The following is a 57,671-nucleotide window of genomic DNA, read 5'->3' as shown; positions in this document are numbered from 1 at the left end:
TGAAAACCCTCAAGGTATGACTGGCAGTGGTTTTATTTCCTATCAAGGTGATAGTGCATGGGTATCGGGTAATGCCAGCTATTCCTCTAATGATTATCGTGGCGTGGGGTTCAGTGCCAATGGCGGTATGACATTAACCCCAAAAGGGGGGGCTCTGCACCGTGTCAATCAAGCTGGAGGAACACGGCTATTACTTGACACTGATGGGGTGGCTAAGGTCCCGATTCGCGGGGTTGGTGCACCAGTGACCAGCAATGGGTTTGGTAAAGCGGTGGTGGCAGACATGGGTAGTTATTACCGAAATAATGTGCAGATTGATTTAAACAATCTACCGCGCAATGTCGATGCCGAGCAGTCAGTGGTGCAAGCGACGCTAACTGAGGGGGCGGTAGGATACCGTCGTTTTAATGTGCTTTCAGGGGAAAAGGCTATGGTGGTTATTCGTTTGCCTGATGGAAGTTTCCCTCCATTTGGCGCTCAGGTCACGAATTCCAAAGGGAAAAATACGGGTATCGTGGCGGATGAGGGCAATACTTATCTCAGTGGAATAATCCCAAATGAAGAAATGGCCGTCACGTGGGGCAGCGAAAACCGTTGTCGTATACAGTTCCCCACTAAACTGATGAGTTTTACGGAAGCCACACTGTTACCGTGTCAGCCTTTAGCAATAGATACCGAACGCTCTGTAGGCTCCTTCGGTGTAGTACATCAAAATGAAGAGAAAAGGTAATAAATTATGAGTTTAACAATCACAGCATTCAGAGGGTTAGTCTTAGGAGGCTTGCTAGTCAGCCATTTGGCAAGCGCAGGGATCACCATGGACAGGACGAGAATTGTTTTTGAAGGAGATAAAACTTCAATGACATTAAATATTGGTAACAATAATCAAGAATTGCCATATTTAGCCCAAGGTTGGCTTGAAAATGCAGATTCAAAAAAAATAAACGGACCTTTAGTCGTTTTACCTCCAGTTCAACGTTTAGAAGCGGGAAAGTCGAGCCAAATAAAAATTGAAGCATTACCTGCGGCAAGCTCATTACCTCAAGATAGGGAAAGTTTGTTTTATTTTAACTTACGGGAAATTCCACCAAAAAGTGATAAGCCGAACGTACTGCAGGTTGCCTTACAGACGCGAGTGAAACTGTTTTATCGGCCTAAAGCTATTATCCCTACCGATAAGAGTGAACCTGCTATTCAGAAATTAACGTTAGATAAATCTGGCACTAACGCGATAGTTAAAAACCCGACACCATATTATGTGACGGTGATTAATGCCTTCTCTCCGACCTTAAAGAATGACCCCAATAATTTTAATCCGGTCATGGTAGCCCCATTTAGTCAAGAGGGTCTAGGTGTGAGCAGCGCTCAATTGGGGAATAGCCCGACATTAATTACGATTAATGATTATGGTGGCCGACCAGAATTGACCTTCGCTTGCCAAGGAACTGTTTGTAAAGTGAACCAGCAAAAACTATAGCCTATTATCAGTAGGAGAGGGAATGGGAATATCAATAACATTCAAAAAGCTACTGTTATATATCAGTAGTCTATTGCCTTTGTTGAGTGTGGCTGTTGTTACTCATGCGACACCCCAAGCCATAGGGTATCGCGCTATGGATAGCTGGGCGGTGGATGGACAACATGGGATTTTACGGGTGAAAGGAATGTTAACCGACAGCCCTTGTCGATTGGCGATGCACAGTACCGATCAAACTCTCGATTTAGGTACGGTTACAAGGGGGGATTTTCCAACATTAGGTGCAAAAGGCCGAGCTGTTTCCTTTCAATTGGAGCTCACAGATTGTTTGGCTGTTGCAAATGCCCGAATGGATAGACAAACAGGGCAAATCCCTTGGAGTAAAAGCCAACCAGCTGTATCAGTACAATTTATGGCAGTGAATAGAGATGCGAGTCAACGATATGTTGCGCTACAAGGTATTTCAGGTGTTGGGTTGGAAATTAAAGATGAGAGAGGCGATATCCTACCATTAGGGCAATACAGTGTCCCTAGGCTCTTGGCGGTTGGACAATCTGCTTTGATATATACGGTTACTCCTGTGAGGATTACAGGCCCATTTTTACCGGGTGCCTTTTATGCAGTGATCGGCTTTCAATTGAGTTATGACTAAGGGAAATAGGTAGTTATGAAGAAGACATCAATCGGCGTTGCCAGTGGTTTTTTTATGGGGATAAGTTTCTTTTTCAGCTCATCCGTTTTAGCTGCGAATACTGTGAGCATTAATATTAAAGGAAATTTAATATTAAATCCACCGTGTGATATTACGTCAACAGGCGGGGGAGATTCTATTAGTATTGATTTTAACGATATTGTTATCCGGAATATAATAACTCAAGCAGCCAATACTTCCGCTACTACTGCAATGTATCAGACCCCTCTACCAATTAAGTTGGAGTGTGATGCTGAAGATGGGACAGCAGTACGCATTGGTTTACAAGGGGCTGCTGCTGCATTTAACAGTGAGTTTTTAGCAACGGATAATCCAAATATTGGTGTGCAGTTTATTAATTTAGGTCGAGGAACGTTCATACCGAACAATACAACCACAAGGCGTGCGAGAGTCTTAGTGGGAACCCCTTTTACATTTTATGTGGTTCCTATTCGTAATTCGAGTGTAGCTGCTAATGCGGTCAGAACGGGAGCGTTTTCAGCTACGGCAACGCTTGTCGCTGATTATGAATGAACAGATAGTGTAAGAAATCATGGCATTTTTTACTGTTGCGAAAGAAACTCGACGAGGCAAAGAAATGAGTACTTTGATAACTAAGCTTTTGTGGTGGAGTGGTTTAATTTTCGCATGGCTTACCATGCCTGCCGCAGCAAGCAATGCTGTGGATATAAATATTAACGGACGACTCATTGTTAACCCCCCCTGTGAGCTAACCTCAACGACGGGGAGTAATTCTATCGGTATTGAATTTGACGATATTGTTATTCGTAACATGAGCACGAACACATCGGGTCGTGCATATAGAAAATCAGTGCCATACAAATTGGTATGTGATGCACCGGATAGTACAGGAGTTGCTGTTTACCTTAGTTCGCCACAAGGGGCTAGCTTTGATAATCGCTTGGTTTCAACCACAAACCCGAATGTGGGAATTATGTTTCTCAATAATAATGGATTAGTGACCCGTATAGGGAATTATGCAGGAATGAATGCTGGCGAGCAAACTGAAATGGAGGTCGTCCCAATTCGGAATAATGCAGAGGGCGTCATTGTTGAAGCGGGCGATTTTTCTGCGACAGCCACATTAACTGTTGTTTATCGATAAATCATTTTGACTCAAAGGATTTCAGTACAATGAGACACCCAAAATGAAAGAGAAAATTAAATGTCAGTCAGTGTCTGTAGTTGTCATGCGGATTATCTTTACTTGTGGGTTAGGTGTTTGGAGTCAACTCGTGTTAGCGGATAATCAAGTGAACATGATACTACAAGGACGATTGCTAGATTTTCCTCCATGTGAGGTGTATGGCGATGGAGGTAAAGGGGCACCGATTCGAGTTGGGTTTGATGAGATTGCAATCCAACGTATTGATGGGCAGCATTTTCGGAAGAATTGGATACTCAACGTATCGTGTGATGTAACCCTTGGTTCTAACATACCGATTAAAATAGAGTATAACGGGGCGACGAGTGAGTTTGATCAGCAAGCACTACAAACGGATAAAGTTGGATTGGGTGTTCGTCTGTATCAAGTAAATAATGGTCAAGTCGTCAAATTAAATACGCCCTACACACTCACAATGTCTTCGAATGGAGAGCGCCAGATTTCGTTGTACGCAGTCCCAGTGAAGAATCCTGGAATTACGTTAACGCCGGGGCGATTTACGGCCTCCGCAACACTGGCATTAAATTATCCATAAGAAGGCGATATGACAAAATTACGTTTGTACATAGTGGTGTGGCTATTTTATACATTATCGAGTGGAACAGCATGGAGCGATAATGTGAATACAGTCACTTATGATGGTACGTTGATAAATCTCGCTTGTAGAGTTGATGAAAGTGCCCCAACCCTCGTCGATATGGGCACCATTATAGATAAAGAACTATATTTGCATGGAAAGACAGTGGCGAAACCTTTTTCCTTGGCGTTAAAAGATTGTGACCCAACTGTGGCGAATACAGTCAGTATCAGGCTAAAAGGGGCAACAGGAAGTGTGACGCCAGATGGATATTTGGCGTTGGATGCTAGCAGTGAAGCAAAAGGTGCAGTAATAGGTGTGACCGACACACGAGAGCGTGTAGTGATTGGTAATGCTTTACCCCAAAAACCGTTAGAAATGGGCACGATGCATATACCATTGTATGCCTATTTACAAATTACATCGGAGGCGCTAGCAAATGATGGGATTGTTCCGGGCCCATTTACGGCGACATTGTATTATCAGGTGGAATTTGAATGAATTTATATTCAAAAGATTACAGTTTTGAATATAAACGCTTATCTGAAGAATAAAAATAATATCAGTTAATAAATAATGGGGCGAATAAACACTCTTGAATTTATCTGACTGATTAATAGGAGACTACATGTTTTTTTTAAAATACACCATATATTCTACTTTGTTTTTATTGTCTACTTATTCTTTAAGCTATGCAACTAATAGTTTTACCGTTAATATTAGTGCAACGATTATGGTCACAACATGCAATATAGCCTCGACTGAAGGTGATAATCGCGATATAAACATCGATTTTAATGATATTATTGTCAGTAACGTTAATGGTGATAACTATATTAAAAATATACCGTATAAAGTCAATTGCTCGGGAGGGGCGAATGACAACCCTGCGTTAGAAATTAGTTTTACAGGAGCATCTGCTAATTTTAATAACAGGCTATTAAAAACCAGTGAAGATAATTTAGGATTACAACTTAATGTGGATGATAAAAAAATAGGTTTAAGTGATATTATTAAATTTAATTATAAGTCACCACCTAAGCTAAGTGTTATGCCTATCATTGGTAATGCAAGTGCGATTAAACAAGGTGGTGAATTTACATCCACTGTTATTATCAACTTAGGATATCAATAAATAATTATATATTAAATTATGTTTTTGACATTATTGATGACCTTTTATTTTATATAAAAATATTTACCCTTTGATAAAATAAGGGTGATAATATTAATGAGTAGATATTATGAAAAGTAAATGTATTCGATTAGCCATGTGTCTTATCGTCATGGGAAGTGTTTATTATCCAATTACCACCACTGCAGATCCCATAGTTACGGTATTTAGTCGGACTGGGGACGAACCGAGACCCGGTTATACTCCTAGGTGGACCATTACGGGGACTGTTGATTGGGCAGAAATCCCATTAAATGACCCTGCCGCTAAAGAAAATGTTTGTTGGGGTGAGTGTGTCATTGGGGTATGTCCAGCAGCCCCTGGTCAATTATGTAATACGCAATGGTTAATGCAGCAAGGCAGAGTTTACGCGATATCTTGGGGTAATGGTTTTTCAACACTTAGAGATCTTCGTAGAGCATTTTTTACTTACTATAAGGATTGGTCTATGAGGATACCTTATTACCAGTACCCTGATGATGCCTGTTTCAATATGGTTTATGGGCATGTGAATGATCGTATGCTTAATTTAGTTCCTGGAACAGTATGTGGATATGCTCCGCCATTAAATGTGTCGTGCTCTGTTACCTCTGGGGATGTAAACATTGAGCATAATACGATTGAGGTTAGCAAGATTAGCAATCAACCAGAAATTATAAAACCAATAGAACTCCAGTGTACTGGGGGGAGTGCTGTAGTGAGTTTTTCGCTTGCATCAGGAACGACTGATGATCTTATTAATATGGGAACAGGGTTAAAGTCTCAATTGACGATTGACGGTAAAAAATTAACGATTGAAGGGACCACATTGAGTGCAAGAAAAGGCAGAAATTCAATTTTATTAGGCTCTAAGCTTATCGCGAGCGGTGAGAAAATCGAGCCTGGATTACATAAAGGTAGTGTAACCGTTTTAATGCGCTATAACTAACCACCATAAAACAGGTTTCTTGCATAGAAGCGCTTAATTGAGAAACACTCACAATGTCGATTATCTCTTTAGGTAAAACTATGCTAGCGAATGATTTCAAATAGAAACATTTTGGGCTCTGTTGCAAAGTTTGAATGACCTATTATGCTAAGCTAATTAGTCCGCTACGTAAGCTTACCTCATGAATGCATTTAAAGGTCGTCATTTCACAGGCATTCTCATGCCTGTGAGCGGTACGTTGGTACTGCAAGTACGGCATCAGTTACCTTGAGATTCAGGAAATATTGGCTGAGTGCGGTGTAAAGGTAGTTTATAATTCTGTTTTTAACATAATAACGAAAATATACAGTATAACCAATTACGCTATATAAGTATTATTGCTTATATTGTGATTTGCAACATAAAATTACATACCAACTTCACTAAATGTTATAATATTGTAAATGTTTCGAATATTCATCATTATTTTATTATTCAATAAATTATTAAACCTTTCACATCAATTATTGTACCATTTTATATTTCTATATTTATTTTTAACGAAATTCCTAATATCCATCTTTTTAGATAATTTTTTTCTATATTTTTCTTGTTAACCTCTATTTATAGCAAAATTTTTCTCCGCATTCTTTCTTATGATTTAGAAATAATAAGGTCATACTTTTTATAATGTTTAAATAACTTAATTTAAAACTCTGTTTCCCGAAAGGAATAGATCTACAACACAGCCAGAAGGAGCTGAACAGTAGACTTCGTTAAGTGATTGTAATTTAAATAATCTTAGAAAGTGTTTATAGAGCTAAGAAAGATGATTTGACGTTGCAGCTCAAACTTAAATCAGTCTTTAATTGATAAGTAAATGAGAAAAAAAATGAAAATAACAACTATTAATAAAGAAGAGCAAAGTAATACCGTTGCATGTACTAATGCTCGCCGTGCAGGTATGACACAAGAAGAATGGATTGCAGCAATAAAATTTGATGGGAACGATGTGGGATGGGTTATTATGAGTGTAGGTATGGCTATCGGTGCAGGTATTGTTTTTTTGCCGGTTCAAGTTGGCTTAATGGGCTTATGGGTCTTTTTGCTTAGCTCAATCATTGGTTACCCTGCTATGTACATGTTTCAACGCTTATTCATTAATACATTAGCGGAATCACCGGAATGTAAGGATTATCCAAGTGTAATTGCTGGTTATTTAGGGAAAAACTGGGGGGTTTTACTTGGTATTCTTTATTTTGTGATGCTTGTGATCTGGTTGTTTGTTTATTCCACTGCTATTACTAACGATAGTGCGTCTTATTTACAAACTTTTGGTGTAACTGATGTATTGCTTTCGAAAAATCCATTTTACGGATTAATATTGATTTGTATTTTAGTAGCTATCTCATCTCGCGGCGAACAAGTACTCTTTAAAATATCAAGTTTCATGGTGCTAACTAAGTTATTTGTTGTCGCGGCATTAGGGCTATCTATGATAGGTATGTGGCAGTTACACAATATAGGTGCATTACCTCCTATGGGACGTTTGATAAAAGAAGCTATTATTACTCTCCCTTTTACTTTAACTTCTATTTTATTCATTCAAACACTAAGCCCTATGGTTATTTCCTACCGTAGTCGCAATAAAAACCGAGATATCGCACGCTATAAAGCTTTACGAGCGATGAATATCGCTTTTGCCATACTATTTTGTACTGTCTTTTTCTATGCAATTTCATTCACATTAGCTTTGGGGCATGATGAAGCTATAAAAGCTTATGAGCAAAATATTTCAGCGCTTGCGATTGCGGCAAAATACTTCCCTGGAGGATGGGTAACTATTGTCAGCTTAATGCTCAATATCTTTGCAGTAATGACGGCTTTTTTTGGTGTTTATTTAGGTTTTCGTGAAGCAGCTCAAGGAATTATAATAAATATGCTTCAACGCATGATGCCTGCTGAAAAAATCAATCATAAGTGGGTGCAAAATAGCATTATTATCTTTGCTATATTGCTTGCTTGGGGAGCAATTGTCTTAAATGCACCTATACTTAGTTTTACCTCAATCTGTAGCCCTATATTCGGTATGGTTGGCTGCCTTATACCTGCTTACTTAGTCTATAAAGTACCTATGTTACATAAATATAAAGGAATTTCCATTTACCTCATTATCTTTACTGGGTTATTACTTTGTATCTCACCATTTTTGGCTTTTTCTTAATCGCCAAAATGTCCTTCTACCTAGCAAATTTGACTCGTATTGAAAAAATAAGCTTGGCCTTTAAGACTAAACGTCAGCCGAGGTTCTGAGTGACACAATCATTCTGTTTGGAAAAATAAAGAAGCCTGACACACATTTTATTGTTAAGGTGTCAGGCATGAAGAAGGGTTATTTAGTACAGGCGTCTTTAATCCCAGCTTTACAGGCTTGAGCTAAATAAACTGTTGCAGATTTTTCATTAATTTCAGTGCCTTCACCATTTTTTAGCATGTTGCCAACTTGGTATTGTGCTGGCGGAAATTTTTTATCAGCCGATTTTTTAAACCACTCAAAGGCAGTGATATAGTTTTGTTTTACACCAATACCTTGATAATAAAACTGCCCCATATAATTTTGGGCTTCAACATTCCCTTTGTTGGCTGATTTTTCAAATAAATCCATTGCAGTCTCAAGATTTGCTTCCACGCCATTTCCGTTTAAATACATATCACCTAAAAAGAGTTGGGCGTCAGAGTTTCCTTTATTAGAAGCCATGGTTAACCATTTCTTGGCCTTACCATAGTCTTGTTTAACCTCATTGCCAAGGTAGTAACCGATACCCAGTAGTACTTGTGCTTTTATATCCCCTTTTTGTGCCTCTTGTTCAATGCGTTTGAGAGTTTCTTTTGGAACAGCGGCATGACTAAGGTTTATGGAAAAAGTCAATAAAAAAATAATTGATAGGATTCTAAGCATGATGTTATATCTTATTTTCGCGGCGTTTTATTTCTATTATTAAATAAATGATATCAACCAGAGCGTCTGTTATTGCTTTGGTTTACCTTCAATGTTGTGAACATTCTTACATAATTAAAAATAATATTACTATGGTTAATGTAATACATTGTCTTCAAGACGTTTATAGCCATTTTTTTGGATAATATCCATAACACACTTTACGTCTATAACTAAAAAATATCAATATCCAGCTTAAATTACAACTTTTAAGGGTGAGTGTGTGAGCGTCTTTTGGTAACGCTATGTGTTTGTTGTAACAAGGTATTAATAAAATTTAAAATAAATGAATAGATATATTCAACTAGCATGCTAACCATGTGATATGAATGGAATATAAATACATGAAAAATAATTACTCATTAACAGTTAAATATAATAATTAGCAAATTATTTCATAAAATTACAAATTCAAAAAAATCAAATTACACACAAGTCATGATATAAATACCACAAGAAATAAGGCATACACCAAAACAATCCATTTATGCCTTATTTTTAAGGGAAGGGTGCTTTAAGACTCAAATAGCGGGGTCGGTTTACCATTATCATCGATAGCAACAAAATTAAATTGACCGTGGATCACTTCTTCACGCCCTTCTGAGTACATATCTTCTAAAAAAATGGAGACATTAACTGTTAGGCTGGTTCTTCCTACTCTGATCACTTTGCCGATCAATTCAACAATGGTGCCTGATGGAATAGGGTGAGTGAAATTGATTTTTTCTGTTGAAACGGTAACTAGGCGCTTGCGACTAAATCGAGTGGCAGTAATGAAGGACACCTCGTCCATCCATGCTAGCGCTGTTCCCCCAAATAGAGTGCTATGATGATTAGTGGTCGTTGGGAATACGACTTTAGAGACGCGAGAAATAGATTGTTCAATTTTTTGTGCGATGACATCGTCTGCAATGGAACTCATGATTCAGCCTTACAATTGTTACTTAGTGTGTTAAAAATGTTAAAAGCTAAGTGTATACTCATCTCAAATTAATTCAGCAATAAATGTGAAGTGAATCGTTTCGGCGGGGGATTTTGTATGAAAATGACTGCAATAATCAAATAATAGGGAAAATATAGATAGCTCAAAGTTTAAACAATGAGCTTGTGAATTATGATGATGAGATAGAGGATTAGTTATCTAGATACTCAGCACTCATACGAATGGCTTTCGCGCTGTCCCCACTTTTAACACAAGAGACTAAAAAGGCTTTAGATTCAGCCCAAATAGTGGCTGAATAATTTTCACCGTGAATATCTTTTTCCACTGTAATAGGGTATGTTTCAACGCCGTTGAGCCATTCGATTAATCCTGACTTGCAGGTGGGAAAATCATCTTTTGCAATTGTTCCATCTAAAACGGGCATGGCAATCTGTGGTTTATTGCTATTAGCAATCATTCCCTCTAATTGCTCAACGGTATAACTTTTTTCGCCGAATGCGACAGTGCTTACCAGTGTCAGCGCCATGGCTAATATTAATTTATTCATAATCACTCCATTTGATTTAAGTTTCGAATATTAAGCAATCGCAGAGCAATAGGCAATAAAAAACCCTCCAATATGAAGGGTTTTTGTGTGTGCTTTTTATAGCGAAAGATTAACTGAATCTGTATAAGCTAAATGGTTTAACATTCAATGCAGGTTCTTTGCCTAATAACAGGTCAGCCGTCAGTTCAGAAGAAACTGGGCTTTCTGTCATTCCCCAACCTGTTGCAGTATTGATAACTAGTCCTGGGTATTCATTGACTTGAGAAATAATAGGGTGCTCATCTGGGGCGATAGCCATTGCACCGCTCCATTGGTCAATTAATTTTGAATCTTTAAAGGCTGGGAATTCAGTTTTTAATTTCTCAAATGACGCATTCAGTTCAGGCAAGTCAGGTAATGCGGTCATATTTCTATGTTTTTCAAATGGAGAAACTTCGTCTAATCTCCAGCTAGTTGGCTCTGTGAATGAATTGATTAGTTGTTCATTTAATGAAATATGAACAGGGAAATCAGGCATTGATAACAGTGGGATATATTTATAGCCGTAAACGAAGGAATCTTTAACAACAGGTGCCACAATCACGCGAGGAGAGGTTGCGTAGGTACCGTCTGCTTGTTCACGGAAGAAAATATTGCCCGGCAAAGCCACGTTGCCACCCGGTGCAGTTGGTGACCCGCTGATTAACTGTTGAGACTGGTAAGCCGGTAACGTTGGGACATCGACCCCTAAGTTTTGCATGAACAGTCTAGACCATACGCCCCCAGCAACGACCACTCGTGATGTTTTGATGGCACCTTTTTCTGTGACGACATCTGAAATCACGCCAGCTTGGGTTTCTAAACCACGTGCGGCACAATTGGTGTAAATTTTAACGCCGATTTTTTTCGCGTAATCGGCCATCACAAAGGTGGCTATTTCGGCATCTAAGCTACCAGAGTCTTCTTCAAAGCCTGCGATTGTCCACTTAGATTGAGCACCTTTTAGACGTTGGTTCAATTCAGCGCCTTCAATGATACGTGTTTTGAATGGGATGTCTGAGCCGACATTTTTACTTCTGCTATCAATCCACTCTCTTACATTGACTAAATCTTCTTCATCCAGAGGGACTTCAACCCGACCTTGTGTACGGTAACTGGTATCTACGCCCACTTTGGCGTTCATGTCTCTCCAGCGTTGTTTACCTAAGTGGTGCAGCAAGAAGGTTTCATCTGGCATTTTATACGTGATAACTTGGCCATAGAAGCGTGATGATTGTTCACCTGCAATATTTCCTTTTTCGACGATGACGACATTCAAGCCACGCTCAGTGAGGTTAATTGCCGTCATAAGCCCCAGAATTCCAGCACCAATAACAACTACGTCAGCTTGCTGTGGTAGAGCGCCTTCGGTTCCTTCAACAAAGCCATGTCGAGGTTTCCCGGGCACAAATCTACCTTCACGAGTTAACATTGGAGTTAAAATTCCAGCACCAGCAGCAACCGCGACCACAGTACCACCGATAAGAAATTTTCTTCTAGTAATAGCCATTTTATTGAGTTCCTTATATTGAACAAATAATTACTTGCTGACCAAAGCTTCAATGAGTAATGCTTATAATTGTAATTATATATTTCGCAATGGTTGTAATTGTAAACTAATTTAAGGTTGAATTAAAATTTTTAATGAAAAGTTAAAAATTATTTGTTTATTTGTCATAAGGATGCGTGGTGTGCTGGTAATTGATATCACTCATACCAGCACAAAATGGTGGGGTTTGGTGTTTAACTCGAAACTTTAAGTTTCATTAAATGAGATTGTTTTTATGAAATATGGATGCTCCCCGTTAAAAATAACGTGGCGTTACCTGTCAATTTCACTCTGTCAGTCATGACCTCACAATGCACTTTCCCTCCTCTAGATGATAGTTGATGACCCAGTAAATGGCTTTTTTGTAATCGATTAGCCCAAATAGGTGCGATCGCGCAGTGTGATGTGCCAGTCACAGGGTCTTCATTGATACCTTTGGCCGGCGCAAAATAGCGGGAAACAAAATCACAATTATCATCAGAGCTTTTCGCTGTAATAGTGAGACCAGGTAGAGGAAGCTGCGAAAGCAATAACATATCAGGTTGGCAATTTAGCACTTGCTGAGCGTTTTCCAGAAAACACAGATAACGGTCTTTTGCTATCCATAGTTCTTTGATTTTGACACCGAGAATTTCCGCTAACTGTGGGTATTCACTAGGTTGGCTGAGTGTAGAATCGAGGATCGGAAAATCGAGAGTAAATCCCAGTGCACTTTGTGTGACAACTAACTCACCTGAAAGGGAATCAAATCGCAGTGGCTGAATGTTTCTTTTTAAAACATGATTAAGGACAAAAGCGGCCGCGAGTGTGGCATGACCACATAGCTTCACTTCAAGCTTTGGGGTAAACCAGCGGATATGCGAGTCGACAAGAAAGGCCGTTTCTGACAAATTAATTTCAGCTGCGATAGCAATCAGTTGCTCGTCAGGTAGCCAGTTTTCAAGTAGCACGACTGCTGCGGGGTTGCCTTGAAACAAGGTATCAGTGAATGCATCAACATAATAAGTGGGGAGTGAGAGGCTCATTAATGATTTACCTAATCGAGATAATCTACATAATAAAAGAAAGAACGATAGGCAGTATAACGACTATTTATAAAAAAATAATGGGGGTATTAATAGAAAACTAATTAAGGGAAAAGAACCGCCCAGTCGTAACCGAGCGGTTAGTATTGTCACGGAAAATTAAGCTTTTGCCTCGTTTTTATCCGCATTTTTTAGCATGTTTCGCACAGGGATAATCAGGGCTGCTAAGACAACGGCGCAGATCACCAAAGCAATTGAAACATGGGAGAACAAATCAGGCATTGAGTCGAGTTGGTCCTTACGGATGTTCCCACCCATAATGCCCGCAGCAAGGTTACCCAGAGCGCTCGCACAGAACCATAAGCCCATGACTTGACCACGCATTTTTTGTGGAGCCAGCAAGGTCATTGTCGCTAAGCCAATTGGGCTTAAACATAACTCACCCAATGTTAGCAGCAAGATACTGCCCACTAACCAAAATGGAGACACACCGCTTTGCGTTGCCAATACTTGGTTTGCTGCAACCATCATGATGGCAAAGCCACCCGCAGCAAATAAAATACCAATAACGAACTTGGTCATACTGCTTGGGTTCATATTACGTTTTGCTAGTGATGGCCAGAACCAGCTAAATACTGGCGCTAACAAAATAATGAACAAGGCGTTGATGGATTGGAACCAAATGGTTGGGATTTCAAAATTACCCCATTGGCGATCGGTGTAGTCGCGAGCAAAAATATTAAATGAGGTCGGTTTTTGTTCAAAGGCTGACCAGAAAAAAGCGGCTGCAATCAGGAGAATTAAACAGGCTAATAAGCGAGAACGCTCACTGCTGTTTAACCCTGCAAAGAAGAACATAAATAAGAAGTAAATACCCACACATGTCGCGATAACATAAGCGGAACTCTTCGCAATCATGGAGGCATTAAATGGAATGGTGCCATTATCGATTAATACAACCAGCACAGCCAGCAATACCATTGCAACCGTCACCCATTTACCGACGTTTTTACGTTCAACTGTTGGGCGGTTCCATGTGGAATCTAAGCCAACTTCTTTATCATAGCGTCGCATTTGTGGAATGGCATAAAAACGGAAGATTAGCAGAGCAACTAACATACCCAAGCCACCAAGACCAAAACCTAAGTGCCAACCGTATTTTTCGTGTAATGGGCCAATGATTAATGGGGCGATGAAGGAACCCATGTTAATCCCCATATAGAACAGAGAGAAACCACCATCACGGCGTGTGTCTTCTTTCTTATAGAGTGTACCTACCATCACCGTGATACAGGTTTTAAACAGACCTGTACCTAATACAATCAGTAATAAACCGACAAAGAAGAACGTATTCGTCCAAAAGGCTGACATGGCGATAGATAAGTGTCCTAACGCAATGATCAACGAGCCATACCATACAGCACGACGTTGGCCTAACCAGTTGTCAGCTAACCATCCACCGGGCAATGAGGTGATATAAACACCACCTGCGAAAATACCCACGATAGCGGAAGCTTGTTCAATAGGTAAGTCCATCCCACCTTGTAATAGTGCCGCACTCATAAATAAGATGAGTAGCGGGCGAACGCCGTAAAACGAGAAACGTTCCCACATCTCAGTGAGGAAAAGTGAACTCAATGGGTATGGATGCCCAAAAAAAGTTTTTGTTTTAGTCGCAGAATTATTCATCTGTGAACTCCCATAAATGCTCTCTTGAGAGGTTGTGCATGATATAGAACACCAAGGCGAGCGCTCAAGTGTCAATTGTTATTGATATGTTTTCATTAGTGTACGAAACATATTTTTAACATACATTATTATAGAATTGCCTATATACAGAATGAATTTATTGTAAAAGGCCAAGTTTTAAGGTGAAAAGTCGATATAACTCTCATTTCTCACGACAAGCTAGGGGAAGATACAGGATTTTAGTTGACAATAAAAGAAAGCGTTTTGAACTCATTGAGTTGTTACAAAACAATTGGTTAACTGTTTTATTTTTGTTTTTTTACTGTTCTGATTAATAAAGCCCATAAAGATTCAGGTTTTTGTATAAAAAATAGCAGTATCATTATTGGTCATTGGGTGAGGCACGCAAACCATCAGATTGTCGCCTGATAACTAACCATGAATAGATAAGATTGAAGAGAACTAATGTAGCCGTAAAGAAAAATACGGCTCTAAACCCATAGGTGGCAGCCACGAATGAGCCCATTAATGGCCCCGTCACATTTCCGACATCTCGTAGCGCTTGGTTATAGCTAAAAATTCGCCCCGTCACTTGATGTGAAATATTATAAATAATCAAAGTTTGAACCGCAGGCAATAGGGCTGCATTCAATGCGCCAAGTAAAAAACGCAGGAAACCCAATTCCCAATAACTGCTGATTAACCCCATAGGAAACAAAACAAAAATGGATGCGCCGAGAACGGTGAGTAACACTTTTTCAGGGCCAATTCGGTCACTGAGTTTACCTAGCATTGGGGCGCTGATTAAGGCGGCAATACCGGGTATAGAGGCGATTATACCACTGACAAAGGCAAGGTTTTCTAAAGAATCAGAGAGATCACGAACATAGAGGGTGATCACGGGGTTGATTGAACCCATAGCAGCTTGAATTATCATTGTGGTGAAAAATAAGCTAATCACTAAGTTTTTATTACGTAGTGAGGCAAATACTTGCTTACTGGATAATGCATCTTTGCGTGAAACGGGGGTAAAGCGTTCGCGCACATAAAATAAGGTAACGAAAAAGCAGATAAACAGTACGGACGCAGTAATAAAAAATACAGGGCGCAGGCCATATTGATCCGCAAGTAACCCCCCAATGAGAGGACCAATAAGCGCACCGCTGACGGCTCCGGTCGCTAAAACACCCATTGCCCAACCGCTTTTTTTTACGGGTATTTGAGTGGCAATGAGCGCGTTAGCATTCGGAACAAAGCCACCTAATAGACCTAATATGGCTCTTAAGGCTAATAATTGCCAAATATTTTGTGCAAAACCAATAAGCACCATCACAATAGCCATTCCTAATGCAGAACGAAGCAGCATGAGTTTACGGCCCTTACGGTCGGATAATCGCCCCCAAAATGGCGCGGCAATAGCGGAAAATAGGAAGGTAATACTAAATACAGCCCCTGTCCATAGGTTTAAAGAGGCATGGTCTGTAACGCCGAGCGCTTCAATATAGAGGGGGAGAAAAGGCATGATTAGGCTAAAGGCGGCTCCTGTTAAAAAACAGCCGAACCACACGACGTATAGGTTACGTTTCCAATATTCCGTTTTTCCCGTCATATTCAGCCCTACAGCGTTGTTGGCTTCATTCAGCTACCCGAGTCACATACTTGTGTATGCTCCTCGGGATATCTTCATTTTGCCGCCTAACTGTAGGACTGACTATTTAGGGAAAACAGAGCAAAGTGGCGCATATTTCCGGTCATATTCAGCTCTACAGCGTTGTTGGCTTCATTCAGCTACCCGAGTCACATACTTGTGTATGCTCCTCGGGATATCTTCATTTTGCCGCCTAACTGTAGGACTGACTATTTAGGGAAAACAGAGCAAAGTGGCGCATATTCCGGTCATATTCAGCTCTACAGCGTTGTTGGCTTCATTTAGCTACCCAAGTTGCATACTTGTATATGTTCCTCGGGATATCTTCATTTTGCCGCCTAACTGTAGGACTGACTATTTAGGGAAAACTGAGCAAAGTGGCGCATATTTTCGGTCATATTCAGCCCTACAGCGTTGTTGGCTTCATTCAGCTACCCGAGTCACATACTTGTGTATGCTCCTCGGGATATCTTCATTTTGCCGCCTAACTGTAGGACTGACTATTTAGGGAAAACAAAGCAAAGTGGCGCATATTCCCGTCATATTCAGCCCTACAGCGTTGTTGGCTTCATTTAGAAACAAATTTTGTTATTTCTTGTTCTAAGTCGTTGTTAAACATTAATGATGGATTCTATCCAAGTCCCCATATAACGAAGGTTCCCCGTCAGGGCGCGTTTTAAAACGGCGATGCAGCCACATATACTGTTCTGGCGCTCTAAGAATTTCTTTTTCGATAATTTGGTTCATCATGGTTGCCGTCGCTACATTATCGTCAATTGGGAAATCGTCAATGGCAGGTTGAATGATTAATTCATAGCCTTTGCCATTAGGTAAGCGCCTTGGGGTAAAAGGGATGACTAAAGGAGAAGCAAGGCGCAAAATAATTTGCGAACCATTTGTCGTTGCTGCATTTTTTACGGCAAACAAAGGCGCAAATGTACTATTACGAGGGCCATAATCATGGTCTGGGGCATACCAAAGAATTTCCCCATTTTTTAAATTGCGCACCATCCCTTTCATATCTTTGCGATCAAGCATGTATTTATTGGAACGCAAACGGCCACGAGTTTGTAACCAATCTAGCAGGGCATTATCGTTAGCGCGGTATACACCAATACCAGGGTTTAGCATGCCAAAGGCACGAGCCCCGATTTCTAATGTCAAAAAATGCACGCCAAGGACGATAATCCCACGGCCTGTTTTCCGTGCTGCTATGGCATTTTCTTCTCCAATGACCTTCACCCAACGACGAACACGCCAGTCAGGCCAGAACCAAGCCATTCCTGTTTCAAATAACCCCATGCCGACAGACTCAAAGTTTTTATCAATGCAAGTCTGTCTTTCTTGTAAACTCATGTCGGGGAAACACAATTGCAAGTTACGATCAGCAATCTGTACACGTTTTTTCAACAAATGCTTAGAAAATAACCCTAAGCGCGTTCCCATCCAATAAATGACAGGATAAGGTAATAAAACCAGGAGATATAACACACCAATACCTAGCCACGTTAGCCAGTAACGAGGGTGGAGAAGTTTTTTTTGAAATTTTGGTGCAAGTATCATTAGTATCCAAATATTTTAGTTATGAATAAAAAAAGTGTATTCAAATGATAGCAAATCATTCATTAAAAGCGTTAATTGCTTGCATAGTACTCATTAGCTCAGCAATGTTACGAACTGCCATTTTTTCCATGACACGAGAACGGTGAACCTCTACGGTACGTACAGAAACACAAGCTGCCTCAGCGATCTCACGGTTGATCAGACCTTGTAATACATACCCACAAATATCTTTTTCGCGTGGGGTGAGTGTCTCATAACGTTGTTTAATCAAATAACATTCAGTGGCTTTTGTGGTTTGTCTGCGAGCTTGGTCAAGGGTTTTGGCTAATAGTTGGCTGTCGATGGGTTTTTGCAGAAAATCCACTGCACCTAGCTTAACCTGTTCGACTGCCATTGGAATATCACCATGACCAGACAAAAATATCACCGCTAAGGTACTGTGCTGCTCCCTAAGATATTGATGAACTTGCCGGCCATCCAGTTTCGGCATTCGCATATCCAATAACACGACACCTTCTTGGTGAATTTCTGCCTGTTGAATGAATTGTTCACTGTCATTCCAAACCGTTGCAGTATAGCCTAGTGCTTCGAGTAAAAATTGACAAGCATCAGTAACATCGGTGTCATCATCCACTAGGTGAATAACTGGCATATATTTATACCTCTTCGTGTAGAAGGTGACAAAATAAAGTGCTTTATTTGGTGAATATTGATTATTTCAATAAGGCTATTGTCACATATAGTTAATATGAATGTTATCTATTGTGTGGCAAAAGATATTTAATTCTTCAAACTATCAGGGTAGTTGAAAATCAATGTGACTCTTAACCCCTTTACCCCATCGTCGGTCAGATCGTTTTCAATACGAATGTCTCCCCCTTGGCTTTGAATTAACCGCTGGCAGATCACCAAACCTAACCCCAAACCTTCTTTTTTTGTTGTCGCAAAAGGGGTGATCCCTTGTTCCAGTTGTTCAAACTGCATTCCACCTGCATCATCTTGTAAAACAAGAAGAAAGCGGCCTTGTGCAAAATGAAAACTAAAGTTCAGGACGGTTGCGCCAGCTTGTAAACTGTTGCTAACTAAATTAGATAATAATTGTTCTAATAGCGTATCAGGCAATGTCAGTGTGACATCCTGCGTTTCAGGAATAATCAGTTTAGCATTAGGATAGTGTTGATCCGCACGTAGCAATTGCCAAATATGGTTAATGGCTTGCTTTACCGATTGTGGGCTTAATGCCACATCTGGGGTATGTCCTGGCTTTCCAGCCCATAAGCGTAGATTACGGATGATATCAGCGCCTCTTTGAGCTTGATCATCGATTTTAGTCAATGCGCTAATTAATGGATGGCTATCAGATTCTTTTGTCAGGCGTAAAATACACCCCTGGGCATAGTGGCGAATAGCGGACAAGGGTTGGTTTAGCTCATGAGCAAAACCCGAGGCCATTTCACCTAAGATATTTAATCTTTGTGCTTTTTGTAAGTTGGCTTCTTGTTCGCGTAAGCGGTTGTGAGCCACTTCCAGCTGGCGGCTTTTTCGCCTGACTAAAAAAGCAATCCACACATGATTTACACCGAGTAATACAAAAAACAGTGCCACAAAGCCGATGGTAATTTGGTTTTGAATGGTCCAACTGACGATATCTTGCCAAATTTGCCGCTGTTGAGGGTGTTGGTTAACGTCACGCAGCAACATTTCCACTTGGGTGACAGAGGCCGGAGCTCCCCAACGCATGTTGGTTTTATCTGTGGAGAGTAGCGTTTTTGTCACTTTATCGACTAAATTGTCGGGGACATCGCTGAGTGCGGCAAAAGACCAGTTTGGGTATAGCTGTGTGCTCGTTAAACAAGAGAGGGAACTCGGGTGTTGAATTAATGGGCGAAATTGGTTTTTATCGATTAATCCTTCACTGTCCATATTTTCCAATAAACAAACAGGAATAATAGCTGCGGCTAATGAACCATCTCGTAGTGCGTATAACAAGGCGTCAGCCGGGAAACCTAAAAACTGCATTTGAAAGTCTTTAGCGGCATCATACCCCATATCACGTAAGATTTTATAACCTAATAAATACCCACCAAAAGCATCAGGGGAAATCGCCCCGACCTTTTTACCTATCAGATTTTTGACTTCGGAAATATCACTGTCTTTGCGCACTAAAATTAAACTGCCGATAACATTTCGGGTGGTGCTATTGGGCTCGACATCTGAACGTAACGATAATAACCAACGCAAATGATAGCGATTATCTAATTGGATAAATTGTGCGGGGTTGGTCAGTAAAAAATCAATTTTTTGATTTGCAATGGCTTCTCGCATCTCATCGAGATTCAAGGGCAGTAAAGTAAATCGTTCATCTGGAATGGAATCATTAAGTGTTTTGATTAAAGGTTGCCAGTGTGACTGGGTTGTCGTTGGGCCGCGCAAAGCTAACACCCCGATAGTCCACTGTGCAGAAATTGCGGGTAAAGACCATATCAGCAGCATGATTAATAGTATGTAATACAACGGTCTAGATGTTTTTTTTAACATATTTGAGTTATTCGTTGCGTTAGATCAATTTAGCTACGGGTATGTGGTAAACCACAATAGGGTGGTGGCGACTCTCTTCTTACAATGGCACTACAAGCTTTATTAAGGTAATTCACCAGTTTTAAAGAGAAATAATAATTTCAGTGGTTATCTTAACGAGACTGTGCCTATTGTCAATAACACATGTAACACAAATAACATATTGATTAATAACTTTTATTTTCGCATTAGCAATGTCAATACTGGAGCCATTATGGATCTGAGTAAACGAAAATTTCTACAACAAATTGGGGCAGTAACTGCGGGAGCTTCGTTAATCCCTATTGCAGAAGCGGGACTCAATTTTTCACCAACACGTCGAGAAGGTAACCCAGAGAAACGTTATGGAATGCTGATCGATTTACGTCGTTGTATTGGCTGCCAATCTTGCACAGTGAGTTGCTCGGTTGAAAACCAAACCCCACAAGGTCAATTTAGAACGACAGTGAATCAGTATCAAGTCGCAGTGAAAGGGGAAGAAGGTTTTACTAACGTATTATTACCTCGTCTGTGTAACCATTGTGATAACCCGCCTTGCGTACCTGTATGTCCTGTTCAAGCAACTTTTCAACGGGAAGACGGCATTGTTGTGGTTGATAACGAACGCTGTGTTGGCTGTGCTTACTGTGTGCAAGCGTGTCCATACGATGCTCGCTTTATTAATCACTCTACGCAAACTGCGGACAAATGCACATTCTGTGCCCATCGCTTAGAAGTAGGCTTATTACCCGCTTGTGTCGAATCCTGTGTTGGTGGCGCGCGTATTATCGGCGATTTAAAAGACCCGAACAGTACTATCCGTAAAATGCTGACTGAGCACGAGGCTGAAATTAAAGTACTCAAACCGGAAAGTGGCACATTACCACAAGTTTTCTATATCGGTTTAGATGATGCATTCGTGCAGCCGCTACAAGGTAAAGGGCAGCCCGCATTATGGCAGGAGGTGTTCTAATGAATGGCCAAGTGACTTATATCTCAGAAATCATGGCTCAGCCACAAGAGTTCTTTTGGCTCCCTTGGGCGGTACAATATTTTTTCTTTATTGGGATTGCTTCCTGTGCGGTACTGTACGCTTGTTATCTTCATTGGAGAAACAAACCGGAAAACAGCCGCTTAGAGATGATTGCTGTCTTTATTGCGATTACGATGGGGATCACTGCTCCGTTAGCGTTAACCGCAGATTTACACCAAACCGCAAGGGTATGGCATTTCTACGCACATCCAACAATGTGGTCTTGGATGTGGTGGGGTTCTGTACTGCTACCATTATTCACAACTTTTATCGGCTTATACTTTGTTGCTTTAATTGTGAAAATGATTTGGAAAAAAGAGTTCAAAGCGACACGTTGGATTGCACTGTTAGCGGCATTATCGGCAATGGGGCTGTTGTTATATACCGGTCGTGAGGCGTCTATCTTAAATGCACGTCCAATCTGGTTCAGCTGGTGGATACCTGTGTTGATGTTTTTGAGTGCGCTGCAAGTATTACCTGCGCTAATTGGCTTAGGGGCTCGCCATGAGTCTCAGTATCAAAACCGTTTAGCCCGCTTTCAAGTGATTACATTACTGTTGTTCGCCGTGTGCTTTGCACTGTGGTTGTCCGGTGATACTACATCAGGCATTGCTGTACGCCAGCAATTAGATATGGCAAGCCCTGGCTGGTGGATGCTAATAGGGGTATGTGCTCTATGGTTAATCACATTTGTGATGTCGGTCAATAACGTAAAATCAATTCGTTCTGTTCCTTATATTACAGCCTTAGCCTTGGTTTCAATGGCATTTGCTTGGACATTACGTTGGATTTTCCTCATGGAAGTTCAGGCGGTTCCAAAATATAACATTATCGCCAATCCGTATCATTTCCCTTTGGGAACCGATGGCTTATTAGCTATTGTCGGGACTTTTGGTCTATGGATTGCGTTAACCATTATTGTTCGTGAAGGTGTTCGTTGGTTTGCTAGGAGAGTGCAACATGGCTAAATTCTCAAGACGTCAATGGCTTAAAGGTGGTTTGGTTGTCGGTGGGATTGCATTATTTGCTGCAAGCTACCGTGATGTCGCCAAACGTGCAGTCGATGGTCTGGTCAATGGCACTTCTGGTAAAGTCACACTTGACCGCATCAATGGCAACTCTTTACGCCCTGAAGGGCAGGCGCTAAATGGTTGGCAAGAAAATCCAGAACAAGTGGTTGCCATGACGCAATGTTTTGGTTGCTGGACGCAATGTGGTATTCGTGCCCGTGTCGATACGGCAAAAAATGACGTGTTACGCATTGCTGGAAACCCTTATCACCCACTTTCACATGAAGAGCATTTCCCTTATGGGATGCCCCTGAAAACCGCATTCAATAAAATGAGTGGGGAATCAGGGTTAGAGCACCGTTCAACCGCCTGTGCGCGTGGTGCAACATTAATGGAAGGCTTAACAAGTCCACTGCGTATTTTAGAACCCATGAAACGGGTTGGTAAGCGTGGTGAAGGGAAATGGGAACGCATTAGTTTTGAACAACTGATTAAAGAAGTAGTTGAAGGTGGTGACTTATTCGGTGAAGGCCATGTAGATGGTTTACGTGCTATTCGTGACTTAGAAACCCCGTTAGACCCATCTCAACCCAAATTGGGGCCAAAAGCCAATCAATTATTAGTGACCAATGCGGGTGATGACGGACGTGATGGCTTTATTCGTCGCTTCGCGCAAAATGCGTTTGGTAGTAAAAACTTTGGTGCTCACGGTTCCTATTGTGGTTTGGCTTATCGTGCCGGTTCCGGTGCATTGATGGATGATTTGGATAAAAATGCCCACGTCAAACCCGATTGGGATAATGTTCGCTTTGCATTGTTCCTTGGAACTTCACCAGCACAATCGGGTAACCCGTTTAAACGCCAAGGTCGCCAATTAGCTACAGCACGGTTACGTGATTCATTCAATTATGTGGTGGTTTCTCCTGCATTACCACTAACCACAACACTCGCTAATGATCATGGTCATTGGGTGCCTGTACAGCCGGGGACGGATGCAGCATTAGTGATGGGAATGATCCGTTGGATTATTGAGAATGAGCGTTACAATGCAAAATATCTCAGTGTGCCAAGCGAAAAGTCCATGGAAGCGGTAGGGGAAAAGAGTTGGACTAACTCAACACACTTAGTGATTACCGATGATGCACACCCATTAGCGGGTAAATTATTAATATCGTCCTACATGACAGGTGAAGGGGATGATGAAAAAGCCTATTTAGTTCAAGATGCCTCAGGTGAATTAAAACTAGCAAGTGAAGTTCCAACCGCTGAATTGTTTGTGACACGCCAAGTGACACTCCATGACGGCAGTGAGGTTACGGTAAAATCCAGCTTCCAGTGCCTTAAAGAGGCAGCAAATCGCATGACGCTACAAGAATATAGCGAACGCTGCCATGTTCCAGTGAAAACCATTGAATCATTGGGTAAAGCATTAACTTCTTACGACAGAAAAGCAGCGGTCATTTCCCACGGCGGTATGATGGGTGGCAACGGCTTCTACACAGCATGGTCCGTCATTATGCTAAACGCATTGATTGGTAACCTAAACTTGAAAGGTGGCGTTTCAGTCGGTGGCGGCAAATTTAACGGTGAGAATGACGGCCCTCGTTACAATATAGCCAGCTACAAAGGTAAGGTGAAACCAAAAGGCGTTGTGTTATCACGCAGTAATGAAGTCTATGAAAAATCAGATGAATTTAAAGCACGGCTAGCGGCGGGCGAAAGTCCGTATCCTGCAAAGGCACCTTGGTATCCATTTGCTAAAGGCCAATTGACTGAACAGCTTGCATCGGCTCTGATGGGGTACCCATACGCATTAAAAGCGTGGATCACCAATATGACGAATCCAGTATATGGTATAGCAGGCATTCGTCAGGTCATGGAAGAAAAACTCAAAGATCCAAAGCATCTGCCATTGATTATTGGTATCGATGCATTCATGAATGAAACCACGGCGTTAGCTGACTATATTGTGCCAGATACCCATAATTTTGAAAGTTGGGGATTCAGCGCACCATGGTCAGGCGTTCAGGTGAAGGCCAGTACTGCGCGTTGGCCAATTGTGGAGCCGCGTACAGCGAAAACCGCAGATGGGCAACCCGTGTCGATGGAAAGTTTTTGTATCGCAGTGGCGAAAGAGTTGAAGCTGCCGGGCTTTGGCGACAATGTGATTGAAGATGCAGATGGCAATATGCATCCACTTAACACAGCAGAAGACTATTACCTGCGAGTTGCTGCCAATATGGCATGGTTGGGTGAAAAACCGGTACCAGAAGCGGCAACGGAAGATATTCAAATTAGTGGCGTCGCACGTATTTTACCGGCACTTACTCGTACTTTGAAACCAGAAGAAGTGCGTCGGGTCGCTTATATTTTCACTCGCGGTGGTCGTTTTGCACCTTATGAAAAAGCGTGGGATGGTGATGCAACGGGGCCACAGTGGAAAAAAGGTTTACAAATTTGGAACCCAACTGTGGCGATTAATCGTCATGCCATTACGGGTGAACGTTACAGTGGTTGTCCAACTTACTATCCACCTCGTATGGCTAACGGTGATGATGTTAATGTGGTGTTCCCTGAAAAAGAATGGCCGTTGAAACTGATGTCATTTAAATCCCATGTGATGAGCAGTTCGACGACGGTGATTGAACGTCTGCGTCATGTCAAACCAACCAATCTGGTTGCTATCCACCCAGATGATGCGACCAAAATGGGAGTAAAGCATGGTGATTGGATACGTATTACTACACCGGGCGGTCATGCCGAAGCACAAGTGAGCGTACTTGACGGGGTGATGCCGGGAGTGCTGGCGATTGAACACGGTTATGGGCACACCGAAATGGGGGCAAAACAGCACTATCTAGATGGGCAACCGATGCCAATGAATGTGGCAAATGGTTCAGGCATTAACTTAAACGACTTAGGGTTTGCTGACCCAACGCGTGAAGTCGCAAATACTTGGTTAGATTGGGTATCGGGCGCGTCAGTTCGTCAAGGGTTGCCTGCCCGTATTGAGTTAATTGGTTAACAGAAGTTGTAAGGGTGGTATAGGGTGGGGTTCTGCATAGCTTCATCCTGTATCATCTGGTTGTTGTTAGTAAGCAGTTGACATTGCGTATATAAAACGGTGTAGCTACTGCACTGTGACTTCGGCACATGCCAGGGAGGGGGAGCCCTCCCTTTTTTATGTATTTATCGCAAAAGTGGGGAAGCAGATTGCTCTAACCCTACGCTTTGTAGCATTAAAACCCCTATCAATATAAAGATAATTCCAGCGAAAATTTTCAAGGTGATCCCCCAATAGGGAGAAAGTGTCTTTCCTTTTAAATGTGATAACCGGATAGCGTTGTCGCGCATAACATGAACAAAAATCGCAATGAGACAAATGGTTAATGCTGTACCCACAAACATTACCAAAGCCGCTATTATTCCCCATAGATAAACATCAACCACATAAGAAAAAAGTAAGACGAGAATGGCGCCCGAACAAGGGCGAGCCCCCATTGATAGGATAATCAATAGCTTGCTTTTTAAGCTAGATTCAATTTGTACAGAGGAAACGACGTGTTGGTGGCCACATCCACAAAGTGACTGGGGGATTTGTGAATTGGGTTTAGCAATCAGTTTGACTTGTTGATTCAGTGGCTGAATGCGTTTGATTACAGGCGCAGTGAGTTGTTTAGAGCGACTGATTAGCCAACTGTGGCGCAAGGCGGTAAAGCATAAAAAGCTACCGAGTAAAATAACAAATAAATAGCTGACCTGCTCTGCATATAGGCTAGCTTGATTTAGATGCTTGGTGGACAGTTGAAACAGAATCAGTACCAAAGAAACAAGCGTAATAGCCACGACCCCCTGTAAGAGTGAGGCGAGTAAGCTGATGAAAACACTCTGTTTTAAATGGGTAGCTTGGGTAGCAATATAGGTAGTGATGATGAGCTTTCCATGACCCGGTCCAAGGGCATGCAAAAAACCATACGCAAAGCTGGCTGCCACTAATAACGTCCCAGCATAGAAGGGGCGAGAGGACGTCTCTTGTAATAGATAAGACAATCCTTGGTTTAGTTGTTTTTGCCAAGTAATACTAAGTTGTAGCCATGTCCCCCAATGGACATAAAGTTGCCAAGTGATATAAGTGATAATACTTAGCAATATGACGGCGATGATCAACTTTTGGAAGTGTACAGACTTTATGGACATTGAATATCGACTCTCTGTGCAAACTGTTTTCCAAGTGCTAAATCTTCATCTACTGTATCGTTTTTATCTAAAGAAAAAGCATAGGCGCGCATTGAATCTGTAATATTGGCTTCTTGCAAACTCACATTACAGTTTGCTGCTATTTCTGAGGGCAGGGTAATTTGTTGTATATTTGGATAAGTCATGCTGACATAAAAACTGGGATCGTAGGTTTGGATTTCCACATGAGAGTTTGCAATCGGTAATGGTTGTATAAATGATGCAGTAAAGAAAAATATGAGTGAAAAGCCATCTTTTTCTAAATGATAACTATCAGGAATGCGTTTAAAGCTGACTTTTTTCCCTTGATAATAAAAGTCAGTAAAATAGTCCTGCATTAACACATTGGCCATAATGATAGCTTCTTGCTGTTTCCAGCGAGGATCATCAGGTTTTAACCCTTTTAATTCATAGGCAATATCGGCTGATGTCATCGGGTCCATCTTCCATTCATAGTTTATGCTTGAATATTTATTTTGCTTGGCGCTAAGAGACATTTTCATATCAATGAAACTATGTGGATGAGCCACCACCTGTGGAGCAGCTACAGACAGAAGTATGAAAAATAAAGGAATAAATCGCATTCTAAATAACATTTCGCTCGTTAACTTTAATAACGTTATAACATAACAGGATTTAAACGAAAATAAAAAATTATCACTAAAATTTACAAATTCGGCTAAAAATGCATTATCGATGTATTAATTAACAATACCCTTTCAAATTAAGGGTTTTTTATTAACAAAATAACAGCGATAATATTTAATAATAATCAAGAGTGGGCAGTTCGTGAACACTATATGATTTAAAGTTATAAATATTAATTAGTTACAAAGGAAAAGAGAACACCATGCCAGTGTTACATAACCAAGTTTCAAATAAAATCTTAAAAGAACGTATGTTGGCAGAAACCGAGCCTCGTACCACTATTTCTTTTTATAAATATTTTAATATTCAAGATCCTGCTGATTTTCGCAACGAATGGTATCAAAAATTTAAACAACTTAACGTTTTTGGTCGTGTTTATATCGCAAAAGAAGGTATCAATGCACAGATTAGCGTACCGGAGTCCAATGTAGATGCATTACGTGAATTAATTTATAACACAGATCCTGCGTTAGATAATCTGCGTTTAAACATTGCCATTGATGATGACGGGAAATCGTTCTGGGTATTACGTATGAAAGTACGTGACCGTGTAGTTGCTGATGGGATTGACGATGAAACGTTCAACCCAGCGAATACAGGGCAATATCTTAAAGCTAATGAAGTGAACGAAATGATTGATGACCCAAATACTGTATTTGTGGATATGCGCAATCATTATGAATATGAAGTGGGACGCTTTGATAATGCCATTGAGATCCCTTCAGATACCTTTAGGGAGCAACTGCCAATGGCAGTTGAGATGCTACAAGAGCATAAAGATAAAAATGTCGTTATGTACTGTACGGGGGGAATTCGTTGTGAGAAAGCCAGCGCTTACATGCTACATAATGGTTTTAAAAATGTTTATCACGTTGAGGGTGGCGTGATTGAGTATGCGCGTAAGGCGAAAGAACAAGGTCTGCCATTACGTTTTAAAGGGAAAAATTTTGTTTTTGATAACCGGATGGGCGAACGCATCACTGACGATACTTTAGCACACTGCCACCAATGTGGTGCACCTTGTGATACCCATACGAATTGCCGTAATGATGGCTGCCACTTATTATTCATTCAGTGCCCAAGCTGTGCTGAAAAATATGAAGGCTGCTGTAGTGCATCTTGTGCTGAAGAAATGAAACTGCCAGAGCAAGAGCAACGGGCTCGCCGAGCGGGGCGTGAAGTTAGTAATAAAATATTTAATAAATCACGCCACCGTCTCACAGATGGTTTGTTAAATAGTGATAATTAATTATTGAAACGATAGTTAATTAAAAGTCTGTTAATGATATAACCCCCAATAGTTGGGCAACCAATTACTGGGGATTATGTCAAATTACAATTGTGATTTAAAAATTATCATTGCTAGTTAAGCAGACTAAAAGAGAATGCATCATAAATTAAAAAATAAACTGATAACACGTTTCAGAGGTATAAATCTGACCTACCTGTGAGATAGGGCTAAACGGTACTCCCCACTCAGGATGATTCACTGAATTCGGCGGAAATTGTGTTTCAAATGCTACCCCTGAGTATGGCGTATACCCTTAAAACGCATTTTTCAATGTGTATGAATGCAATTCCATCTCGCATATCGGAGCATTACACAACATTCGCTAGCCATCTTTAATAGACATGGAATTAATAACAAGTGCCAGTGCCTCGTGAAGAGCAGGAACGTACTGGCTGAGCCCTTCTACGGGGTGAACAATCATGCCATTTTCTTCAAATTCCAGCTCAGACAATTTTATCTCAATGGCGGTATTTAGTGGTTGCATGTTAACGCCTTCCAGTACCTGTTTTAATTGCGTTGCAGCCTTAGCACCGCCACGATTGGCATAACTGACCATCAGGGCTGGTTTGTCTTTCCATTCATGATAAAGGTGGTCGATAGCGTTTTTCAGTGCTGCCGGATAGCCCCAATTATATTGTGGGAAGACAAAAATCATCATTTGTCCCTGATTTATTTTCTCACTCCATTTTTGTGTGTGCGGTTGAATATATTGACCGGAGGATGGCATAAAAGGTTCATCATCCATCGGTAGATACCACTCAGCTAGGTCGATAATATCAGCACTAATGGCTTCACTAACCCCCACAATACAGTCTCTTACCCATTGAGCGATCTGCGGGCCAATACGCCCCTGCCGTACACTGCCAATAATAATTTGAATTTTCATTAATCACCTGATAATTAAACAAAATGATAAGTTGTTAATAAACACGCCGAATGTATTAATAATATAAGTCAGCATCCAGCGGTGTTGGTAATAGATGCCCACAATGATGGAAACAGTACCCTAACAAATAGTTCACTCTCCAAGAACCCATAAAGGTTGCATGATGCCCCTAAAACCTGATTAGACTGAAGAGATGCCACTGTCGTTCTGTTGAGATAATGCACCAATTGTAGGCACTATGCTGCTTGTAGATACGTTTAAAAAACTCATTCTTCCAAGCGAACAAATAATGATGAAAATTTCCGTGCTAACGGCAAAGTAAATAGAACCGCAGGGAACGCAACCCCCCATGAAAGCATCCACGCTATAAACCAGCTAAGCAAGAGGCCATATTCAAATCCAATGCTTTTTACTGTACTAATAAATGAAACTAATCCACTCATAATTAAAGATAAGAAAAATGGGACTAGAATATGCAAGGCACGAGGGGGAAGTTTACGAAAACGAGAAGAATAACCCATGTTCAGCATGTAATAACTCATAAGTAATTGATGTAACAATCATTCACATAATCATCTTTACACCGAAATTAGAATACTCACCAAGTGAGCAGTGACAACTAGTGATGATGTTATACAATTATCTTTACCATTACAATTTTTTGCTCATTACAGTATATGACAGTGCGCGATCTGGGTGATGCTATATTACAGGGCTATTCTGTGATAAATAATATAAATAACAGTAGGTTAGACCTAATTGACGGAGTTCTCACCATAATGAAACTTGTCAATCAGGCTTGAGGGAGGAATATACTCTTTCCCATATGGTGTAAAATGACAAAAAGTATAAATACTTATGAAATATAAAGCTTCATAGCGTATTCGTGTAAAAATAATTAATAAGATTAACTCTGCTTGTAGAATTAGACATTGGTCTTTTTAATTAAGTAGGAATACAAATCTCTGCCTTCATAAATGTAACGGCCTTACCTTCAATCAAGACCCTTTCTTCTTCCAATTCACAAATTAGATGTCCACCTCTACGAGACGCCTGATATGCGGATAGTTTGTTTTTCCCCAATTTTTTTGCCCAAAAAGGTACTAATGTTGCGTGAATTGAGCCTGTTACCGGATCTTCTGGAATACCGGAACCAGGTGCAAAATAACGTGAGACAAAATCGTACTGACTATTAACTCCTTGACCTGTCACTACCACTCCGACTGACCCCAATTCAGAGAGTACATGCAGATCTGGCCGATATGCCCTAACAGCATCTTCCCCGTCCAAAACAACGAATATGTTTTCAAAATTACGGAACCAGGATATAGCTTGACCGCTGAAAATCGGGCTGATGATTTCAGGGAGATTTGTCATTTCCTCTGGAGGTATGCATGGTAAATCGAGTAGGTAACCATCTTCTTTCACCTCAACCTTCAGGTGTCCCACAGGCGTAAAAAAAGACAAAGGACCAGACACTCCGTATTCTGTTACTAGAATATGGGCGGCAGCAAGAGTCGCGTGACCACAAAAATCAACTTCTACTGTTGGCGTAAACCATCGCAGATCCCATCCATCATTAGAGGGTTTTGCGAAAGCGGTTTCAGCCAAATTATTTTCTGCTGCAATAGATTGCATCAGGTTGTCGGGAAGCCAGTCATCTAGGATAAGAACGGCGGCAGGATTACCGCCAAAAATTTGATCTGAAAAAGAATCGACTTGAAACATTTTATGATACATCAAAAGTATTCCCTCATTTTGTTTTAATAACCTGAGCTGCGGACAATAATTGAGCAAAATACCCAAGTTGCGATTAGATTATTTGACTAGAGCGTGCATAATCGTAGGGGCTTGGGCAATGATTAATCTAGAAAAAATGGGCAATGATGTCGATAATTTTTTGCCAGCTTTTTTCCTCTGCGGGAAAAATATCTTATTGATTCAAGATTAAAACAACGTATACAGCCTACATAATTATCTATCAGTGAAGTTATGACGATCATTATTGCATTTGGCTAATCAGGCTATCATTTTGTCACGTTGTTTATTGATAAATAAGAACTGTGTACCACTTGCTAGGGGCTAGTTAGTATCACTTCCGATAAAGGCAACAAGGCCGTTGATGGACTTTTTGTAGTTGTTATTATTGAGAATATCATGCAAATAACACCATAAAAACATATTGTTATCGGCACCTGATAACTTTACAAAATTATTTTATTGGCAGGTTATTACGTAAAAATATTTATAATAGTGAAGAAATTGAAACATTGAAATCTGCGGTTCCTATGGGAGTCGTGAATATTGTTGAAGGTGCTATCCCCATAGTTATGAATGATATTATTCGTGGCATTATTGCAGCTGCAATTGGTGGGGCTTGTGGTGGTGCTATCACCATGATATATGGTGCTGACGCAACTGTCCCTTTTGGTGGAGTTTTCATGATCCCGACGATGTCAAATCCAATGGCAGGTATTATGGCATTACTAGTTAATATACTTGTAACAGGCATTATTTATGCTGTTATCAAAAAAGATGTTCCTCGTGATGTTATGAGTAATGATGATTACGAAGAGGAAGAACTCAATTTAGATAATATTAAAATTAGCTAATACTTTTCATAATGGAATAAAATCCCTACCGATTACATATGTGATAAAAGTAATGGGCGGTTCACCGCCCTTATATGAATGGGGCTTGTTGTAAATCATATGACTAAATGGTGATTACAATTTCAAAAATAGCAATTAACCTGTTCAATTTAATGTATTAGTTATGGGCTAAAATTTAAGATAACAGACATTTCGGTGTTTCAGGCGTAGAACCTCACAATGGCGACAAATTTTAGCGATACTTTTGTTCTCACGATCATGGTTTAAGATTTTATTTTATGCACAATCTCTCGTTTAACTTTAATGTTCATTACATTTGGCCTCTGATTTCAGTTAGAAAAACTAATTGCTAACCGAAGACCAGACTTTAATACGGATGAATTGATGAATCAAAAGCAAACTAAAAGGCCTGATTTCGTTGGAATATCAAAATCAGGCCTTACAAATCGTATAAATAAAAGTGACCAATCTTATTGGGTGATTAATAACTTGCCTTTTTAATATAAATATTTAAATACATTGTAAATGAAGAATAACTCAATTCTATTTTTTACAAAAACTTTAGATGTAATATGCCTTTTTTGTGAATAAACCGTACTGTTACTAATGCCCATTTTTTTTGAAATAATATGATTTGGTGTTTCATTCATCCAGTTATTTATGATGCGTTGTTCTTTTATAGTAAAAATAGATGAGTCTATATTATTCGCTAACTTAGTTATTTTCTCTATTTGCTCATGGTTTTGAATAACCTTATCAAGAGTTTGAATAATGATCTTCTTAGGTAAAATAAAATAATTATCTTTTAATAATAGAGGTTTATCCGTTTGTGGGTAAGGTGCATTTATATAAATATAAAATCTAATGTTATTTCTATTATTTAAAAGGCCTTGTAAAATTGGGCAGTAGTTCGAGTAGTTACAATAGTAAGTTAAATTAACTAGGACAATACCAGGTGAGCTTGTATTAATGGAATCAATGGCTTTTTTAATACAACCGGTACTAATAAACTCTAGTTTTTTGTTTTTAGATAAGTATTCAGTAATACCAAGTCGAGTGTAATAACATTCATCAATAACTAATATTCGCATAAGGAACATCCTTGTTCAAAAAGAGCTTTACAATAAGTTGGAATTGATAGAGATGTCAACTGAGGATTAATAAAAATGGTAAATAGTGTTTTTATTTGCAATTAATATAATTATTAATAATTAATAAAGGCAAGTAGTTATATATTTAATATATAACTACTTTCTTATGAATGTTAAAATAGAATAAATGGATATTAATTAAAATATCCATTTATTTCCCCTAGTGTGTTTTAAAATCAAATTCGATATACTCACCAGACTCTATCTTATCAACGCCTGCTTGGAGAATATCAATTAACTGTTTTGCCACATCAGTCGTTAGCCACATAGTTTTATCCACAATGGCATCTCCTGAATTTTTGTCTTGTTCGGGGAGGTAGTGTAAACGTAACATCATGGCATCGTAGGCATCTACTGTGCTGATGTCCCAGCCAACAACTGGGTGAGTTTGAATAACATCATCTTTTCTATTCATATAACCTCCTAATCAAACAACGTGATAAATAATAAATATCTATAACTGACTAAGAGCAATGTTCACATTATGAGCCCCTTTTAGTATAAGGGGATTTTGCTAATAAGAAAGCAAATAAAAACTTTTTTTGTATAAATGGCAGAAAATGAACAAAGATTGATGAATATGATTGATAAAGAAACCGTGGGAAGCCTTTTACGCTTCCCACATTAGAAGATTATTTAGTGACTTGAACTGCCCAATGTGTATCTTCACCTGCCAAGAATGGAATCAGTTTATCATTACAGCAATCAATTGATTCACAAGTAATATTTGGTTGCTTTGTTAATGTGATAAACCCTTCATTAACCGGTAAGTTATAGAATTTGGGGCCGTTAAGTGAACAGAAGGCTTCGAAATGTGCTAAAGCTCCTAATTCTTCAAAGACAGTCGCATAAGCGGCTAATGCTGTTGGCGCATTAAACACACCAGCGCAGCCACAGGACGATTCTTTACGTGATTGCACATGTGGTGCGGTATCTGTCCCAAGAAAGAAACGGTGACAACCAGAGGCAACAGCGGCACGCAGTGCTTCTTGGTGAATGTTGCGTTTTAAAATGGGTAAGCAAAATAAGTGTGGTCTAACACCACCCACTAACATGTGATTGCGGTTAAACATCAAATGTTGTGGCGTTAAGGTTGCCGCAGTGAAATCATTGGCTTCTTGTACGTATTGAGCCGCTTCTTTCGTCGTGATGTGTTCAAATACCACTTTTAACTGTGGGAATTTTGTCCGCAGAGGCTGCATAACCTGCTCAATAAACAGGGCTTCGCGGTCAAAGATATCAATGTGACTCGCTGTGACTTCACCGTGAATTAACAGTGGCATTCCGGCTTGTTCCATCGCGGCTAAAACAGGGTAAATTTTCTTAACATCAGATACACCGTGGCTAGAATTTGTGGTGGCATTGGCAGGGTAGAGTTTACAAGCGGTAAAGACGCCTTCATTAAAGCCACGGATCAATTCGACAGGGTCGGTGCTATCAGTAAGGTAGCAAGTCATTAATGGTGTGAATTGATGACCTTGTGGAACTGCTTGAATAATACGCTCACGGTAGGCTTTTGCTGCTTCTATCGTCGTGATTGGTGGGACAAGGTTAGGCATGACAATGGCACGACCAAAAAATTCACTGGTGTAGGGAACGACCGTTCTTAACATATCATCGTCGCGAAAATGAACATGCCAATCATCAGGGCGGCGGATCGTTAGGGTAGTTACAGTTGTCATTAAACCGGCTCCATAAGGAAAGAGTGAGTGATGAGCGAATGCTCAAGCCGGAACAGAATGATAAAGGGAAAGACAAAAAATAGCTATGAGAAATCACAACAATGATCTGTTTCAAGCTATATAAGCTTAGTGAGTGTGGAATTTTTTTATTGATGAATCAAACTAAAGAAAGCAAAAAGCCCGCTTCAGTTTCCTAAAGCGGGCTTTTCTAAATAATTGGCTCCTCCAGCTGGACTCGAACCAGCGACATACGGATTAACAGTCCGCCGTTCTACCGACTGAACTATGGAGGAACTCCTTGGTACGCAGAGGATATTAGCTGTCTCACACTTGATTGTCAAAGAAGAATATTGAAAAAAACGTTCGTTTGCCTGTTATCTGTGCGAACTGCGCTAAGTTTGATCGAAAAGATGATGCTGTGGTAGGGGAGACTCAATAAATTAAAAAAACTGGCGTGCTTGATACTGTTTATCGAGTTTTTAGTTTTAGTGGCTAACAGCAGTTAACCACTAAGTTTTTACTTCTGTTCACTAAAAACTTAAAGGGGGATGACTAACACGGGTTGTGCAATGTCATCTAACAAACTGCGGGTTACAGAGGTATTTAGCCAGCGGCCTAACGATGAAAGATGGCGATGAGAAATAATTAGCAAATCACAATCATATTTTTCCAACTGCTTAGGTATCGTGTTAATAGGCGTTCCGGCAACTAGTAATCCTTTTGCTTGAAAGCCCATGTTTTTCAATGCATTGGTCACTTCTTGTAATTGTTTTTGGGCTATGGCCTCTTCGTGTTGTGCTGCGGGATATTCATTCCATTCGTCGCTATCTTTCTTAAGCCCTGTGCGGCTTAAGGCAAAAGTATTATCAATTACGGTTAAGACAACCACATTGCCAATACAACCCGTCATGCGTTGCATAAAATTTAACGCGTTACTACTATTTTCAAAGCTATCAACAGCTAACAATACATTTTTAATCATTATTATCTCCAAGTGTGTGCTTTAAACATTGCCTTTAAAGTTAGATTCCCCTTTTGCCAATACCCTTTGGCGAATAACGAGGTCTTGGGGATCATTCTTTCGTCGATAAAATGATTTTTTAGGTATGCAGTGACCTGTTGCTCGCCAGCTAGCCAGACTTGATCCAATTCAGTGGGCAGAATTTCTGAGTTTTGGTTTGCCCCCCAACTGTCTGGTAAGGTGGCTTGCGGTGGTTCGTAATTTGCCCCAACGGTTTGGCAGCCGGCAAAAGCTTTCAAAATAAACGAGAAGACAACTTTGTTCATTAACGGCTCCCATCGGCAGTGTTGATACTCACATCCGCTGACATGCCAACACGCAACGCATTCATCATCGGAACATGATCGGTATTGCTATCAAAAATGATTTTGACTGGAACCCGTTGTACAATTTTTGTAAAATTACCGGTCGCATTTTCTGGTGCGACAGGAGAAAAGCTGGCTCCTGAGGCAGGGGCGATGCTATCCACATAGCCTTTTAGCATTTGCCCGGGGAAGGTATCAATGCTGATATCAACGGCTTGCCCGTGAGTTATATTTTCTAACTGAGTTTCTTGGTAATTCGCGATAATATAGAGCTTGTTTTGGGGAACAATTGCCATTAGTGCATCCCCCGGTTTGACAAACTCACCCACTCTAAGGCTTTTCTTACCAATTACTCCTTCTACTGGCGCGGTAATACGGGTATAAGATAAATTAAGCTCGGCCATGGCTTTTTTAGCTTGTGCAAAGGCTAATTCCGCATTGCTATCTGCTTGCTTGGCTTCTAATACTTGCAACATATTTTTTGCTGCTTTAAGTGATGCTTCTGCTTGTGCAACACTGGCTGTCATGGTTTGGACTCGTGTTGTTGCCTGTTGTGCTGCTTGTTGAGAACCTGCGCCAGTATTGGCCATTTTGTGATAGCGTATTTTTTCTTGATGAGCAAATAGTAGCTCTGCTTTTGCGGATTGTAGCTGTGCCTGAGCCGCTGCAATCAAGGCTTGCTGGCGAGCTAAGTTAGCTTTGGCGTCGTCTTGACGAGCTATTGCTGATTGTTCTTGTGCAACTGCTTGAGAAAGCGCAACGGTAAATTCACGAGGGTCAATAACAGCTAATAATTCACCTTCTTTAACCCATTGGTTATCTTGTACCCATACTTCGGTGATCACCCCGGAAATTTGAGGCGAAATACGTGAAATATCAGCGCGAATATACGCATCATTGGTACTTTGCACCGTTTTTTTTATGGCAAACTTATTAATTAATAGCCCTCCTATGACCACCAAAATAGCAATAATGGCAAGTGCAACATTTTTATTTATTTTTAATTTGATTTTACTCATCCTAATTTCCTGATAATCAATAACTAAGCTGCGGCAACAGACCGCGGTGGGTAAATACGGGTTGGCATGACTAAGATCAGAGCTGTTAATAACAGTGCTAAGCCAGAAACCAACAAATAAAGATCGGAGCTCGCCAGTACGTGTCCTTGGCTATTGGCAAGCTGCGTCAGGTTACTCACTGAACTTGCGGCAGTGTCGCGATAAGCACTGCCATAACTGTCAGCGATGACGCTAGCGTGAAAGTCTCCACGCTGGCGGTTTAGTAATGCAATTACACCGCCTGCGGCGGTCGCGGCGAATCCTTTAACTGCGTTAAACCATGCGGCTGCGAAAGGCCCATCTGTTGGTAATAGCCCTCCTGTTGCCATCATCAGTAATGGGATGACGGCCATGGGTTGAGCGACAGCTTGGAGTAATGAAATGATTCTAAAGTTGTCTCCGTTCCAGTCTGGTGTCAGCTGTGAGGCGAGAATACATGCACCAGTCATCAATAATAGGCTTATCGCGAGTACCCACCGACAATCAACTTTAGGGGTATTACAAATGATGGCGATAATAGGTAGGGTGATTAGTTGAGGCAAAGAAACCCACAGCATCATGTCGGAGGTTTGCTCTGGCCGATATCCCTGAATAGTGGATAAATAACCAGAAGTAATATTCACCAAAGAAACCATAATCAACAAAACACCACCTAGCGTAATCAATGAAAAAGAGAGGTTACGTTTAGCAAGGAGTTGCAAATTAAAAAAGGGTAAAGGGTGATACCACTCATTAATCAAAAACAGTGCTAACAAGCCTAATCCACCAATGAGCAAGATGTAGATTAATGAAGAATTCAACCAGTCGAGTCGCTCACCTTGTGAAATACCAACGGTTAACATAGCAAGGGCGCTGCTACCAAGTAATAAGCCTCGCCAGTTAAACTGCTTTAGGCGCTCTAAGCGTAAAGGATCCTGTGGTAAGCCATAGCCGATGCAAATAGTAGCAATTGCCATTAAGGGTAAATTCCAATAAAAGTACCCACTCCATCCCCAATGGAAGGCAAAAGCCGCAGCGGTAGCACCGAAAGTGGCACTCCATGCAGAAACCCAACCATAGGCACCGAGTCCTAATACTTTTATCAGTGGTGGCATAAAACGCAGTACCACGGTCATTAACATAGGGGGGAGGGCTCCCCCTGCAAAGCCTTGTAAGCTACGCACGGAAAGTAATAACGAATAATGGTCGCCTAACATTGGTGTGATTAACCCACCAATGAGATAAATCGAGCACATGACTAAGGCGACACGACGTAAGGAAAAGGTTGGCCAAAAGCAGGGAGTAAACCCTGAGCCAATGACAAAACCAGTCACATAACAGGTAATTAGCCAACTACCTGTGTCTATATTTAATGCCATTGCCCCTTGAATATCGCCTAGGGCGAATTTACTGGCGTTTTCACCGATACCACTGGCCATAACCGCAAGAAAAACGCCAAATAGCCCCATCCAAGTGCGACCATTTATTTCATTGGCACTGGCTATCCACTTACTTTTTTTGGGTTGAGTCATAGACACATCAACCATTTCAAACTCCTGCTAATTCAAGATACGTTCTATTATTTTGAGCAGTAGTATCTAAATTTTAATTGATTGTTTAAAATGAAATGATGTAATTAAATGATTGCATAAAATGCAATTCATTAATTAAAAAACTGTAAAGGGCATTAGGAGGACAAATGCCACAAAAAGTTGATTTTAATCTGATTTATGCACTGAATTTACTGTTAGAAGAAGGAAGTGTAGGAGGGGCGGCCGAAAAAATGAATTTAAGTGCGCCTGCTATGAGCCGTATTTTAGGGCGTATTCGTGAACAATTTAACGATCCGATCCTCGTTCGTGCCGGTAGAAAACTGGTTCCTACACCGAGAGCATTAGAATTAAAACAGCGGCTTCGCCACATTATTGAACAAGCGCAAGCGCTAATTGAACCAGATGAATTATTCAACCCTACAACGTTAGAAAGAACATTTGTGATCCGAGCAAACGATATTTTTATTGGCGCGTTAGGAGGAGGGTTATTAGAGCAATTACGAGAACTAGCGCCACGTAGTAGTCTCATTTTTATTGCGGAAAGTGACACTGATGATGATTCATTGCGTAGTGGAAAAGTGGATTTAGTAATAGGTTCATCTCGAGACTGGCATCCAGAAATCAAAGCTCAGAGTTTGTTTACTAGCACATTTCAGGCTCTCGTTCGCTCAGGGCACCCTATTATCGGTAATGTGACACCGGAGACCTTGACCCATTATCCACACATCAGTGTTTCTCGTAGAGGGCGTACTTTGGGGCCAATAGACGATGCGTTACGAGACTTAAAATTACAGCGTAATGTTGCCCTCACATTGCCCAGTTTTCACTCTGCATTGATGTTAACGATGAAGTCTGACTATATTTTGCCACTCCCACGTCATGTGCTCCAAGGGGTTAAAAGCATTAGCTTACCTTTGGTAGAAATTGAGCTTCCTTTAGAGCTAGAGTCGATATTTGTTGTTCAGGCATGGCATCCTCGTTTAGATAGAGATCCTGCACATCAATGGTTGCGCCAGACAATCAAACAGTTTTTTCTGGAAAAAGAATAGTTAAGAAATGGGGGCCCCAGTAGTGGGATTTTGGCTTTTGAATGCAAATAGCAAAAAGCCCGCACAAGGCGGGCTTCTTAAATTTGGCTCCTCCAGCTGGACTTGAACCAGCGACATACGGATTAACAGTCCGCCGTTCTACCGACTGAACTATGGAGGAATTGCTTTGTTCCTGAGAACGAGGCGAATATTACCCATCCTGTTCTCAGTTGTAAAGCATAAATATAAAAAAAATGGCTAACTGAGTGTTAAGTAGACAAATTGTTGTTTATCTATACCAACTCAATAGCAATAAATATCAAAATTAGGGAGTTAAGCTTAATTGATGACACTAAGGCGGTACGAATATTTATAAGATGTACAGCTTTATGAGAAGTACAAGTTTATGAGAGGTACAGTAGTAGGCGAATTCATTTAATAACAAAAGCAAAAAGCTCGCACAAGGCGAGCTTTTAAAATTTGGCTCCTCCAGCTGGACTTGAACCAGCGACATACGGATTAACAGTCCGCCGTTCTACCGACTGAACTATGGAGGAATTGCTTGTTCCTGAGAACGAGGCGAATATTAACGATATCGCCTCAGGCTGTCAACGATAAAAACATAAAAAATATTTGATTGCTCACTCACTGCGCATTATGGCTAAGTTTCACTCTAGTCAATTGATATTGCTTTAATTTTGAGCAGCTAACATACCTTGCGGTGATACAGAAACTTCGGGATAAGCAACATGATAGATATCATAAAATGAAATCATTCCTTTTAATGCGATTAAACGTGATATTTCTTGTTTAATCGCTGGGTTAACATCTTGCGAATCAATAAGTTTACGAACTGCATTATCAGAAACTGGTTCAGTAACAAACCATTCACCGTTATAACAGACTCGTAAATCTAAAACACCGATATCTTCGAAATGGTAAACGGGTTTGATATCAAAAAGTAATACACTCGCTAATACGATAAATAGGATTGTGATCCCCAAAGTCCAGTAAGGGCCAAAATAGGGCGCATACCAAAGGATAACGGCCAGTGGTACATAAGCGGCTATCATGCCAATGCATAAATAAGGGTGATTAGCGATAAATTGACTATTGAAGTAAGGTTTACCATCACGATTTTCGCGTTCATTGATGGCATTCAAATCTTCGATGAGTATTTGTTTGATAATATCCATGATGTGGTAACTCTCGGTTAGATATCTATACTAGGAGGGTATCATGTGGAGACAAGATTGTTATATATCAGTTAAAAAAAATATTTGCACGGATTGTCATTGTTTCAGATGTCTTTTATTTACATTTCTTGACATAGATGGTGTATTGATTCAAATATTCTTTAAACTATCAACGGAATGCAACGTTTTTGTTAACATTATGGCCTATAAAAAGTGACGCACTCGAAAAAACTGCATATTTTTAAGGTTTGTTCGTATAAAGTAGTTGCTATTATCTTTAAGTCATGAGTTAATGAACATCGGCCTGTTTAGCAGTCCTATTTGATGTATGATTACTAAGTTAGTGTGTTCTAAAGAAGAAAGTTATCGCAGATAGCCTTTGACCATGACGCTTCATCTTGGTGTTTCCCTGATTAAATAGTTGACTCTGGCCCGTATATGCCAAAAAGGCAAGTTTTTTTGATGTTATATAGGAAAAGTCAAATGTCCGACAAAATGAAAGGTCAAGTTAAGTGGTTCAACGAGTCTAAAGGCTTCGGTTTCATCACTCCAGCTGATGGTAGCAAAGACGTTTTCGTCCACTTCTCTGCCATTCAGGGCGCTGGTTTCAAAACTCTGGCAGAAGGCCAGCAAGTTGAATTCACTATTGAAAACGGTGCAAAAGGCCCAGCAGCTGCTAACGTAACTGCTATCTAAGCTAATTGCTTAACTGATTTTCTAAAGCCCGTCATTTTTAATGACGGGCTTTTTCGTATGTTCTATATTTATTATTAATATCATTTTTGTTGGAATATGAGTTTTATGAATATTAATGATCGTGTTTATGTCAAAACCGATGGACAAGAACGTAGGGAAGGAACAATCTTATTAATTGAGCCTTTTAATGAAGGAGTGATGTATTTAATTTCATTGCCAGATTACCCTGAAGGGATTTGGTTTTTTAATGAAAAAGAAGGACTTGAAGGGACTTTTGTTACCCCTGTAGAAAAGTGAGGCTTTAATTAATTTTAAATTAATTAACACATTGTTCTTTACTTAATAAATTTCCCCACCTATACTCCACCCATCTTTTATTTAGGAGATCATTACTTGGACAGTCAGAGTTGGAATAAAAACTTAATTTAACGGCAAGCCAGTAATCGTCTTTTCTTTTCACTGCTTGCCATTTAGGCGGGCGGTGTCTGATGTTCCTCATCACACATACACCCTTATTATATTTACGAAGTATTATTCTATATTGAGTTAGATAGCGTATTACTGTTGTATTGAGTGTGTATTATGTTGGTATATATTTATTCTCTATTTCCTCCAGGCAATAGCTAATGACCCTTGAGTAATCTATTTACTCAAAACATGGCTATATGCTTTTTATTAAGCATATAAATTGCTATCCAAGTTATTTTTTGGAGGATTATTATGCTTTTTTCTCCTGATATTTTGAATCTTCTTTCTGCTATGTGCTTTGGTGCATTAATTGGTGCTGAGCGTCAATGGCGCCAGCGTATGGCTGGCTTGAGAACGAATGCACTCGTTGCAACAGGTGCTGCGGTATTTATTTTAAGTTCAGTGACAACTTCACCGGATAGCCCTGGTCGTATTGCTGCCCAAGTTGTATCAGGGATAGGCTTTCTTGGCGCTGGCGTGATTATGCGTGAAGGCATGAATATTCGAGGTTTGAATACGGCAGCAACCCTTTGGTGTTCTGCTGGGATCGGTGTTTTATGTGGCCTTGGCCAATATTCATTGGCAATGATGGCAACATTGCTCATTTTGTGTGCCAATATTTTGTTAAGAGAAGCTGCGGCGCGTATTAATAAACAACCACAGCAACAAGCACTTGATGTTGAGCAGCGCTATAAAATTCGTGTGATGTGTCATCAAAATGATGAAATTTTAGTTAGAACGCTTATTTTGCAAGCAATTAATGGTTTGCACATTCGTTTACGATCTTTAAGTAGTGCGGATACCTTAAAACCAGAACAACTGGAAGTGTGTGCTGAATTTTTAGCGACACCGGTAGAGCAAAAAGAAATTGAAGCATTGGTATGCAGGATCAGTCTTGAACAAAGCGTGAGTGCTATCAATTGGAAAGTGGCATCAGAGCTACCAGCTTGATTGCGAAAAATTAACTGACAAAAGGAGCCGAAATGGACGACCACCCTCCATCTTGGAGTAGAAAATTGGGGCTATCCAACTGATAATTAAATAGTCTTACTTTCAGTTGGATAGCGTAAACAGGATACAAGTGTTGTATTAGAGACAACGTTATGACTGAAATAAGGCATCAACGCAAAAGCGTTAAGACACCTGCACGCCAAAAATTTATTGTTGGTGAACAGGCAGGTAAAAGCATTGAACAAGTTTTGAATGAGTATCAAACAAATTTATTAGGCCTATCTGAAAACGAGGCGATGGATCGTCTGGTATCGGAAGGTGAAAATGAAGTTGCTCATGAAAAAGCCCCTCCAGCTTGGAAGCAACTACTCGCTTCTTTTAAAAATCCTTTTATCTTTGTCCTTATCGTACTAGCGGCAGTTAGTTTTTTTACCGACTATCTTATTCCTGAAAAGCAAGGGGAAGAGACTGATCTAACCGGTGTTATGATCATTGTGACCATGGTTTTGCTCAGTGGATTTTTGCGTTTTTGGCAAGAGTACCGTACTAATAAGGCTGCTGAAGCGTTGAAATCGCTAGTGCGAACAACCGCTACAGTATTTCGCCGTGATAACAGAACAGGGCGTTCTACTCGCAAAGAAGTACCGATTAAATGCTTAGTTCCGGGTGATATCGTTTTGTTATCTGCGGGAGATATGGTTCCAGCGGATTTAAAACTTGTAGAATCAAGGGATTTATTTATTAGCCAAGCGATTTTGACAGGGGAATCTATTCCTGTTGAAAAATACGACACTCTGGCTGATGTTTCTGCCAAAAGCCTAGATCCTGTTTCACCAACAGAAAACGAATTATTAGAAATCTCCAATATTTGTTTGATGGGAACGAATGTTACCAGTGGAACGGCTCGTGGAATTGTTGTTGCGACGGGAGCTAAAACTTATCTAGGTTCACTGGCAAAATCCATTGTTGGTAGCCGCGCACAAACCTCATTTGATCGCGGAGTTAATAGTGTTAGCTGGTTATTGATCCGCTTTATGTTAGTTATGGTACCCATCGTTTTACTAATTAATGGTTTTACAAAAGGGGATTGGTTTGAAGCTACACTTTTTTCACTAGCAGTAGCTGTTGGCTTAACACCTGAAATGTTGCCCATGATTGTCAGTTCGAATTTAGCCAAAGGGGCAATTGCGATGTCTAAGCACAAGGTGATTGTGAAACGGCTAAATGCGATTCAAAACTTTGGAGCAATGGATGTTCTGTGTACCGATAAAACGGGAACTTTAACGCAAGATCGAATTATTTTAGAACATTATTTGGATAGTAATGGGCAGAAAAATAGTAAAATTTTGCAGTTGGGATGGCTAAATAGCTTCCATCAAAGTGGCGCTAAAAACATGATGGATCAGGCAATTATTCGTCGTGGTAGAGGCAATAGCGAAGTTGAACAGTTAAAAGCATTTCAAAAAATTGATGAGTTACCATTCGATTTTATCCGACGTAAGTTATCAGTGACAGTTAGGACACCGGAAGGAGAATCCTTACTAATTTGTAAGGGAGCTGCTGAGGAAATGTTAGCAGTTTGCGATAGTTATCAAGAAGATGGCAAGTCTCGTTTACTCGATGACCAAGCAAGAGAAAAAATTACAGAGCTAGTGAGTGAGTATAATAGGCAAGGATTTCGAGTGTTATTACTTGCCACTCGCCATTTGAATAACGCGGAAGCCAGCTTACCACTCTCTGCTCAAGCGGAACAACAGCTCGAACTGCAAGGTATTTTAACTTTTCTGGACCCAGCAAAGGAAAGTGCCATTTCAGCTATTGCAGCGTTACGTGAAAATGGCGTCACAGTTAAGGTGTTGACCGGTGATAATGCCATTATTACGGAAAAAATTTGCCATGATGTGGGACTCAATATTAGCGAAATTATGACGGGGTTAGAAGTTGAAGCCTTGTCAGATGAAGAGCTGAGCCAAAAGGTGGAACAGGTTTCGGTTTTCTGTAAATTAACGCCATTGCAAAAATCCCGTATTTTAAAAAGATTACAAGCAAATGGGCATACAGTTGGTTTCCTCGGTGATGGTATCAATGATGCGCCAGCCTTGCGTGATGCGGATGTGGGAATTTCTGTAGATACTGGAACTGATATTGCTAAGGAATCAGCAGACATTATCTTACTTGAAAAAGATTTAATGGTTCTGGAGCAGGGAGTTATCAAAGGAAGGGAAACTTTTGGTAATATTATTAAATATCTAAATATGACCGCCAGTTCCAACTTTGGTAACGTATTTTCAGTATTAATTGCTAGCGCATTTATTCCATTCTTACCGATGTTAGCCATTCACTTGCTAGTTCAAAACTTGCTGTATGATATTTCCCAGCTTGCGTTACCTTGGGATAGAATGGATAAAGAGTTTTTAAAGCGTCCTCGCAAATGGGATGCGAAAAATATCGGTCGCTTTATGATTTGGATTGGGCCGACGTCATCTATCTTTGATATTACGACTTTTGCCTTAATGTGGTATGTATTCCAAGCAAATAGTGTTGCACATGAAGCACTTTTCCAATCGGGCTGGTTTGTTGAGGGATTGCTTTCTCAAACATTAGTTGTCCATATGTTAAGAACGCAAAAAATACCGTTTATTCAAAGCACTGCGGCATTGCCTGTGATGTTAACAACAGGGTTAATTATGGCGTTAGGTTTGTATATTCCATTCTCACCATTTGGTGAAATGATTGGGTTACAACCATTACCAATAGAATATTTCCCTTGGTTAGCATTAACACTTGTTAGCTATTGCGTTGTTGCTCAATTGATGAAACAGTTTTATATCAAACGGTTTGGGACTTGGTTGTAAGTTAGCTGAAAATGTAAGAAAACCAAGGATGGTTTCTTTATTTTTATTACTGAATTGCTTATTTTTATTTTTTTGTCGGTGTTTAATTAATGGATGGTAATTTAAGGCAGAATAAATTATGTTGATACCAATAAAAAGAGCCACATGTGACTCTTTTTATTTTTGCAAACTGATCTAGACTTATTACAGGCCTAAAGCAGATTTCATTTGTTTCATTGCATCAATACCTTGTTGGCAAGCTTTATCTTGCTGATCTTTAGGCAGTGCTGCGACTTGTTTTTTACCTTCTTCCAGCTGATCTTTCATTGCATCTAACTGAGCTTTTGCTTGCGGGTTTTCAGAAGCTTTAGCAATTAAGCCATCAACTTCAGCGAAATACGCATTACATGTTTCAGTTGCGCCTGCAACTTCAGCTTTTTTTTCTTCTTCTGAACAAGCAGTGATTGTCAGTGCCAATAACCCCATACCACAAGCTAAAATCAACTTTTTCATAATCAACCTTATTAAAATTATTTATTTATATAGCATTTAAAGTATATAAGAGATGTTTTTAATATCAAACATGACAAATCCTAAAATAATATATTATTTAAAATGTTAATTTTGAGTCTTAGTGGCGTATAATATCGTTTCTTTGCGTTATTTTGGATATATGAAGTTAGGCTTTATGCTATCTAATTATTTTTCATGTAATTAGGAATAGTAGAAAATATTTTTATTTCTGAAAGTAGAGCATATTGTTGTATAAAGTAAAGAAAGGGATGCTTAATACAAAGAGCAATCGAAACGGTGAGTAATGGTGAAATAGGGTCAGTAAATTGTGGCTTAAGTCAATAAATTTTTCATCAAAATTATATTTTAGTTTATTAGTCTGGGGAGTGCCTTAATTTAAATAATCATATATAACATTTTCATAGGTGTTTATAACATTTATGTATATGAAGAAAAGGGCCTCACTATTCATATATTGTGTAACAAAATATTTACGTGTTACTGATAAGTTTGCACAATGAGATATTAACAGAATCAATTGCTGTACATTTAAGATGCAACTATAGATGCAAAAAGTGAGCTGCATCACAAATTCATCAATAAATCCTTTTTATGAGTATAAGTTTGATTTTTAAATCAAATTTTCTTTGTACGAATATGAAATTATCAGGTAAAGTCTTTGCCCCTAGCGCAATCTAAGCGGTAGTATCGTTTTATTGTGGGTTAACGGTATGTGTACAGAGTTAACGCTAATTAGGTTAATTAAGGTTGACGCTAAATCAAATTCGTACCAAAATTGTCTCACCCTAGAAATTCGCCAAAGAGCGAGAGACGGGTTAGAATACATCTAACAAAGGGTAATAACTTTTCTTACCATACATTTTTAGGAGGATTATTCTCCTAAAGAGAAAGTAAGAGAATGAGATACGGGTAAACCCGTATTTCTATGCAACATAGTAGACTTTTATTAATGCTATGGGCATATCATGTAGGTAACTTGATAATATCTAGTTACAATTTTATTTTTAGACTTACACACAGGGCGTTACCATTATGTCTGCTTCTATTGTAAAGAAACGGCCACTGAGTCGTTACATCAAAGATTTTAAACACAGCCAAACTCATTGTGCACATTGCCACAAAACTCTTGATCGTATCTCTTTGGTTTTCAACGATGACATCCTTAATAAAGAAGCTATCGCTGAAATGACTGAATTGGTTGATGAAAGTACTTGGGGGGAGCTGCAAGATAAATTCACTGCGCTTTGTCGTTTTTGTAGTGAAATTTATTGCAATAGTGATACTGATTACTTTGATATCATGTCATTTAAACAGTATTTATTCTTACAGACTGAAATGAGCCATAGTACTGTTCGCGAATACGTTGTTCGATTACGCCGTTTAGACGAACTGTTATCTTCATCTAATTTTTCAATGAAAGAATTTACTGCAAGTAAAATTCAAGAACAATTAAGTGAAAAAATGACAGATTCTGCATTTAGTAATTACAATATTGCTTTACGTAAGTACGAGCAATATTTATTCTGGGAGTCAGAAAAAACTCAATGATTTTAATAAAATAGTGAAAATAAATGTCAATTAATTTTACTATCATAAAATAAGAAATTGGTGCCCTTAAGGGCACCTTTTGTTTTTTTGGTATTAATAAACAGTTTTTAAAATTAAACAGTGAATATAAAACCTGGCCTCAATTAAAAGTGAGAACAGGTTTTTTAGTGTTATCCAATAGTCATTAAGCTAGCATTACCACCTGCTGCTGCTGTATTCACACTTAATGAACGTTCATGAACTAAACGCTCAATTAATAAGTTTGTTTCACCACGTTCGAAGCCTTGTACTGAAATAATGGGGCCTTTACGTTGTGCAATTGCTGCGCAAACCTCTTTCAATTGGTCGCTATCACCATGATAAATAACACCTTCGATTGGCTCTTTGGTTTTTTGCCAATCTTTAGTCAGTGATATGGTTTTTCTCACTTTTTCAGGCAACGACTTATAGAGTTTCTGGTGAATTTCACTATCAGGCCATAAAGATTGACAGCCAGATGATAGGACACCAGCGAGTTGAGTTAGCGTGTCTTTTTCATTATCGCTAATACATAAGATTAAACCGCGAGGGCGAAGAGTGTAAGTATTACGCTCTCCTGTTGGACCTGGCAGAACTCGAGTTGTACCTGCTTGAGTATGACGAGAGAATAATTCAATGACTGAAGGAGCGATCAACGCTTCTTGCTTTTGTGCCCACTGAGTGAAGGCTTCAAAAGATAAAAGTAAATCATTGCGTGCACTTGCATCCATCGGCAAATGACTATCTTGTCTTTCTAAGGTATTTGAAATGGCGCTATCTGGGCGTTCACTGAGCAATCGGTAGAGGTATAATGGGCCTCCTGCTTTAGGTCCAGTACCGGATAAGCCTTCTCCACCAAAAGGTTGCACCCCGACAACGGCACCAACCATATTTCGGTTAACATATAAGTTACCAACTTTGGCTTTAGATACAACTTGGTTAATGGTTTCATCAATACGTGTATGTACGCCAAGAGTTAATCCGTAACCTGCTGCATTAATTTGATTTACGAGTATTTCTAGTTCTTCACGCTTAAAGCGGACAACGTGCAGAACAGGACCAAAGACTTCTTTTTTCAGCTCGCTGACATTATCGAGTTCGATTAATGTTGGTTTTACATATGTGCCTTCGGCTTGCTCTTTTTGGTCATCACTGTTTTCAAAGGCAGCTTGGAACACCATTTTGCCCTTACTACGCATTTGCTGAATATGTTGATCGATATTGTTTTTAGCTTCACGGTCAATGACGGGGCCTATATCAGTATAAAGGTGCTCAGGATTACCCATGCGGCATTCTTCCATAGCGCCTTTTAACATGCGAATGGTTCTATCAGCAACATCGTCTTGAATACATAAAATACGCAGGGCAGAACAACGTTGGCCTGCGCTGTCAAATGCGGATGCGACAACGTCAGTCACAACTTGTTCTGTCAGAGCAGAAGAGTCAACAATCATGGCATTTAAGCCGCCTGTTTCTGCAATTAGTGGTGTCGGGCGGCCTTGTGCATCTAAGCGGCCAGCAATGTTACGTTGAAGTAAGCCTGCAACTTCGGTTGAACCTGTAAACATGACACCACGAACTCGTTTGTCACCGACTAATTGAGCACCAATCGTTTCTCCTTTGCCGGGTAAAAATTGTAATACATCACGAGGAATGCCTGCCTGATGCATGATGGATACCGCAATTGCACCAATTAATGGTGTCTGCTCCGCTGGCTTAGCTAGCACGGTATTACCCGCTGCAAGTGCTGCTGCAATTTGCCCTGAGAAAATAGCTAATGGGAAATTCCAAGGGCTGATACAAACAACAGGTCCTAATGGGCGGTGAGTGTTATTGTCAAAATCATTTTTAACTTGTGTTGCATAATAGTTTAAGAAATCAATGGCTTCTCTAACTTCTGCAATGGCATTATTGTAGGTTTTACCTGCTTCACGCACTAACACATCAAGCAGTGGTTGTAACTGTTGTTCCATTAAATCAGCGGCACGTAGCAAGATTGCAGCTCGCTCGGATGGTGGGGTAGCGAACCAGATGGTACCTGCATCACTCGCCACATTTAAGGCATGTTCAGCTTCTTGTTCCGTGGCCTCACGAACCTGGCCGACAATATCTTTATTGTATGCAGGGTTAATAATTGCGATGGTTTCGGGCAATGGCTGTGAAGGTTGGTAATCTCCACCTAACAAAGGCGCTGCGATTTTTTGTTGCATCGCAGCACTGAGTAGGGCGCTAGATAGCGATGCTAAGCGGTGTTCATTCGATAGATCAAGTCCCATTGAATTGACACGATCTTGACCATATAAGTCACGTGGTAATGGGATTTTCGGGTGAGGTAAGCCAACTTGTCCTTCAGATTTAGATAATTCAAGGACATCTTTTACCGGATCAGCGACTAATTCGTCTAATGGAATGGTTGCATCTGCAATACGGTTAACAAAGGAAGTATTGGCGCCATTTTCTAATAATCGACGAACTAAATATGCCAACAAGGTTTCATGAGTGCCCACTGGTGCATAAATACGACAAGGACGATTCAGTTTACCGTCAGCAACTTTACCGACAACTTGTTCATACAGTGGCTCACCCATACCATGTAGGCATTGGAACTCATACTGCCCAGGGTAGTAGTTTTTTCCTGCAATTTGGTAGATAGCGGATAAAGTGTGAGCGTTGTGCGTTGCAAATTGTGGATAAATTAAGTTAGGTACTGACAGTAATTTTCGAGCACATGCAATATAAGACACATCGGTATAAACTTTTCGAGTATATACCGGATAGCCTTCTAGGCCATCAATTTGAGCACGTTTGATCTCGCTGTCCCAATAAGCACCTTTTACTAGGCGTATCATTAACCGGCGTTGGCTACGTTCAGCTAAATTAATAATAAAATCAATGACAAATGGACAACGCTTTTGGTAGGCTTGGATAACAAAACCGATACCATTCCAACCTGCAAGCTGTGGTTCAAAACACAATTTTTCGAGTAAATCCAAAGAGATTTCTAAACGATCAGCTTCTTCCGCATCAATATTAATGCCAATATCGTATTGATGTGCCTGTAATACTAAAGATAAGAGGCGTGGATAGAGTTCATCCATTACACGTGAATATTGTGCACGGCTATAGCGCGGATGCAGTGCCGATAATTTAATGGAAATTCCGGGACCTTCATAAATGCCACGCCCATTTGATGCTTTACCAATAGCATGGATCGCTTGTTGGTAAGAAACCATATAATCTTGAGCATCTTTTTCTGTTAGTGCGGCTTCGCCTAACATATCGTAAGAATAACGAAAGCCTTTATCTTCAAGTTTACGCGCATTAGCCAGTGCTTGAGAGATTGTTTCTCCTGTCACGAACTGTTCGCCCATCAGGCGCATCGCCATATCAACACCTTTACGGACTAAAGGCTCTCCGCTTTTACTAATTATACGGTTGAGAGAGGTTGAGAGCTTGGCTTCGTTGTGAGTAGAAACGAGTTTGCCGGTAAATAATAGTCCCCAAGTTGCTGCGTTGACAAACATGGAGTTGCTTTGGCCTAAGTGTGATTGCCAATTACCATTACTGATTTTATCTCGGATTAGTGCATCACGAGTGGCTTTATCTGGGATACGCAGTAAAGCTTCTGCAAGGCACATTAGTGCTACGCCTTCTTGAGAGGAAAGCGAAAACTCTTGTAGTAATCCCTGAACTAAACCTGAGCGGCCAATCCCGTTTTTTTGATTGCGTAATTTTTCTGCGATTGAATAAGCGAGTTTATGTGCAGCTTCTGCTTGGTCTATTGGAAGCTGTGCTTGTTGTAATAACATAGGCACAGCTTGGGTTTCAGGTATTCGATAAGCAGAAGTAATTGCGGAACGTTTCACGGATTGTGGTAAAATATGCTCTGCAAAATCTAAGAAAGGCTGATAGTTAGATTCGACCGCGGTGTCTTCATCGGTTTGATTTTCTTTTGCGTCGACACTGGCAGATAGTTCAGGGAGGAATTGGCCGTTATCAAGTTGTTCTAGGTAATTATAAATAGCTTGTTTGATAAGCCAATGTGATGTGCGGTCAAGACGTTGAGCGGCATTTTTAATGCGTTCACGAGTTGCTTCATCAAGTCTCACACCCATAGTTGTTGTGCTACTCATCTTAATTCCTCTAATTCGCAGGTCGTAATAATCGAAAAGTTATACCACAGTATCCTAATGTTGCAACTTTGTGCAACATTGTTAATTAATCCTTATGGAGGAAATGTGAAACAAGTCGAAGTTTTAGAGAGTAAATATTATCAATTAAATTAATGTTTATTTATTTTGTATGTTTTTCATATAATTATAACCTTTTAATGGTTGTGGGAATAATTAATCTATAGTCTGATTATTTGATTTGAAAATTTAACATTTGTGATGTGGGTTTTATTTATGGGATAAAAAATAGTTAATTTCTTGTTAATTTAACATGAGACTGTCTAGGATGGAGTCACTAAATTATTCAGTTAGTGCAACACAAGCAGTGCAACACAAACAATCACAACCTACTTGGTGTTCATGGCAATAAATTAAAAATGCGCAATTAAATATGTGCAATAAAGTGTAACACCATGAGATTACAAGTTATCACCGACAATTATAAAGATAACTAACAATTATTAAGCTACTCAATGGAGAAACCGGATGAATGTAAGCACCCCGATGATCATCATGTTCATCGTATACATTACTGGCATGTTATTAATTGGCTATTTAGCCTATCGTTCCACAAAAAACTTCGATGACTATATACTGGGTGGACGAAGCCTAGGAAGTGTGGTGACGGCATTATCAGCAGGCGCTTCGGATATGAGCGGTTGGTTACTGATGGGGTTACCAGGTGCTATCTTCTTAGCCGGTATATCAGAAAGCTGGATTGCAATTGGTCTTAGCTTAGGTGCATATCTTAACTGGCTATTTGTTGCTGGACGTTTGCGCGTGCAAACGGAAAAAAACAATAATGCATTAACATTACCTGATTATTTTACTAGCCGTTTTGAAGACAATAGTAAGATCCTACGTATCATTTCTGCGGTTGTTATTTTAGTTTTCTTTACTATCTATTGTGCATCAGGCGTGGTTGCTGGTGGCTTGCTGTTTGAAAGCACATTTAACATGAGTTATGAAAAAGCGATGTGGTTAGGGGCGTTAGCTACCATCGCATATACCTTCCTTGGTGGCTTCTTAGCCGTTAGTTGGACGGACACCGTTCAAGCGACACTCATGATTTTTGCGCTGATACTGACACCGGTAGTGGTTATCCTATCTCTCGGTGGTATTGATACTTCACTTGAAGTCATTAAAGCCAAGAATCCAGAATATCTTGATATGTTTAAGGGCATGAATTTTGTTGCTATTCTTTCATTATTAGGCTGGGGATTAGGTTACTTTGGCCAGCCCCATATTTTAGCGCGTTTTATGGCGGCAGATTCCCATCTAACTATTCGTTCGGCACGACGTATTAGTATGACATGGATGGTGTTGTGTTTGTGTGGCACCATTGCGGTAGGTTTTTTTGGTATCGCTTATTTTGAAAATAATCCTGCCTTAGCTGGTGCAGTGACTAAAAATAATGAGCGAATTTTCATGGAATTAGCGGGGATCTTATTTAACCCTTGGATAGCTGGGATTTTATTATCAGCAATATTGGCGGCAGTAATGAGTACGTTAAGTTGTCAGTTATTAGTGTGTGCAAGCGCGCTGACTGAAGACTTATATAAGCCATTCATTCGTAAAAAAGCGAGCCAAAAAGAATTGGTATGGGTAGGGCGATTCATGGTATTGCTCGTTGCGGCTATAGCCATCTATATTGCTCGAGACCCTAATAACAAGGTATTGGCTCTGGTGAGTAATGCATGGGCTGGTTTTGGCGCTGCGTTTGGTCCGGTTGTTTTGATATCGGTTATGTGGAAACGAATGACTCGCACAGGAGCCTTGGCTGGGATGCTAGTAGGTGCTGTGACAGTGTTGGTTTGGATGAAATATAAGTGGTTTGATTTATATGAAATTATTCCTGGTTTTATCTTTGCAACAATCGCTATTATTGTGATTAGCCTGTTAACTAAAGCACCGAGTGCTGCGGCACAAGCGCGTTTCGATGAAGCAGAAGCAGAATATAAATCCCATTAATGGATTGTAAATAAAAAAGGCCGAATAACATGATGTTTATTCGGCCTTTTTGTTTTTAAATCAGCAGGTTAATTTGCTTTTCTGCGTTTTACTATTTGGTAACCGATAAATAAAACGATAAACCAAACTGGAGTTGCAATAAGCGCCTGTCTTGTATCATGTTGAAATGCTAGTAATATCACCATGAACGCAAAAAATGCCAAACTTAGCCATGACATTATAATCCCTGCGGGCATTTTGTAATGAGAGGCTTTATGCATTTCTGGACGTTTTTTGCGAAAGTTCAGATAGCTGTATAAAATCATACTCCAAATAAACATAAATAAGATGGCAGATACCGTGGTTACTAAGGTAAATGCGTGCATGATATTTGGAATGAAATAGATAAGAACAATACCAAAACTTAGACAGATGCAGGTAAAAATGAGCCCAGTTGCAGGTACTGCTTTTTTGGATAATTGACTAAATTGTTTCGGAGCATCTCCCTCTTTAGACAATCCAAATAGCATCCGGCTGGTGGAAAATACACCGCTATTGGCTGATGAGGCCGCAGAGGTTAGTACCACGAAGTTAACAATACTTGCCGCCGCGGGTAGGCTGATAAGCACAAACATTTCAACAAATGGGCTCTTATCCGCTAAGATAGTACGCCATGGTGTCACTGCCATAATGACAATCAGCGATAAAACATAAAAAGCGATTATCCTGATAGGGATGGCATTAATCGCTTTAGGTAATGATTTTTCTGGGTCCCGTGTTTCGGCAGCAGCTGTACCTACTAGTTCAATGCCAACAAAGGCAAAGATAGCAATTTGGAAGCCAGCAAAGAAGCCACTGATCCCCATCGGGAACATGCCACCATCATTCCAAATATTGCTTAATGATGCAGTGTGCCCTGCTGGAGATTGGAAACTCACGGCAATTAAGGTGCCGCCGACTGCAATTAAGGCAACAATAGCGATTATTTTTATCATGGCGAACCAAAATTCGAGCTCACCAAATAACCTAACTGAGACTAAATTTAGTATTAGCAGGGTAAGCACACAGATAAAAGATGTCGCCCATTCAGGGAAATCAGGTGCCCAGAAACTGACATAAGAAGTAATGGCGATAATATCAGCAATGCCGGTGATAACCCAACAAAACCAATATGTCCAACCAACGAAAAAACCTGCCCAAGGGCCGATTAAATCAGTAGAAAAATCACTAAATGATTTATATTCAAGGTTAGAAAGCAGAAGCTCCCCCATCGCTCGCATAACGAAAAATAGCACGAAGCCAATTATCATATAAACGAATATTATCGAAGGACCTGCAAGTGAGATAGTTTTGCCTGACCCCATAAACAGGCCTGTTCCAATTGCGCCGCCAATTGCAATAAGTTGTATATGGCGGTTGCTAAGGCTACGTTTTAATTGGTTACGATCAGCATTGTGCTGAGTGGGGGTTGATGTCACATTTTCTTCCATACTGTAAAATGTCCGTAGTAATTTGTTATGATTGACCACAGTATTTTTTTAATTTTGTGGTTATGTTTGCGTGAAATATTGTGACACAAATCTCAGTTCGAGAAAGGAAAAGTTACCTTATTCGAATTAGATCGGTGTTTATTCAATCTATAGTTATCGTAGGTTTAACATTTGCAACTAAAAATTAACTTACACTATAAAAATAGCAGAATAATATTGACTGTAGCAATTGATAGGCGTTAAATATTTCGTATTGGGTTGTTAGCTCAGTTGGCAGAGTAGGTGACTCTTAATCACTCGGTCGTGGGTTCGATCCCCACACAACCCACCAGTATTTTCAATGAGTTATGAGCGTGCCGCAGAACTTATACTGACTGTATGGGACGTATTTGGGACGCAGCCATTGAAAACAGCATCAATTTGTTTGGCGTGTTCAGCTAAATGGTCGGGTGCTAAATGAGCATAGCGAAGAACCATTTCGATACTTTCCCATCCCCCCATTTCTTGCGATGCTGATAACGGCACAGTGACTTGAATTAACCAACTTGCTTAAGTGTGTCTCAAGTCGTGAAATTTGAAGTTTTCTATTCCATCGCTCTTTAGGACTGACTTCCAAGAGCTATTGTTATTAACTCTTATTTTTTTACTTTAGCCGTCATAGTTCCATAGGCTTTACAAGTAGCTTTCTTATGAATAAATACCCTAGTATGCGCTATAGTTGATTGGAAAAAAAAGAAAATGCGAATGCTCAGGCATACACATTTCGCAAGATTTTCCGTAAGAAATACGCTTATCACCTTCATGCTATTAAATAATATCTACAAAAAATGATAAATGCACAAAAATAAGTGGAAACCTCCCACAATGTTTTATCTTTTATTTTAAACTAATGTGCAAATATAGCCTTCCAGCCATGATAATAAAAGAAAGAACAACCTGCTTCGGTAGGTTTTTCGTTATGAGCATCGTTCAAGGGTATACCCATGATTCGGGTAATTCATAAATACAACATTCATCATCCATAACTTTAGCATTTAGTTTTTTGGCAATTTCTAGCATTTTTATATAGAGGGTGGTATCAGGCCATTTGCTATAAATATTACCATTGTACCAATCAAGCCAAGGTTCTTCGTAGCTGCTATTACCGAGCCATAAAGCATTAAATTCACCGTTAATAGCATTTATTTTTAGCTCTGGGTCTTGTTCAACAAGAGCTAGCCACTCATCGCTACTGATTGGATTGCTTTCACTATCAAACCAGCATTCAGCGCGAGTAATATGAAATTCTACACCCATAAAGTCATCCTTATTAAATTAGTGAAAGTAAAATATCACTTAAATACATAATCGGAAAGTGAGTTTTGCTTCAATTTGCATACTCGCTAAGCTAACATTACTGAAACTAATTGATGGGAGTGAATCCGCTTTATGCATTGATTGGCGTAACGATATCATATTTACTCCCAATATTAATGGTGGCTTCTATTGATGCCTACCATAACAAAATCCCACTATTTTTTTCATGGCAATGAAGATTAAAGTGTCAATTATTTTGTTCAATTCACTGATTAATAATACTATTTCTAAGATTAAGTAAATAAATGGCGCTTGTTATTGCAGATTTAAACCCACCCTTGGGCTTAATACCGATCAGTTAAGAACTAAATAATAGGTTGAACGATCCTACAGTTCTGCAAAAATCCGTAATCATCCCAAGATTACGGATTTTTTTATGTTACTTAGCCAAGCTCTCGAGACTGTTCAGGCTTTCTC

47 protein-coding genes, 4 tRNA genes and 3 pseudogenes (1 of these 54 running past the window's edge) are annotated in these 57,671 nt (G+C 39.9%); 23 read left to right on the top strand and 31 right to left on the bottom strand.

All coding sequences use genetic code 11. The annotated features are described in order from the left end of the window. From ACLPIE_RS18930 to ACLPIE_RS18885, 10 genes and pseudogenes are all read left to right on the top strand, one after another. A pseudogene (locus ACLPIE_RS18930) lies at positions 1-730 on the top strand (outer membrane usher protein) (it extends 1,835 nt beyond the left edge of the window). 6 nt (positions 731-736) lie between these two features. After that, positions 737-1,477, top strand: a complete 741-nt coding sequence (locus tag ACLPIE_RS18925; RefSeq protein WP_430263269.1) for a fimbria/pilus periplasmic chaperone — start codon at positions 737-739, stop codon at positions 1,475-1,477. A 22-nt stretch (positions 1,478-1,499) separates the two neighbouring features. Continuing rightward, positions 1,500-2,129: a fimbrial protein gene (locus ACLPIE_RS18920; protein WP_430263268.1), complete on the top strand. Its 630-nt coding sequence runs from the start codon at positions 1,500-1,502 to the stop codon at positions 2,127-2,129. Positions 2,130-2,144: 15 nt separating this feature from the next. After that, the gene (locus tag ACLPIE_RS18915; protein WP_430263266.1) at positions 2,145-2,702 is read left to right on the top strand and encodes a fimbrial protein; all 558 of its coding nucleotides are present in this window, start codon (positions 2,145-2,147) and stop codon (positions 2,700-2,702) included. Positions 2,703-2,721: 19 nt separating this feature from the next. After that, the gene (locus ACLPIE_RS18910; protein ID WP_430263265.1) at positions 2,722-3,294 is read left to right on the top strand and encodes a fimbrial protein; all 573 of its coding nucleotides are present in this window, start codon (positions 2,722-2,724) and stop codon (positions 3,292-3,294) included. A gap of 43 nt (positions 3,295-3,337) precedes the next feature. Then, positions 3,338-3,889, top strand: coding sequence for a fimbrial protein (locus ACLPIE_RS18905; RefSeq protein ID WP_430263264.1), 552 nt, complete (start codon positions 3,338-3,340; stop codon positions 3,887-3,889). 9 nt (positions 3,890-3,898) lie between these two features. Beyond that, complete coding sequence (locus tag ACLPIE_RS18900) at positions 3,899-4,432, top strand: fimbrial protein (protein ID WP_430263263.1); 534 nt, start codon at positions 3,899-3,901, stop codon at positions 4,430-4,432. Between the two features lie 127 nt (positions 4,433-4,559). Next, entirely contained in the window at positions 4,560-5,066 is a 507-nt protein-coding gene (locus ACLPIE_RS18895; protein ID WP_430263262.1) for a fimbrial protein, read from the top strand. Positions 5,067-5,175: 109 nt separating this feature from the next. Next, entirely contained in the window at positions 5,176-6,033 is an 858-nt protein-coding gene (locus tag ACLPIE_RS18890) for an MrpH family fimbial adhesin (RefSeq protein ID WP_430263260.1), read from the top strand. An 871-nt stretch (positions 6,034-6,904) separates the two neighbouring features. Further along, entirely contained in the window at positions 6,905-8,236 is a 1,332-nt protein-coding gene (locus ACLPIE_RS18885) for an SLC5/6 family protein (RefSeq protein WP_430263259.1), read from the top strand. A gap of 168 nt (positions 8,237-8,404) precedes the next feature. On the opposite strand, the gene ACLPIE_RS18880 is transcribed toward ACLPIE_RS18885, so the two are convergent. The 10 genes from ACLPIE_RS18880 to ttrS form a co-directional block, all read right to left on the bottom strand. Next, positions 8,405-8,971, bottom strand: coding sequence for a tetratricopeptide repeat protein (locus ACLPIE_RS18880; protein WP_430263257.1), 567 nt, complete (start codon positions 8,969-8,971; stop codon positions 8,405-8,407). 553 nt (positions 8,972-9,524) lie between these two features. Continuing rightward, positions 9,525-9,932: an acyl-CoA thioesterase gene (locus ACLPIE_RS18875; RefSeq protein WP_430263255.1), complete on the bottom strand. Its 408-nt coding sequence runs from the start codon at positions 9,930-9,932 to the stop codon at positions 9,525-9,527. 211 nt (positions 9,933-10,143) lie between these two features. Further along, the gene (locus ACLPIE_RS18870) at positions 10,144-10,500 is read right to left on the bottom strand and encodes a hypothetical protein (RefSeq protein ID WP_430263254.1); all 357 of its coding nucleotides are present in this window, start codon (positions 10,498-10,500) and stop codon (positions 10,144-10,146) included. A 109-nt stretch (positions 10,501-10,609) separates the two neighbouring features. Next, positions 10,610-12,028, bottom strand: a complete 1,419-nt coding sequence (locus ACLPIE_RS18865; RefSeq protein ID WP_430263253.1) for an NAD(P)/FAD-dependent oxidoreductase — start codon at positions 12,026-12,028, stop codon at positions 10,610-10,612. Between the two features lie 272 nt (positions 12,029-12,300). After that, positions 12,301-13,092, bottom strand: a complete 792-nt coding sequence (locus ACLPIE_RS18860) for a PhzF family phenazine biosynthesis protein (RefSeq protein ID WP_430263252.1) — start codon at positions 13,090-13,092, stop codon at positions 12,301-12,303. A gap of 159 nt (positions 13,093-13,251) precedes the next feature. Beyond that, a complete protein-coding gene (locus ACLPIE_RS18855) occupies positions 13,252-14,781 on the bottom strand; it encodes a peptide MFS transporter (RefSeq protein WP_430263251.1) in 1,530 nt (509 codons plus the stop codon). Positions 14,782-15,163: 382 nt separating this feature from the next. Continuing rightward, on the bottom strand, positions 15,164-16,390 hold the full coding sequence (gene mdtG, locus ACLPIE_RS18850) for a multidrug efflux MFS transporter MdtG (protein WP_430263250.1): 1,227 nt from the start codon (positions 16,388-16,390) through the stop codon (positions 15,164-15,166). Between the two features lie 657 nt (positions 16,391-17,047). Next, positions 17,048-17,992 carry a Kdo(2)-lipid IV(A) acyltransferase gene (locus tag ACLPIE_RS18845; RefSeq protein ID WP_430263249.1) on the bottom strand — a complete coding sequence of 315 codons (945 nt, stop codon included), beginning with the start codon at positions 17,990-17,992 and terminating at the stop codon, positions 17,048-17,050. Between the two features lie 55 nt (positions 17,993-18,047). Next, positions 18,048-18,644: a tetrathionate respiration response regulator TtrR gene (gene ttrR, locus ACLPIE_RS18840; protein ID WP_430263248.1), complete on the bottom strand. Its 597-nt coding sequence runs from the start codon at positions 18,642-18,644 to the stop codon at positions 18,048-18,050. A 128-nt stretch (positions 18,645-18,772) separates the two neighbouring features. Continuing rightward, positions 18,773-20,530: a tetrathionate respiration histidine kinase TtrS gene (gene ttrS, locus ACLPIE_RS18835; protein ID WP_430263247.1), complete on the bottom strand. Its 1,758-nt coding sequence runs from the start codon at positions 20,528-20,530 to the stop codon at positions 18,773-18,775. Between the two features lie 253 nt (positions 20,531-20,783). On the opposite strand from ttrS, the gene ttrB reads away from it, so the two are divergent. Genes ttrB through ttrA form a run of 3 tightly spaced genes read left to right on the top strand, consistent with a single transcriptional unit; the run spans position 20,784 to position 25,616 of the window. Continuing rightward, positions 20,784-21,521, top strand: coding sequence for a tetrathionate reductase subunit TtrB (ttrB, locus tag ACLPIE_RS18830; RefSeq protein WP_036957869.1), 738 nt, complete (start codon positions 20,784-20,786; stop codon positions 21,519-21,521). Next, a complete protein-coding gene (gene ttrC / locus ACLPIE_RS18825) occupies positions 21,503-22,549 on the top strand; it encodes a tetrathionate reductase subunit TtrC (protein ID WP_430263245.1) in 1,047 nt (348 codons plus the stop codon). Before ttrB ends, ttrC begins: the two co-directional genes overlap by 19 nt. After that, the gene (gene ttrA, locus ACLPIE_RS18820; RefSeq protein ID WP_430263243.1) at positions 22,542-25,616 is read left to right on the top strand and encodes a tetrathionate reductase subunit TtrA; all 3,075 of its coding nucleotides are present in this window, start codon (positions 22,542-22,544) and stop codon (positions 25,614-25,616) included. Before ttrC ends, ttrA begins: the two co-directional genes overlap by 8 nt. Positions 25,617-25,780: 164 nt before the next feature. Here the strand turns inward: ttrA and ACLPIE_RS18815 are convergent, their stop codons facing one another. Beyond that, entirely contained in the window at positions 25,781-26,788 is a 1,008-nt protein-coding gene (locus tag ACLPIE_RS18815) for a nickel/cobalt transporter (protein WP_430263242.1), read from the bottom strand. Continuing rightward, on the bottom strand, positions 26,779-27,423 hold the full coding sequence (locus tag ACLPIE_RS18810; RefSeq protein WP_430263241.1) for a DUF1007 family protein: 645 nt from the start codon (positions 27,421-27,423) through the stop codon (positions 26,779-26,781). Before ACLPIE_RS18810 ends, ACLPIE_RS18815 begins: the two co-directional genes overlap by 10 nt. Positions 27,424-27,677: 254 nt before the next feature. Between ACLPIE_RS18810 and trhO the strand changes: the two genes are divergently transcribed. Further along, on the top strand, positions 27,678-28,724 hold the full coding sequence (trhO, locus tag ACLPIE_RS18805; protein WP_430263240.1) for an oxygen-dependent tRNA uridine(34) hydroxylase TrhO: 1,047 nt from the start codon (positions 27,678-27,680) through the stop codon (positions 28,722-28,724). A 364-nt stretch (positions 28,725-29,088) separates the two neighbouring features. Here trhO and ACLPIE_RS18800 read toward each other — a convergent pair whose 3' ends face one another. The 3 genes from ACLPIE_RS18800 to ACLPIE_RS18790 all read right to left on the bottom strand — a co-directional run bounded on the left by ACLPIE_RS18800 (position 29,089) and on the right by ACLPIE_RS18790 (position 31,392). Continuing rightward, complete coding sequence (locus tag ACLPIE_RS18800; protein WP_430263238.1) at positions 29,089-29,652, bottom strand: NADPH-dependent FMN reductase; 564 nt, start codon at positions 29,650-29,652, stop codon at positions 29,089-29,091. 266 nt (positions 29,653-29,918) lie between these two features. Continuing rightward, positions 29,919-30,182, bottom strand: a complete 264-nt coding sequence (locus ACLPIE_RS18795; protein ID WP_430263237.1) for a DUF2798 domain-containing protein — start codon at positions 30,180-30,182, stop codon at positions 29,919-29,921. A gap of 415 nt (positions 30,183-30,597) precedes the next feature. After that, positions 30,598-31,392: a PhzF family phenazine biosynthesis protein gene (locus ACLPIE_RS18790; protein WP_430263236.1), complete on the bottom strand. Its 795-nt coding sequence runs from the start codon at positions 31,390-31,392 to the stop codon at positions 30,598-30,600. A gap of 473 nt (positions 31,393-31,865) precedes the next feature. Here ACLPIE_RS18790 and ACLPIE_RS18785 point away from each other — a divergent pair. Next, positions 31,866-32,264, top strand: a pseudogene (locus tag ACLPIE_RS18785) (PTS fructose transporter subunit IIC); the annotation flags it as partial. A gap of 497 nt (positions 32,265-32,761) precedes the next feature. On the opposite strand, the gene ACLPIE_RS18780 reads toward ACLPIE_RS18785, so the two are convergent. From ACLPIE_RS18780 to ACLPIE_RS18745, 8 genes are all read right to left on the bottom strand, one after another. Then, positions 32,762-33,355: a LuxR C-terminal-related transcriptional regulator gene (locus tag ACLPIE_RS18780; RefSeq protein WP_430263235.1), complete on the bottom strand. Its 594-nt coding sequence runs from the start codon at positions 33,353-33,355 to the stop codon at positions 32,762-32,764. Between the two features lie 220 nt (positions 33,356-33,575). Then, on the bottom strand, positions 33,576-33,830 hold the full coding sequence (bssS, locus tag ACLPIE_RS18775; RefSeq protein WP_430263234.1) for a biofilm formation regulator BssS: 255 nt from the start codon (positions 33,828-33,830) through the stop codon (positions 33,576-33,578). 217 nt (positions 33,831-34,047) lie between these two features. After that, positions 34,048-35,097 carry a dihydroorotase gene (gene pyrC / locus ACLPIE_RS18770; protein WP_430263233.1) on the bottom strand — a complete coding sequence of 350 codons (1,050 nt, stop codon included), beginning with the start codon at positions 35,095-35,097 and terminating at the stop codon, positions 34,048-34,050. A gap of 217 nt (positions 35,098-35,314) precedes the next feature. Continuing rightward, positions 35,315-35,390 (bottom strand) — tRNA-Asn (locus tag ACLPIE_RS18765). A 245-nt stretch (positions 35,391-35,635) separates the two neighbouring features. Continuing rightward, positions 35,636-36,079 carry a universal stress protein gene (locus ACLPIE_RS18760; protein WP_430263232.1) on the bottom strand — a complete coding sequence of 148 codons (444 nt, stop codon included), beginning with the start codon at positions 36,077-36,079 and terminating at the stop codon, positions 35,636-35,638. A 2-nt stretch (positions 36,080-36,081) separates the two neighbouring features. Then, entirely contained in the window at positions 36,082-36,384 is a 303-nt protein-coding gene (locus ACLPIE_RS18755; RefSeq protein ID WP_430263231.1) for an SIP domain-containing protein, read from the bottom strand. Then, positions 36,384-37,442 carry an HlyD family secretion protein gene (locus tag ACLPIE_RS18750; RefSeq protein ID WP_430263230.1) on the bottom strand — a complete coding sequence of 353 codons (1,059 nt, stop codon included), beginning with the start codon at positions 37,440-37,442 and terminating at the stop codon, positions 36,384-36,386. Before ACLPIE_RS18750 ends, ACLPIE_RS18755 begins: the two co-directional genes overlap by 1 nt. 23 nt (positions 37,443-37,465) lie before the next feature. Further along, positions 37,466-39,007, bottom strand: a complete 1,542-nt coding sequence (locus tag ACLPIE_RS18745) for an MFS transporter (protein WP_430263229.1) — start codon at positions 39,005-39,007, stop codon at positions 37,466-37,468. A gap of 152 nt (positions 39,008-39,159) precedes the next feature. On the opposite strand from ACLPIE_RS18745, the gene ACLPIE_RS18740 reads away from it, so the two are divergent. Continuing rightward, positions 39,160-40,062: a LysR family transcriptional regulator gene (locus tag ACLPIE_RS18740; RefSeq protein WP_430263228.1), complete on the top strand. Its 903-nt coding sequence runs from the start codon at positions 39,160-39,162 to the stop codon at positions 40,060-40,062. A gap of 84 nt (positions 40,063-40,146) precedes the next feature. On the opposite strand, the gene ACLPIE_RS18735 is transcribed toward ACLPIE_RS18740, so the two are convergent. From ACLPIE_RS18735 to ACLPIE_RS18725, 3 genes are all read right to left on the bottom strand, one after another. Then, a tRNA-Asn gene (locus ACLPIE_RS18735) sits at positions 40,147-40,222 on the bottom strand. Between the two features lie 300 nt (positions 40,223-40,522). Beyond that, positions 40,523-40,598 (bottom strand) — tRNA-Asn (locus tag ACLPIE_RS18730). 135 nt (positions 40,599-40,733) lie between these two features. Further along, positions 40,734-41,237, bottom strand: coding sequence for a YlaC family protein (locus tag ACLPIE_RS18725; protein ID WP_430263227.1), 504 nt, complete (start codon positions 41,235-41,237; stop codon positions 40,734-40,736). A 483-nt stretch (positions 41,238-41,720) separates the two neighbouring features. On the opposite strand from ACLPIE_RS18725, the gene cspE reads away from it, so the two are divergent. From cspE to mgtA, 4 genes are all read left to right on the top strand, one after another. Beyond that, a complete protein-coding gene (gene cspE, locus ACLPIE_RS18720; protein WP_008911725.1) occupies positions 41,721-41,933 on the top strand; it encodes a transcription antiterminator/RNA stability regulator CspE in 213 nt (70 codons plus the stop codon). A gap of 105 nt (positions 41,934-42,038) precedes the next feature. Further along, complete coding sequence (gene dsrB, locus ACLPIE_RS18715) at positions 42,039-42,230, top strand: protein DsrB (RefSeq protein ID WP_430263226.1); 192 nt, start codon at positions 42,039-42,041, stop codon at positions 42,228-42,230. A 423-nt stretch (positions 42,231-42,653) separates the two neighbouring features. Then, positions 42,654-43,352, top strand: coding sequence for an MgtC family protein (locus tag ACLPIE_RS18710; RefSeq protein WP_430263225.1), 699 nt, complete (start codon positions 42,654-42,656; stop codon positions 43,350-43,352). 152 nt (positions 43,353-43,504) lie between these two features. Continuing rightward, complete coding sequence (mgtA, locus tag ACLPIE_RS18705; protein WP_430263224.1) at positions 43,505-46,207, top strand: magnesium-translocating P-type ATPase; 2,703 nt, start codon at positions 43,505-43,507, stop codon at positions 46,205-46,207. Positions 46,208-46,390: 183 nt separating this feature from the next. On the opposite strand, the gene ACLPIE_RS18700 is transcribed toward mgtA, so the two are convergent. Beyond that, entirely contained in the window at positions 46,391-46,699 is a 309-nt protein-coding gene (locus ACLPIE_RS18700) for a DUF5339 domain-containing protein (RefSeq protein ID WP_430263223.1), read from the bottom strand. A gap of 1,053 nt (positions 46,700-47,752) precedes the next feature. Here ACLPIE_RS18700 and fliZ point away from each other — a divergent pair. After that, positions 47,753-48,268 (top strand): flagella biosynthesis regulatory protein FliZ, encoded by a 516-nt coding sequence (fliZ, locus tag ACLPIE_RS18695; RefSeq protein ID WP_430263222.1) that lies wholly within the window; start codon positions 47,753-47,755, stop codon positions 48,266-48,268. A 170-nt stretch (positions 48,269-48,438) separates the two neighbouring features. Here the strand turns inward: fliZ and putA are convergent, their stop codons facing one another. Continuing rightward, positions 48,439-52,419, bottom strand: coding sequence for a trifunctional transcriptional regulator/proline dehydrogenase/L-glutamate gamma-semialdehyde dehydrogenase (putA, locus tag ACLPIE_RS18690; protein ID WP_430263220.1), 3,981 nt, complete (start codon positions 52,417-52,419; stop codon positions 48,439-48,441). A 525-nt stretch (positions 52,420-52,944) separates the two neighbouring features. Here putA and putP point away from each other — a divergent pair. Further along, positions 52,945-54,429: a sodium/proline symporter PutP gene (gene putP, locus ACLPIE_RS18685; RefSeq protein ID WP_430263219.1), complete on the top strand. Its 1,485-nt coding sequence runs from the start codon at positions 52,945-52,947 to the stop codon at positions 54,427-54,429. 68 nt (positions 54,430-54,497) lie between these two features. Here putP and cycA read toward each other — a convergent pair whose 3' ends face one another. Beyond that, positions 54,498-55,898, bottom strand: coding sequence for a D-serine/D-alanine/glycine transporter (cycA, locus tag ACLPIE_RS18680; protein ID WP_430263218.1), 1,401 nt, complete (start codon positions 55,896-55,898; stop codon positions 54,498-54,500). A gap of 255 nt (positions 55,899-56,153) precedes the next feature. On the opposite strand from cycA, the gene ACLPIE_RS18675 reads away from it, so the two are divergent. Then, positions 56,154-56,229 (top strand) — tRNA-Lys (locus ACLPIE_RS18675). Between the two features lie 14 nt (positions 56,230-56,243). Here ACLPIE_RS18675 and ACLPIE_RS18670 read toward each other — a convergent pair. After that, positions 56,244-56,608, bottom strand: a pseudogene (locus ACLPIE_RS18670) (tyrosine-type recombinase/integrase); the annotation flags it as partial. A 259-nt stretch (positions 56,609-56,867) separates the two neighbouring features. Continuing rightward, positions 56,868-57,194: a hypothetical protein gene (locus ACLPIE_RS18665; protein ID WP_430263217.1), complete on the bottom strand. Its 327-nt coding sequence runs from the start codon at positions 57,192-57,194 to the stop codon at positions 56,868-56,870. Between the last annotated feature and the right edge of the window lie 477 nt (positions 57,195-57,671).

This window comes from Providencia sp. Me31A (assembly GCF_050487165.1).
GTDB lineage: Bacteria > Pseudomonadota > Gammaproteobacteria > Enterobacterales > Enterobacteriaceae > Providencia.
The sequence above is the reverse complement of the archived record's forward strand: the minus strand, read 5'-3'. Positions and strand labels throughout refer to the sequence as shown.

Bases quoted from the DNA above. Each gene is read 5' to 3' on its own strand.
- ACLPIE_RS18925 (WP_430263269.1), top strand. From the start codon at position 737: ATGAGTTTAACAATCACAGCATTCAGAGGGTTAGTCTTAGGAGGCTTG.
- ACLPIE_RS18920 (WP_430263268.1), top strand. From the start codon at position 1,500: ATGGGAATATCAATAACATTCAAAAAGCTACTGTTATATATCAGTAGT.
- ACLPIE_RS18915 (WP_430263266.1), top strand. From the start codon at position 2,145: ATGAAGAAGACATCAATCGGCGTTGCCAGTGGTTTTTTTATGGGGATA.
- ACLPIE_RS18910 (WP_430263265.1), top strand. From the start codon at position 2,722: ATGGCATTTTTTACTGTTGCGAAAGAAACTCGACGAGGCAAAGAAATG.
- ACLPIE_RS18905 (WP_430263264.1), top strand. From the start codon at position 3,338: ATGAAAGAGAAAATTAAATGTCAGTCAGTGTCTGTAGTTGTCATGCGG.
- ACLPIE_RS18900 (WP_430263263.1), top strand. From the start codon at position 3,899: ATGACAAAATTACGTTTGTACATAGTGGTGTGGCTATTTTATACATTA.
- ACLPIE_RS18895 (WP_430263262.1), top strand. From the start codon at position 4,560: ATGTTTTTTTTAAAATACACCATATATTCTACTTTGTTTTTATTGTCT.
- ACLPIE_RS18890 (WP_430263260.1), top strand. From the start codon at position 5,176: ATGAAAAGTAAATGTATTCGATTAGCCATGTGTCTTATCGTCATGGGA.
- ACLPIE_RS18885 (WP_430263259.1), top strand. From the start codon at position 6,905: ATGAAAATAACAACTATTAATAAAGAAGAGCAAAGTAATACCGTTGCA.
- ACLPIE_RS18880 (WP_430263257.1), bottom strand. From the start codon at position 8,971: ATGCTTAGAATCCTATCAATTATTTTTTTATTGACTTTTTCCATAAAC.
- ACLPIE_RS18875 (WP_430263255.1), bottom strand. From the start codon at position 9,932: ATGAGTTCCATTGCAGACGATGTCATCGCACAAAAAATTGAACAATCT.
- ACLPIE_RS18870 (WP_430263254.1), bottom strand. From the start codon at position 10,500: ATGAATAAATTAATATTAGCCATGGCGCTGACACTGGTAAGCACTGTC.
- ACLPIE_RS18865 (WP_430263253.1), bottom strand. From the start codon at position 12,028: ATGGCTATTACTAGAAGAAAATTTCTTATCGGTGGTACTGTGGTCGCG.
- ACLPIE_RS18860 (WP_430263252.1), bottom strand. From the start codon at position 13,092: ATGAGCCTCTCACTCCCCACTTATTATGTTGATGCATTCACTGATACC.
- ACLPIE_RS18855 (WP_430263251.1), bottom strand. From the start codon at position 14,781: ATGAATAATTCTGCGACTAAAACAAAAACTTTTTTTGGGCATCCATAC.
- mdtG (WP_430263250.1), bottom strand. From the start codon at position 16,390: ATGACGGGAAAAACGGAATATTGGAAACGTAACCTATACGTCGTGTGG.
- ACLPIE_RS18845 (WP_430263249.1), bottom strand. From the start codon at position 17,992: ATGATACTTGCACCAAAATTTCAAAAAAAACTTCTCCACCCTCGTTAC.
- ttrR (WP_430263248.1), bottom strand. From the start codon at position 18,644: ATGCCAGTTATTCACCTAGTGGATGATGACACCGATGTTACTGATGCT.
- ttrS (WP_430263247.1), bottom strand. From the start codon at position 20,530: ATGTTAAAAAAAACATCTAGACCGTTGTATTACATACTATTAATCATG.
- ttrB (WP_036957869.1), top strand. From the start codon at position 20,784: ATGGATCTGAGTAAACGAAAATTTCTACAACAAATTGGGGCAGTAACT.
- ttrC (WP_430263245.1), top strand. From the start codon at position 21,503: ATGGCAGGAGGTGTTCTAATGAATGGCCAAGTGACTTATATCTCAGAA.
- ttrA (WP_430263243.1), top strand. From the start codon at position 22,542: ATGGCTAAATTCTCAAGACGTCAATGGCTTAAAGGTGGTTTGGTTGTC.
- ACLPIE_RS18815 (WP_430263242.1), bottom strand. From the start codon at position 26,788: ATGTCCATAAAGTCTGTACACTTCCAAAAGTTGATCATCGCCGTCATA.
- ACLPIE_RS18810 (WP_430263241.1), bottom strand. From the start codon at position 27,423: ATGTTATTTAGAATGCGATTTATTCCTTTATTTTTCATACTTCTGTCT.
- trhO (WP_430263240.1), top strand. From the start codon at position 27,678: ATGCCAGTGTTACATAACCAAGTTTCAAATAAAATCTTAAAAGAACGT.
- ACLPIE_RS18800 (WP_430263238.1), bottom strand. From the start codon at position 29,652: ATGAAAATTCAAATTATTATTGGCAGTGTACGGCAGGGGCGTATTGGC.
- ACLPIE_RS18795 (WP_430263237.1), bottom strand. From the start codon at position 30,182: ATGCTGAACATGGGTTATTCTTCTCGTTTTCGTAAACTTCCCCCTCGT.
- ACLPIE_RS18790 (WP_430263236.1), bottom strand. From the start codon at position 31,392: ATGTATCATAAAATGTTTCAAGTCGATTCTTTTTCAGATCAAATTTTT.
- ACLPIE_RS18780 (WP_430263235.1), bottom strand. From the start codon at position 33,355: ATGCGAATATTAGTTATTGATGAATGTTATTACACTCGACTTGGTATT.
- bssS (WP_430263234.1), bottom strand. From the start codon at position 33,830: ATGAATAGAAAAGATGATGTTATTCAAACTCACCCAGTTGTTGGCTGG.
- pyrC (WP_430263233.1), bottom strand. From the start codon at position 35,097: ATGACAACTGTAACTACCCTAACGATCCGCCGCCCTGATGATTGGCAT.
- ACLPIE_RS18760 (WP_430263232.1), bottom strand. From the start codon at position 36,079: ATGATTAAAAATGTATTGTTAGCTGTTGATAGCTTTGAAAATAGTAGT.
- ACLPIE_RS18755 (WP_430263231.1), bottom strand. From the start codon at position 36,384: ATGAACAAAGTTGTCTTCTCGTTTATTTTGAAAGCTTTTGCCGGCTGC.
- ACLPIE_RS18750 (WP_430263230.1), bottom strand. From the start codon at position 37,442: ATGAGTAAAATCAAATTAAAAATAAATAAAAATGTTGCACTTGCCATT.
- ACLPIE_RS18745 (WP_430263229.1), bottom strand. From the start codon at position 39,007: ATGGTTGATGTGTCTATGACTCAACCCAAAAAAAGTAAGTGGATAGCC.
- ACLPIE_RS18740 (WP_430263228.1), top strand. From the start codon at position 39,160: ATGCCACAAAAAGTTGATTTTAATCTGATTTATGCACTGAATTTACTG.
- ACLPIE_RS18725 (WP_430263227.1), bottom strand. From the start codon at position 41,237: ATGGATATTATCAAACAAATACTCATCGAAGATTTGAATGCCATCAAT.
- cspE (WP_008911725.1), top strand. From the start codon at position 41,721: ATGTCCGACAAAATGAAAGGTCAAGTTAAGTGGTTCAACGAGTCTAAA.
- dsrB (WP_430263226.1), top strand. From the start codon at position 42,039: ATGAATATTAATGATCGTGTTTATGTCAAAACCGATGGACAAGAACGT.
- ACLPIE_RS18710 (WP_430263225.1), top strand. From the start codon at position 42,654: ATGCTTTTTTCTCCTGATATTTTGAATCTTCTTTCTGCTATGTGCTTT.
- mgtA (WP_430263224.1), top strand. From the start codon at position 43,505: ATGACTGAAATAAGGCATCAACGCAAAAGCGTTAAGACACCTGCACGC.
- ACLPIE_RS18700 (WP_430263223.1), bottom strand. From the start codon at position 46,699: ATGAAAAAGTTGATTTTAGCTTGTGGTATGGGGTTATTGGCACTGACA.
- fliZ (WP_430263222.1), top strand. From the start codon at position 47,753: ATGTCTGCTTCTATTGTAAAGAAACGGCCACTGAGTCGTTACATCAAA.
- putA (WP_430263220.1), bottom strand. From the start codon at position 52,419: ATGAGTAGCACAACAACTATGGGTGTGAGACTTGATGAAGCAACTCGT.
- putP (WP_430263219.1), top strand. From the start codon at position 52,945: ATGAATGTAAGCACCCCGATGATCATCATGTTCATCGTATACATTACT.
- cycA (WP_430263218.1), bottom strand. From the start codon at position 55,898: ATGGAAGAAAATGTGACATCAACCCCCACTCAGCACAATGCTGATCGT.
- ACLPIE_RS18665 (WP_430263217.1), bottom strand. From the start codon at position 57,194: ATGGGTGTAGAATTTCATATTACTCGCGCTGAATGCTGGTTTGATAGT.